At 52.9% G+C, this 57,671-nt stretch carries 60 protein-coding genes (1 of these 60 running past the window's edge); 20 read left to right on the top strand and 40 right to left on the bottom strand.

All coding sequences use genetic code 11. The annotated features are described in order from the left end of the window. Positions 1-120 carry the final stretch of a trypsin-like peptidase domain-containing protein gene (locus tag HUF18_RS09700; RefSeq protein ID WP_145469954.1) on the top strand. It extends 1,068 nt beyond the left edge of the window, so only the last 120 of its 1,188 coding nucleotides appear in the window; its start codon lies beyond the left edge, outside the window; the stop codon is at positions 118-120. Between the two features lie 165 nt (positions 121-285). Beyond that, positions 286-1,410: a hypothetical protein gene (locus HUF18_RS09695; protein ID WP_225692053.1), complete on the top strand. Its 1,125-nt coding sequence runs from the start codon at positions 286-288 to the stop codon at positions 1,408-1,410. A 94-nt stretch (positions 1,411-1,504) separates the two neighbouring features. Here the strand turns inward: HUF18_RS09695 and hisC are convergent, their stop codons facing one another. The 10 genes from hisC to HUF18_RS09645 all read right to left on the bottom strand — a co-directional run bounded on the left by hisC (position 1,505) and on the right by HUF18_RS09645 (position 9,356). Further along, positions 1,505-2,581 (bottom strand): histidinol-phosphate transaminase, encoded by a 1,077-nt coding sequence (gene hisC, locus HUF18_RS09690; RefSeq protein WP_225692052.1) that lies wholly within the window; start codon positions 2,579-2,581, stop codon positions 1,505-1,507. Positions 2,582-2,586: 5 nt separating this feature from the next. Continuing rightward, complete coding sequence (hisD, locus tag HUF18_RS09685) at positions 2,587-3,891, bottom strand: histidinol dehydrogenase (RefSeq protein WP_225692051.1); 1,305 nt, start codon at positions 3,889-3,891, stop codon at positions 2,587-2,589. A 17-nt stretch (positions 3,892-3,908) separates the two neighbouring features. After that, positions 3,909-4,559 carry an ATP phosphoribosyltransferase gene (hisG, locus tag HUF18_RS09680; protein WP_145471023.1) on the bottom strand — a complete coding sequence of 217 codons (651 nt, stop codon included), beginning with the start codon at positions 4,557-4,559 and terminating at the stop codon, positions 3,909-3,911. A 50-nt stretch (positions 4,560-4,609) separates the two neighbouring features. Beyond that, positions 4,610-5,875, bottom strand: coding sequence for a UDP-N-acetylglucosamine 1-carboxyvinyltransferase (gene murA, locus HUF18_RS09675; RefSeq protein WP_225692050.1), 1,266 nt, complete (start codon positions 5,873-5,875; stop codon positions 4,610-4,612). 11 nt (positions 5,876-5,886) lie between these two features. Then, positions 5,887-6,120, bottom strand: a complete 234-nt coding sequence (locus HUF18_RS09670; RefSeq protein WP_145471025.1) for a BolA family protein — start codon at positions 6,118-6,120, stop codon at positions 5,887-5,889. Positions 6,121-6,260: 140 nt separating this feature from the next. Then, positions 6,261-6,566, bottom strand: coding sequence for an STAS domain-containing protein (locus HUF18_RS09665; RefSeq protein ID WP_145471026.1), 306 nt, complete (start codon positions 6,564-6,566; stop codon positions 6,261-6,263). Between the two features lie 32 nt (positions 6,567-6,598). Continuing rightward, positions 6,599-7,258, bottom strand: a complete 660-nt coding sequence (locus HUF18_RS09660; RefSeq protein ID WP_145471027.1) for an MlaC/ttg2D family ABC transporter substrate-binding protein — start codon at positions 7,256-7,258, stop codon at positions 6,599-6,601. Between the two features lie 27 nt (positions 7,259-7,285). Further along, the gene (mlaD, locus tag HUF18_RS09655; RefSeq protein WP_145471028.1) at positions 7,286-7,747 is read right to left on the bottom strand and encodes an outer membrane lipid asymmetry maintenance protein MlaD; all 462 of its coding nucleotides are present in this window, start codon (positions 7,745-7,747) and stop codon (positions 7,286-7,288) included. Between the two features lie 2 nt (positions 7,748-7,749). Beyond that, positions 7,750-8,544 carry a lipid asymmetry maintenance ABC transporter permease subunit MlaE gene (gene mlaE, locus HUF18_RS09650; protein ID WP_145471029.1) on the bottom strand — a complete coding sequence of 265 codons (795 nt, stop codon included), beginning with the start codon at positions 8,542-8,544 and terminating at the stop codon, positions 7,750-7,752. Continuing rightward, positions 8,544-9,356: an ABC transporter ATP-binding protein gene (locus HUF18_RS09645; protein ID WP_145471030.1), complete on the bottom strand. Its 813-nt coding sequence runs from the start codon at positions 9,354-9,356 to the stop codon at positions 8,544-8,546. Before HUF18_RS09645 ends, mlaE begins: the two co-directional genes overlap by 1 nt. 185 nt (positions 9,357-9,541) lie before the next feature. Between HUF18_RS09645 and HUF18_RS09640 the strand changes: the two genes are divergently transcribed. The 12 genes from HUF18_RS09640 (at position 9,542) to yjgA (ending at position 18,939) form a co-directional block, all read left to right on the top strand. Continuing rightward, on the top strand, positions 9,542-10,504 hold the full coding sequence (locus HUF18_RS09640; RefSeq protein WP_225692049.1) for a calcium/sodium antiporter: 963 nt from the start codon (positions 9,542-9,544) through the stop codon (positions 10,502-10,504). Further along, entirely contained in the window at positions 10,501-11,475 is a 975-nt protein-coding gene (locus HUF18_RS09635; protein ID WP_225692048.1) for a KpsF/GutQ family sugar-phosphate isomerase, read from the top strand. The genes HUF18_RS09640 and HUF18_RS09635 overlap by 4 nt, the downstream gene beginning before the upstream one ends. Next, positions 11,475-12,038, top strand: coding sequence for an LPS export ABC transporter periplasmic protein LptC (gene lptC / locus HUF18_RS09630; RefSeq protein WP_225692047.1), 564 nt, complete (start codon positions 11,475-11,477; stop codon positions 12,036-12,038). The genes HUF18_RS09635 and lptC overlap by 1 nt, the downstream gene beginning before the upstream one ends. Then, on the top strand, positions 12,025-12,606 hold the full coding sequence (lptA, locus tag HUF18_RS09625; RefSeq protein WP_225692046.1) for a lipopolysaccharide transport periplasmic protein LptA: 582 nt from the start codon (positions 12,025-12,027) through the stop codon (positions 12,604-12,606). The genes lptC and lptA overlap by 14 nt, the downstream gene beginning before the upstream one ends. Further along, positions 12,603-13,328: an LPS export ABC transporter ATP-binding protein gene (gene lptB / locus HUF18_RS09620; protein ID WP_145471035.1), complete on the top strand. Its 726-nt coding sequence runs from the start codon at positions 12,603-12,605 to the stop codon at positions 13,326-13,328. Before lptA ends, lptB begins: the two co-directional genes overlap by 4 nt. A 128-nt stretch (positions 13,329-13,456) precedes the next feature. Continuing rightward, entirely contained in the window at positions 13,457-14,956 is a 1,500-nt protein-coding gene (locus HUF18_RS09615; RefSeq protein ID WP_225692045.1) for an RNA polymerase factor sigma-54, read from the top strand. Between the two features lie 32 nt (positions 14,957-14,988). Beyond that, entirely contained in the window at positions 14,989-15,291 is a 303-nt protein-coding gene (gene hpf / locus HUF18_RS09610) for a ribosome hibernation-promoting factor, HPF/YfiA family (RefSeq protein ID WP_145471037.1), read from the top strand. A 3-nt stretch (positions 15,292-15,294) separates the two neighbouring features. After that, the gene (gene ptsN / locus HUF18_RS09605; protein ID WP_145471038.1) at positions 15,295-15,759 is read left to right on the top strand and encodes a PTS IIA-like nitrogen regulatory protein PtsN; all 465 of its coding nucleotides are present in this window, start codon (positions 15,295-15,297) and stop codon (positions 15,757-15,759) included. 33 nt (positions 15,760-15,792) lie between these two features. After that, positions 15,793-16,665: an RNase adapter RapZ gene (gene rapZ, locus HUF18_RS09600; protein WP_145471039.1), complete on the top strand. Its 873-nt coding sequence runs from the start codon at positions 15,793-15,795 to the stop codon at positions 16,663-16,665. Between the two features lie 5 nt (positions 16,666-16,670). Then, positions 16,671-16,940, top strand: a complete 270-nt coding sequence (locus tag HUF18_RS09595) for an HPr family phosphocarrier protein (protein ID WP_145471040.1) — start codon at positions 16,671-16,673, stop codon at positions 16,938-16,940. Between the two features lie 109 nt (positions 16,941-17,049). Next, complete coding sequence (gene mgtE / locus HUF18_RS09590; RefSeq protein ID WP_145471041.1) at positions 17,050-18,405, top strand: magnesium transporter; 1,356 nt, start codon at positions 17,050-17,052, stop codon at positions 18,403-18,405. Positions 18,406-18,426: 21 nt separating this feature from the next. Next, positions 18,427-18,939, top strand: coding sequence for a ribosome biogenesis factor YjgA (yjgA, locus tag HUF18_RS09585; protein WP_225692044.1), 513 nt, complete (start codon positions 18,427-18,429; stop codon positions 18,937-18,939). Between the two features lie 11 nt (positions 18,940-18,950). Here yjgA and HUF18_RS09580 read toward each other — a convergent pair whose 3' ends face one another. From HUF18_RS09580 to HUF18_RS09550, 7 genes are all read right to left on the bottom strand, one after another. Then, a complete protein-coding gene (locus tag HUF18_RS09580) occupies positions 18,951-19,748 on the bottom strand; it encodes a carbon-nitrogen hydrolase family protein (RefSeq protein ID WP_225692043.1) in 798 nt (265 codons plus the stop codon). Next, positions 19,748-23,767, bottom strand: coding sequence for a YhdP family protein (locus HUF18_RS09575; protein WP_225692042.1), 4,020 nt, complete (start codon positions 23,765-23,767; stop codon positions 19,748-19,750). The genes HUF18_RS09580 and HUF18_RS09575 overlap by 1 nt, the downstream gene beginning before the upstream one ends. An 8-nt stretch (positions 23,768-23,775) precedes the next feature. Next, positions 23,776-25,227, bottom strand: coding sequence for a ribonuclease G (rng, locus tag HUF18_RS09570; RefSeq protein ID WP_145471045.1), 1,452 nt, complete (start codon positions 25,225-25,227; stop codon positions 23,776-23,778). 4 nt (positions 25,228-25,231) lie between these two features. After that, complete coding sequence (locus tag HUF18_RS09565) at positions 25,232-25,819, bottom strand: Maf family protein (protein WP_225692041.1); 588 nt, start codon at positions 25,817-25,819, stop codon at positions 25,232-25,234. Next, positions 25,816-26,295 carry a rod shape-determining protein MreD gene (gene mreD, locus HUF18_RS09560; protein WP_145471047.1) on the bottom strand — a complete coding sequence of 160 codons (480 nt, stop codon included), beginning with the start codon at positions 26,293-26,295 and terminating at the stop codon, positions 25,816-25,818. Before mreD ends, HUF18_RS09565 begins: the two co-directional genes overlap by 4 nt. Continuing rightward, positions 26,292-27,137 (bottom strand): rod shape-determining protein MreC, encoded by an 846-nt coding sequence (gene mreC, locus HUF18_RS09555; protein WP_225692040.1) that lies wholly within the window; start codon positions 27,135-27,137, stop codon positions 26,292-26,294. Before mreC ends, mreD begins: the two co-directional genes overlap by 4 nt. Positions 27,138-27,320: 183 nt before the next feature. Then, the gene (locus HUF18_RS09550; protein WP_145471049.1) at positions 27,321-28,358 is read right to left on the bottom strand and encodes a rod shape-determining protein; all 1,038 of its coding nucleotides are present in this window, start codon (positions 28,356-28,358) and stop codon (positions 27,321-27,323) included. A gap of 126 nt (positions 28,359-28,484) precedes the next feature. Here HUF18_RS09550 and gatC point away from each other — a divergent pair, with 126 nt between their 5' ends. The 4 genes from gatC (at position 28,485) to HUF18_RS09530 (ending at position 32,503) form a co-directional block, all read left to right on the top strand. Beyond that, positions 28,485-28,772, top strand: coding sequence for an Asp-tRNA(Asn)/Glu-tRNA(Gln) amidotransferase subunit GatC (gatC, locus tag HUF18_RS09545; RefSeq protein WP_145471050.1), 288 nt, complete (start codon positions 28,485-28,487; stop codon positions 28,770-28,772). Between the two features lie 41 nt (positions 28,773-28,813). Beyond that, a complete protein-coding gene (gene gatA, locus HUF18_RS09540) occupies positions 28,814-30,280 on the top strand; it encodes an Asp-tRNA(Asn)/Glu-tRNA(Gln) amidotransferase subunit GatA (protein WP_225692039.1) in 1,467 nt (488 codons plus the stop codon). 10 nt (positions 30,281-30,290) lie between these two features. Next, positions 30,291-31,751, top strand: a complete 1,461-nt coding sequence (gatB, locus tag HUF18_RS09535) for an Asp-tRNA(Asn)/Glu-tRNA(Gln) amidotransferase subunit GatB (RefSeq protein ID WP_145471052.1) — start codon at positions 30,291-30,293, stop codon at positions 31,749-31,751. Between the two features lie 140 nt (positions 31,752-31,891). Beyond that, a complete protein-coding gene (locus HUF18_RS09530; protein WP_225692038.1) occupies positions 31,892-32,503 on the top strand; it encodes an SRPBCC family protein in 612 nt (203 codons plus the stop codon). Between the two features lie 70 nt (positions 32,504-32,573). On the opposite strand, the gene HUF18_RS09525 is transcribed toward HUF18_RS09530, so the two are convergent. The 12 genes from HUF18_RS09525 to HUF18_RS09470 all read right to left on the bottom strand — a co-directional run bounded on the left by HUF18_RS09525 (position 32,574) and on the right by HUF18_RS09470 (position 43,468). Continuing rightward, on the bottom strand, positions 32,574-33,626 hold the full coding sequence (locus tag HUF18_RS09525) for a BMP family ABC transporter substrate-binding protein (RefSeq protein ID WP_225692037.1): 1,053 nt from the start codon (positions 33,624-33,626) through the stop codon (positions 32,574-32,576). A 237-nt stretch (positions 33,627-33,863) separates the two neighbouring features. Next, on the bottom strand, positions 33,864-34,271 hold the full coding sequence (locus HUF18_RS09520) for a ClpXP protease specificity-enhancing factor (protein ID WP_222428627.1): 408 nt from the start codon (positions 34,269-34,271) through the stop codon (positions 33,864-33,866). 11 nt (positions 34,272-34,282) lie between these two features. Further along, positions 34,283-34,909 carry a stringent starvation protein SspA gene (gene sspA, locus HUF18_RS09515; RefSeq protein WP_145471056.1) on the bottom strand — a complete coding sequence of 209 codons (627 nt, stop codon included), beginning with the start codon at positions 34,907-34,909 and terminating at the stop codon, positions 34,283-34,285. Between the two features lie 89 nt (positions 34,910-34,998). Further along, a complete protein-coding gene (locus tag HUF18_RS09510; RefSeq protein ID WP_225692036.1) occupies positions 34,999-35,754 on the bottom strand; it encodes a cytochrome c1 in 756 nt (251 codons plus the stop codon). Between the two features lie 2 nt (positions 35,755-35,756). Then, entirely contained in the window at positions 35,757-36,989 is a 1,233-nt protein-coding gene (locus HUF18_RS09505) for a cytochrome b (protein ID WP_222428625.1), read from the bottom strand. Next, the gene (petA, locus tag HUF18_RS09500) at positions 36,989-37,585 is read right to left on the bottom strand and encodes a ubiquinol-cytochrome c reductase iron-sulfur subunit (protein ID WP_145471058.1); all 597 of its coding nucleotides are present in this window, start codon (positions 37,583-37,585) and stop codon (positions 36,989-36,991) included. Before petA ends, HUF18_RS09505 begins: the two co-directional genes overlap by 1 nt. A 223-nt stretch (positions 37,586-37,808) precedes the next feature. Then, a complete protein-coding gene (rpsI, locus tag HUF18_RS09495) occupies positions 37,809-38,201 on the bottom strand; it encodes a 30S ribosomal protein S9 (RefSeq protein ID WP_145471077.1) in 393 nt (130 codons plus the stop codon). 4 nt (positions 38,202-38,205) lie between these two features. Beyond that, positions 38,206-38,637, bottom strand: a complete 432-nt coding sequence (rplM, locus tag HUF18_RS09490; RefSeq protein ID WP_145471059.1) for a 50S ribosomal protein L13 — start codon at positions 38,635-38,637, stop codon at positions 38,206-38,208. A gap of 222 nt (positions 38,638-38,859) precedes the next feature. Next, positions 38,860-39,171, bottom strand: coding sequence for a hypothetical protein (locus HUF18_RS09485; protein ID WP_225692035.1), 312 nt, complete (start codon positions 39,169-39,171; stop codon positions 38,860-38,862). 79 nt (positions 39,172-39,250) lie between these two features. Then, positions 39,251-41,023, bottom strand: coding sequence for a hybrid sensor histidine kinase/response regulator (locus HUF18_RS09480; protein WP_225692034.1), 1,773 nt, complete (start codon positions 41,021-41,023; stop codon positions 39,251-39,253). A 46-nt stretch (positions 41,024-41,069) separates the two neighbouring features. Beyond that, the gene (locus HUF18_RS09475; RefSeq protein WP_225692033.1) at positions 41,070-41,699 is read right to left on the bottom strand and encodes a response regulator transcription factor; all 630 of its coding nucleotides are present in this window, start codon (positions 41,697-41,699) and stop codon (positions 41,070-41,072) included. 179 nt (positions 41,700-41,878) lie between these two features. Further along, positions 41,879-43,468 carry a peptide chain release factor 3 gene (locus tag HUF18_RS09470; RefSeq protein ID WP_145471063.1) on the bottom strand — a complete coding sequence of 530 codons (1,590 nt, stop codon included), beginning with the start codon at positions 43,466-43,468 and terminating at the stop codon, positions 41,879-41,881. Positions 43,469-43,724: 256 nt separating this feature from the next. Between HUF18_RS09470 and HUF18_RS09465 the strand changes: the two genes are divergently transcribed. Together HUF18_RS09465 and HUF18_RS09460 are read left to right on the top strand one after the other, a co-directional pair. Further along, positions 43,725-44,951 carry an ATP-binding protein gene (locus HUF18_RS09465; protein ID WP_225692032.1) on the top strand — a complete coding sequence of 409 codons (1,227 nt, stop codon included), beginning with the start codon at positions 43,725-43,727 and terminating at the stop codon, positions 44,949-44,951. 4 nt (positions 44,952-44,955) lie between these two features. Further along, on the top strand, positions 44,956-45,486 hold the full coding sequence (locus HUF18_RS09460; RefSeq protein WP_371736688.1) for a response regulator transcription factor: 531 nt from the start codon (positions 44,956-44,958) through the stop codon (positions 45,484-45,486). Here the strand turns inward: HUF18_RS09460 and HUF18_RS09455 are convergent, their stop codons facing one another. The 11 genes from HUF18_RS09455 to HUF18_RS09405 all read right to left on the bottom strand — a co-directional run bounded on the left by HUF18_RS09455 (position 45,487) and on the right by HUF18_RS09405 (position 56,895). After that, entirely contained in the window at positions 45,487-46,149 is a 663-nt protein-coding gene (locus tag HUF18_RS09455; RefSeq protein WP_225692031.1) for a cohesin domain-containing protein, read from the bottom strand. Positions 46,150-46,193: 44 nt separating this feature from the next. Further along, entirely contained in the window at positions 46,194-47,489 is a 1,296-nt protein-coding gene (locus tag HUF18_RS09450; protein WP_225692030.1) for a dockerin type I domain-containing protein, read from the bottom strand. Further along, positions 47,486-48,262 carry a hypothetical protein gene (locus tag HUF18_RS09445; RefSeq protein ID WP_225692029.1) on the bottom strand — a complete coding sequence of 259 codons (777 nt, stop codon included), beginning with the start codon at positions 48,260-48,262 and terminating at the stop codon, positions 47,486-47,488. The genes HUF18_RS09450 and HUF18_RS09445 overlap by 4 nt, the downstream gene beginning before the upstream one ends. 143 nt (positions 48,263-48,405) lie before the next feature. Further along, positions 48,406-49,065, bottom strand: a complete 660-nt coding sequence (locus tag HUF18_RS09440) for an energy-coupling factor ABC transporter permease (protein ID WP_225692028.1) — start codon at positions 49,063-49,065, stop codon at positions 48,406-48,408. Further along, positions 49,062-49,505 (bottom strand): ribosomal protein S18-alanine N-acetyltransferase, encoded by a 444-nt coding sequence (gene rimI, locus HUF18_RS09435; RefSeq protein ID WP_225692027.1) that lies wholly within the window; start codon positions 49,503-49,505, stop codon positions 49,062-49,064. Before rimI ends, HUF18_RS09440 begins: the two co-directional genes overlap by 4 nt. 4 nt (positions 49,506-49,509) lie before the next feature. Continuing rightward, entirely contained in the window at positions 49,510-50,244 is a 735-nt protein-coding gene (locus HUF18_RS09430; RefSeq protein WP_225692026.1) for a hypothetical protein, read from the bottom strand. Between the two features lie 3 nt (positions 50,245-50,247). Then, positions 50,248-51,798, bottom strand: coding sequence for a 2-isopropylmalate synthase (locus tag HUF18_RS09425; protein WP_225692025.1), 1,551 nt, complete (start codon positions 51,796-51,798; stop codon positions 50,248-50,250). Between the two features lie 79 nt (positions 51,799-51,877). Further along, entirely contained in the window at positions 51,878-54,232 is a 2,355-nt protein-coding gene (locus HUF18_RS09420) for a DUF6160 family protein (RefSeq protein WP_342453569.1), read from the bottom strand. Beyond that, a complete protein-coding gene (locus HUF18_RS09415) occupies positions 54,232-54,795 on the bottom strand; it encodes a hypothetical protein (protein ID WP_225692023.1) in 564 nt (187 codons plus the stop codon). Before HUF18_RS09415 ends, HUF18_RS09420 begins: the two co-directional genes overlap by 1 nt. Next, entirely contained in the window at positions 54,795-55,862 is a 1,068-nt protein-coding gene (locus tag HUF18_RS09410) for a hypothetical protein (RefSeq protein WP_225692022.1), read from the bottom strand. Before HUF18_RS09410 ends, HUF18_RS09415 begins: the two co-directional genes overlap by 1 nt. Beyond that, positions 55,855-56,895, bottom strand: a complete 1,041-nt coding sequence (locus HUF18_RS09405; protein WP_225692021.1) for a hypothetical protein — start codon at positions 56,893-56,895, stop codon at positions 55,855-55,857. The genes HUF18_RS09410 and HUF18_RS09405 overlap by 8 nt, the downstream gene beginning before the upstream one ends. Positions 56,896-57,671 lie beyond the last annotated feature (776 nt).

Raw genomic sequence — 57,671 nt, 5'->3', positions numbered from 1 at the left:
CGCAGTGCCATGAACCAGATTGCTGCGTTGCGCCCGGGTGATGGCATTGACCTGGAATTTATCCGCGCCGGACAAAAAATGCAGACCCACGCTATTGCCGGCCAACGTAAGGCACATTAATAAAGCACATCAGTAACGCCCCCTGGAGAAAGCATCTGCCAATCCGCGCCATTGCCACGGCATTGCATAGGATTTCGGCTGTGGCGGAGTTACACTGGCACGCACGCGGCGAATAACATCAGCGCCGCAGAAACAACAGGAATTCAACGATAAAAGGAACTTATCATGCGAGCCATCGCACCCGGTTTACGCCGATCTTCTGCTCTGCTGTTGGGCTGTACTCTATTAACCCTCAGCGCCTGCACCAAAACGCCGGACCTGCCTTTAGGACAGGAACTGCCGGTTAAAGGTGAAGAAGTATTATTCAAAGACATCAGCACCCTGCTCACCGACCACCTGAAAGAACAATACGCCAGCGACAATATCCTGCGTGACACCCATCCCAAAGATAACGGCTGTATCCGTGGCAACCTGGTTGTTAACGAACAGATTGATGAGCGCTACCGTCATGGCATTTTTCAGCCGGCCGCCAGCTACCCTCTATGGATGCGTTTTTCCAACTCGGTGGAAGAAATTACCAGCGATAAAGAAAAAGACTTCCGCGGTCTGGCGCTGAAACTGACTCAGGTTGAAGGCAACCGCTTGCCGTTACCCGGCGATGAGCAACACAGCCAGGACTTTTTATTCCTGGGCCACGATGCTTTCTTTGCCGCCAACCCTCAGCAGTTTTTTGATTTTTTTGATGCCAACTTTAATGGCAAGCGCCTGAGCTTTTTACTGACCCATCCGCGCGGCGCCTGGAATATTCTGCGCGGCGCCAAGGTCTACAATAATCCGCTGAATGTTAAATGGAACAGCGTAACGCCCTATGCCCTGGGCCTGCCACTGGAAGGCAGCGATGGCGTACAGACTTACCCAACGGTCGTGCGCTATGCGCTGCGTACCTGCTCCGATAATCCGGGCCAGATGACCGACTCCGATGATTACCTTGCAGAAAACCTTGCTGAGCAGCTGAGCAAAGGCAGCGCCTGTCTCGACTTTTTAATTCAGCTGCAAAAAGACCCCAAGGATAATCCGACCGAAAACGCCCTGATCAGCTGGGATGAAGATGACTCGCCCTTTATTCCACTGGCGCGGATTAATATTCCACCACAGAGTTTTACCTCAGAGGCGCAAAAACAATTCTGCGAAAATATCTCCTTTAACCCGTGGCACAGCCTGGAAGAACACCGCCCTATTGGCGGCATTAACCGTGCCCGCCGGGTCGTCATGAAAGATATTTCCGACTTCCGTTTACAGGCTAATGGCGTTGAACGCTTTGAGCCGACCGGGCATGAGGTGTTTGAATAGCACCTGTAAATGCGGGGATAAAAAAACGGGCGTTAAAGCCCGTTTTTTTATGCCTGTTTTTTATGCTGGCTTGTCTAAGTTCAGCCGGCTTAAATTACAGTGCTTTCAGCGCATCCAGCAGAATCTGGTTCTGCTCGTCCGTGCCGATGGTAATACGCAGGAACTGGGCAATACGTGGCGTTTTAAAATGACGCACGATAATGCCCTGCTCACGCAGCGCCGCAGCCAGTTCTCCGGCATCTTTTTGCGGATGACGGGCAAAGACAAAGTTCGCTGCCGACGGCAGTACGTCAAAACCCAGCTGCTCAAGACCGGCAACAACGGTGTTGCGGCTGTCGATCACACGCTGACAGGTATCGTCAAAATATTCACGGTCATCAAAGGCTGCGGCCGCACCGGCAATGGCCATGCGATCCAGCGGATAGGAGTTAAAGCTGTTTTTAATACGCTCTAACGCTTCGATTAAATCCGGGTGGCCGACGGCAATACCCACACGCAGACCGGCCAGCGAACGTGACTTGGACAGCGTTTGTGTGACCAGCAGGTTCGGATACTGGTTGACCAGCGCAATAGCCGTTTCACCACCGAAGTCGATATAGGCTTCGTCGACCAGCACCACAGTTTCGGTGTTTTGCTTAAGCAGCTGTTCAATCGCGGCTAATGGCAGCAGACATCCTGTGGGCGCATTCGGATTGGGGAAAATAATACCGCCGATTTTCCCTTTATTGGCTCCCGCATTTTCACGGGTGTAATCAGCAATATTAATCTGAAAGTTTTCATCCAGCGGAATCTGTTTTGGCTCAATGCCGTACAGACCGCAGTACACAGGATAAAAGCTGTAGGTAATATCCGGAAATAACAGCGGCTTGCCGTGCTGGAATAAACCATGAAAGGCATGGGCCAGCACTTCATCAGAACCGTTACCAACAAATACCTGCGCCGTGCTGAGGCCGTAATATTCGGCAACCGCCTGCTTAAGACGGTCACCGTTCGGGTCCGGGTACAGACGCAGATCGTCATTCACTTCCGCCTGCATCGCCGCAATCGCCTTGGGCGACGGGCCGTACGGGTTTTCGTTGGTATTGAGCTTCACCAGCCGCGTCATTTTCGGCTGTTCACCCGGTACATAAGGCACCAGGTCTTTTACAAACGGGCTCCAGAACTGACTCATTGATATCAGTCCTTAATACGGTATTCAGCCGAGCGGGCGTGAGCGGTGAGGAATTCACCACGGGCCAGCACAGAGGCGGTTTTACCCAGTTCAGAGGCGCCATCGGCCGAGCACATAATCAGCGACGAACGCTTCTGGAAGTCGTACACACCCAGAGGTGATGAGAAACGCGCGGTGCCGGAGGTCGGCAATACGTGGTTCGGCCCGGCACAGTAATCGCCCAGCGCTTCTGCGGTGTAACGACCCATAAAGATGGCACCGGCATGACGGATGGTTGGCAGCCAGGCTTGCGGATCTTCTACCGACAATTCCAGGTGCTCCGGCGCAATGCGGTTGATGATGGCAATCGCATCAGCATCACTTTGTGCATGAATCAGGGCGCCACGCTCAGTCAGCGAGGTACGGATAATCTCGGCGCGTTCCATGGTTGGCAACAGCTTGTCGATGGAGGCTTTAACAGCATCGAGGAAGTCAGCATCGGTCGACACCAGAATCGATTGCGCGTCTTCATCGTGTTCCGCCTGGGAGAACAGATCCATAGCAATCCAGTCCGGATCGGTCTTGCCATCGCAGACCACCAGAATTTCGGACGGACCGGCGATCATATCGATACCAACCTGGCCAAACACCATACGTTTGGCCGTCGCCACATAGATATTGCCCGGGCCAACGATTTTATCCACACCCGGTACGGTTTCGGTACCGTACGCCAGCGCGGCAACCGCCTGCGCGCCACCCACGGTAAATACGCGGCTGACACCGGCTGCCGCTGCAGCAGCCAGCACCAGCTGGTTCAGTTCACCATCCGGGGTTGGCACCACCATGATGATTTCCTGTACACCGGCAACGTGGGCCGGAATAGCATTCATCAGCACAGACGACGGATACGCCGCTTTACCACCGGGAACGTAGATACCGACGCGATCCATCGGTGTTACTTTCTGGCCTAAAAGAGTACCGTCAGCTTCGGTATAGTCCCAGGAATCCTGTTTTTGCTTTTCGTGGTAAGCACGCACACGCTCAGCAGCCAGCAATAATGCAGTGCGGCGTTCGGCCGGTAATTCATCGAGGGCTTTCTGCAGCTGCTCCTGATTAAGTTCCAGCTGCGCCATCGAGGACACATTCATACGGTCGAATTTATTGGTGTATTCAATCAGTGCCGCATCGCCGCGGGTACGGATATCAAACACGATGTCAGATACGGTTTTCTGCACCTGAGCATCAGACACAGCTTCCCATGCCAGCAGAGTATCCATCTGCTGCGCATAGTCCGGCTGAGCAGAACTGAAACGGCGGATTTCGATAGTCATGGTATTACTCCGGAAAATTAAGCCTTGGCCTGGCGCTGGCGTTCTACTGCCGCCGCCATCTGATCAATGATGGGCTGAATCTGCGCATGCTTTACTTTCATTGCCGCGCGTCCTGCCACTAAACGTGAGCTGATCGGGGCAATTAAGTCGCGCGCTTCCAGACCATTGGCCTTCAGGGTATTTCCGGTATCGACGATATCCACAATCATATCGGCCAGGCCCATGATCGGAGCCAGCTCCATACCACCATAGAGTTTGATGATGTCCACCTGGCGACCCTGCTCGGCAAAGTAACGCTTGGCGGTATTCACAAACTTGGTGGCCACTTTCAGACGGCCCTGTGGCATCACGGCATCTTTAATTGCCGCCGTCATCAGACGGCAGGTGGCAATGTTCAGATCCAGCGGCTCGCACAGGTTGTTGCTGTCGTATTCCATCAGCACATCTTTACCGGCCACACCCAGATCGGCGGCGCCGTATTCCACGTAGGTGGGTACGTCGGTGGCACGGATCACCACCAGCTTGATATGGTCATGGTTGGTATCAAAAATCAGCTTGCGACTCTTATGAATGTCTTCTGCCGGATGGATACCGGCTTCCGCCAGCAGGGGCAAAGTGTCATCCAGAATGCGCCCTTTCGACAGGGCAATGGTTAACGGCTGAGTCATCGTGTTGCTGATCCTCTCTTGTCTGTCAGCGATCCGGCAGGGCGTGCGTATCAGGCTGATACGCGACGGATATTAGCGCCCAGTTGCTGGAATTTTTCTTCAATACATTCGTAACCGCGGTCAATGTGATAGATGCGGTTTACATCGGTCGTACCACTGGCCACCAGTGCAGCAATCACCAGCGAGGCGGATGCGCGAAGGTCGGTTGCCATCACCGGAGCCCCCTGCAGGGTTGCACGGCCGGTCACAATGGCGGTATTGCCTTCAACATGAATATCCGCACCCATACGCACCAGTTCCTGGGCGTGCATAAAGCGGTTTTCAAAGACGGTTTCAATCACGGTACCCGTGCCTTCAGCCACCGCATTCAGCACCATAAACTGGGCCTGCATATCGGTTGGGAACGCAGGGTGCGGCGCGGTGCGGATATTCACCGCTTTCGGCCGCTTGCCGTGCATGTTCAGCTCAATCCAGTCCGGGCCGGTGGTGATTTCAGCACCGGCTTCTTCGAGCTTATGCAGTACCGCTTCCATAATTAACGGGTCGGTATCTTTGGTGCGTACCCGGCCACCGGTCACGGCGGCAGCAACCAGATAAGTACCGGTTTCGATACGGTCCGGCAGCACATCGAATGAACAGCCGTAGAGTTTTTCCACGCCTTCAATCACCAGAGTGTCGGAACCGGCACCACTGATTTTCGCGCCCATGGCGTTCAGACAGTTCGCCAGGTCAACCACCTCGGGTTCACGCGCAGCGTTTTCGATGGTAACGGTGCCGTCAGCCAGAACCGCCGCCATCATAATGTTTTCTGTACCGGTTACGGTCACGGTATCGAGGAAGATATTGGCACCATGCAGACGGCCGCCCGGAACGTGGGCTTTGATATAGCCATCCAGCACTTCCACTTCTGCGCCCATGGCTTCCATACCACGCAGGTGCAGATCCACCGGACGCGAACCGATGGCGCAACCGCCAGGCAGTGACACTTCGGCTTCGCCGTAACGTGCCAGCAGCGGACCCAGTACCAGAATCGATGCACGCATGGTGCGCACCAGATCGTATGGGGCAACACAGCTTTTAACGCCGGCACAGTCGGTTTCGACCGACATATCTTCATTAATAGCGACTTCCACGCCCATGCAGCCCAACAGCTCCAGCATGGTGGTGATGTCGTGCAGGTGCGGCAGGTTACCCACCCGCATCACACCTTCGGCCAATAAGGTGGCCGCAAGAATAGGTAACGCTGAGTTTTTAGCGCCGGAGATACGGACATCACCGTCCAGACGCGCTCCACCCACAATTCGTAATTTATCCATAGGGGTTCTTATTATTCGGCTTTTTCAGCAGGCGTATAGGTACGAATGGTGACCGCATGAATACGACCATCCGCAATGTAAGGATTAAGCACACGATAAACAAACTGCTGACGTTTAACGGCATTCAGGCCATCAAACACATCACCAACTGCTTCAACTTCGTATTTGTAGCCGTCACCATCAACGTGCCAGCTCACTTCAGGGGATTCTGTTTGCAGAATTTGCAGAATTTCCGCCGGGGACATACCGCTTCACCACTCAGCTTGGGGGAAAACGCCCAATCATAGCGGATTTATGTGTCGGGGCGAAGTAAATGGCGGCGGCAATATGTAATGAAAAGATGAAAGCGGGTAACAGATCACAGGCAACTGACCTGTATCAGGACTCAGGCCAGCAAGGGCTCAAACAGCGAGTCCAGATCGCTGATGCTGATAATAGGCTTCATGTGTTCGGGCAGATTCTCAATATGCAGATTGATGCCGGCCGCTGTCGCACAGCGCAGCCACTCCAGCAGTAAAGCAACACCGGCACTGGATACTTCATTGACTGCGGCCATATTCAGCGTCCACTGCCCCTTTGCCGCACGGATCAGCTTTTCCCCGTCTGGCAGAACGCTGACCACAGTAGTAGCCAGCAGACTGCCAGCCAGCTCGGCACGGTTATCATCAATACGGGTCAGCGATACGCTCATGGTCGGTCCTCAGTCTCGCTCAGAAACAGGTGTCAGGCACCCGGGGCTTTTTTACGTAACTTACGGCCCTGCTCCTGCAGAGCTTCAATCCAGTCTTCGATGGCGGCGCCGATATTACTATCATTGTCCTGCACCATCTGCTCAAACTGCTCGCCGAACAGTTTGCCCACATTAATACCATTGACGATCACGTTCTGCGCCATCCAGCGACGGTCGCGATGGTGAAAATACATGCTCTGGGTAATGGGAAAGACTTTGCCACTGGGCGTCACAACTTCCAGATCAACCAGCGTATTACGCAACGTATTTTCCACGCCGGTCTTGGGAGGCAGCACACGCACCTCGTAATCATCGAATTCGATCAGGCCGGTGGCATACGAACTGAGCAGACTGCGCTTAAAGGCACTGGCAAAACGCTTACGCTGCTCCAGTGTCGCTTCGCGGTAATAATTTCCCATGATGCGCCGGGTCAGACGCTGGAAGTCGACCATCGGGCCAAGCACATCCTCCAGCTCCCAAAAAAAACGCGCCTTATCACTTTCATAGATAGAGCGGTTTTTATTGATGGAGGCCATCACTTTTTCAGTGGTGCGCTTGACCACTTCATGAGCCTGCTCGGCCAGATCACCGGAATCGGCAGCATGGCCGGCAGAGCCCAGCGTTAACGACAGCAATACCAGCAACCAGCGCATGGCTAACTCCTTTAACCTCTAGATCGTTTAACCTTCTTCGGCCTTATTAAACAGGAAGCGTCCGATCAGTTCTTCCAGTACCAGCGCCGATTGAGTGTCTTCGATCCAGTCACCGGTCTGCAGATATTCATCTTCAGCACCGACCGTCAGACCGATGTATTTTTCACCCAACAGACCCGCAGTCAGAATAGCCGCCGAAGTGTCTTTGGTGAGAGTGCTCATGGATTTGCTGATCTCCATTTCCACCACGGCGGAATACCATTCAGGGTCGAGATACACTTTGGTCACCCGGCCAATGGTGACACCCGACATTGATACCTTGGCGCGCTCAGTCAGACCACCCAGATTCTCGAAACGCGCTTTGATGGTGTAAGTGTCACCGGCATCCTGCAGTGACAGGCCACTGACGCGGAACGCCATCAGCACCAGAGCCACAATACCCATCACCATAAAGGCTCCGACGGTAATTTCGATATAACGCATGCGCATGATTAAACGCCTCCCAGCATGACGGCTGTCAAAACAAAATCCAGTCCCAGCACCGCCAGTGAGGAAATCACCACCGTCTGAGTCGTTGCTTTACCGATACCTTCCGAAGTCGGCACCGAATCATAACCCTGATACACCGCGATCCAGGTCACCACCACACCAAATGCCACCGATTTGATAATGCCCTTGACCACGTCTTCATAAAATTCGACCGACGCCTGCATGTTGCCCCAGTAGGCACCATCGTCGATGCCCAGCATATCCACCGCCACAAAGGCACCGCCCCAGATACCAACGGTAGAAAACAACAGCGCCAGAATCGGCATGGAAATAATGCCGGCCCACAGACGCGGTGTGATCACCCGTTTAAACGGATCGACACCCATCATTTCCATGGCGGATAACTGCTCGGTGGCTTTCATCAGGCCAATTTCGGCGGTTAATGCCGAACCGGCGCGACCGGCAAATAACAAGGCAGTGACCACCGGCCCAAGCTCACGCAGCAGCGTCAGCGACACCATGGTTCCCAGCGCCGCCTCAGAGCCGAAGTCGATCAGAATGTTATAGCCCTGCAGGCCCAGCACCATGCCGACGAAAAAACCGGCGACGACGATAATAATGAGGGAGCGCACACCAACCGAATAAATCTGCTTCAGCAGATCATAAAATCCGGCACTACCCGGCCCACCCCAGAACAGTGAATTTTTCAGCAATAAGGTGCCACGGCCAATAGCTTCGATGGCGGCGGTACCACTGCGGCCAACGGCCTGTAATTGATCCAGTAATTTGCCCAGCATTAATTCACTCCCGCCAGAATATCGCTGCGGTAATCGTCCGCCGGGTAATGGAAAGGCACAGGACCATCCGGTTCACCACGTAAAAACTGGCGGACTTCATCATTACCTTCGTTAATTAATTCTTCCGGTGTGCCAAAACCAATCACGCGGCCATCGGACAACAGACACAGGTAATCAGCAATAGCGCAGGACTCTTCGACATCATGAGACACCAGCAGGCTGGTCAGCCCCAGCGCTTCGTTCAGACCACGGATCAGTTTAACGATCATGCCCATAGAAATCGGATCAAGACCGGTAAAAGGCTCATCGTACATAATAATTTCCGGATCCATGGCAATGGAGCGTGCCAGAGCAACGCGTCTGGCCATGCCGCCGGACAGTTCTGCCGGAGAAAGATTACGCGCACCACGCAGACCAACGGCTTCAAGCTTCATCAGCACCAGGTCGCGGATCATGGATTCAGGTAAATCGGTGTGAACACGCAGCGGAAAGGCCACGTTGTCGAAAACATTAAGGTCGGTAAACAGGGCACCGGTCTGAAACAGCATGCCCATTTTTTTGCGGCGCAGATCAAACAGTTCTTTGCGCGGCAGAGTCGGTACGTTGTGTCCATCCACCATAATAGTGCCGCTGTCCGGTAACAGCTGACCGCCGATAAGACGCAACAGTGTGGTTTTACCGGTTCCGCTTGGCCCCATGATGGCCGTCACTTTGCCACGCGGAAAATCCACATCCATATTGTTATAAATCAGCCGGTCACCACGGCTGAAGCTCATTCCACGAACAGAGACGTAGGGCTGACTGACGGACATGAATGTCGTCCTTTTAACTCGGTACGGATAGTCGGGCTAGCATAGCGGAATGTCCGGGCGGAACCAACGCCTGTAAACTATTGTAATAAGCCCCTCATAAAACGCTGAGTTGCAATTGCGTGCAGAATTACCTTGGGTACAATGACGCGCTGAATTTTCTGCTGATAATTAACTCTGGTGCCCCCATGCTCACAGCTTATGCTGCCGTTATTGCTGGTCTTATTGTTTTGGTATGGAGCGCTGACAAGTTTGTTATTGGCGCCGCTGCTTCTGCCCGCCGCCTGGGCATGTCTCCTTTACTGGTCGGCCTGACCATCGTTGCTATGGGAACCTCCGCGCCGGAGATGTTCGTCTCTGCCGTTGCTTCCCTCGACGGTGCCGGCAATCTGGCCATTGGTAATGCACTCGGCTCCAACATCACCAACATTGCCCTGGTACTGGGTATCACCGCATTGATCAGTCCGATCCCGCTGCAGAAAAAACTGCTGAAAAAAGAGCTGCCGCTGCTTATTCTGATCAGCATTATCGGTGGCCTGACACTGGCCGACCTCGAACTGAATATGACCGACGCCATTATTTTATTTGGCTCCATGGCCGTCGCGTTGTACCTGATGTTTCTTGATACCAGCGAATCCGGCGAAGCCATTGTCGATAAAGACGAAGCCGCCGAAATCGAAAATACCCCTATGCGTACTGCCGTGTTCTGGCTGGTAGCCGGACTGATCGCACTGATGTTCAGTTCCAAACTGCTGGTCTGGGGCGCAACCGAAATTGCCCGCGCCTATGGTGTCAGTGATCTGGTGATCGGCCTGACCATTGTCGCCATCGGCACCAGCCTGCCGGAACTGGCGGCCTCCGTTGCCAGCGCCCTGAAAGGCCACCATGACATTGCCATCGGTAACGTAATCGGCTCCAACATTTTTAACCTGCTGACCGTAATGCCAATCCCGGGTCTGCTGGCAGTAACCGTGGTTGATCCGCTGGCACTGTACCGCGACTATGCCGTGATGATGGCGCTGACCCTCGCCCTGTTGGTTCTGTTTTTAATCAGTTATCGTAAGGGCACTCTCGGACGTTTCGCCGGTCTGTTCCTGACCACCAGCTACGCTGGCTATCTGGTATCTCTGTTTTATATGGCTGACTCATGACCACTGATATGAATTTTGATTTTCTGCAATCCGCCCGCCGTACCATCAAACTGGAACAGGAGGCCATTGCACAGCTGGAAGGTCGTCTTACCGACGATTTCGCCACCGCCTGTCAGCTGGTTCTGAACTGCAAAGGACGTGTTGTTGTTACCGGCATGGGTAAATCCGGCCATATCGGCAATAAAATGGCTGCAACCCTGGCCAGCACCGGCACCCCGGCTTTTTTTGTGCATCCGGGTGAAGCCAGCCATGGCGACATGGGCATGATTCAGCCATCGGATGTGGTTATCGCTCTGTCCAACTCCGGTGAAACCGGTGAAGTTACCAGCCTGCTCCCCCTGCTTAAACGCCTCGGCACTGCGCTGATCAGCATGACCGGTAATCCGGAATCCACCCTCGGCCGTGCCGCCAACGCCCACTTAAATACCGGCGTGAATCAGGAAGCCTGTCCGCTCAATCTGGCACCAACCTCTTCCACCACCTGCGCACTGGTGATGGGTGATGCGCTGGCCGTTGCCCTGCTGGAAGCCCGTGGTTTTACCGCCGAAGATTTTGCCTTCTCTCATCCGGGCGGCTCACTCGGCCGTCGCCTGCTGCTGAAAGTGGAAGACATTATGCACAGTGGCGATCAGATTCCGGTGGTTTCCCCTTCCGCCACGCTGTCTGAAGCCCTGCTGGTTGTAACCTCCAAAGGTCTGGGCATGACCACCGTGCAGGATAACGGCAAGCTGACCGGTATTTTCACCGACGGTGACCTGCGTCGTGCCATTGATCACGGAGTTGATATCCATACCGCTACCATGGCCGATGTGATGACCGTCGGTGGCAAAACCACCACGCCCGGCACTCTGGCTGCTGAAGCGCTGAAGCTGATGGAAGACAACAAAATCAACGCCCTGGTCGTTAAAAATGGCGACGACACGGTTGGCGTCATCAATATGCACGATCTGCTGCGCGCGGGCGTAATCTGATGCGCAAGCGTTATCTGCTGTTACTGCTGACCCTGATCTTTGGTCTGGCTCTGCTGGCAGTGGATCGCTACACCCAGGAGCAGACGCCCCCCCTGAGTGAGCAGCAGAATCATGAACCGGATTACTATGGCGAAGGCCTGTACAACCGCCAGTACGACAGTAATGGCGAATTACAGCAAACCTTTGTTGCAGCACGTTCAACCCATTATCCGCAGACGAAAAGCACCCTTTTTACCGGGCCGCTGCTGATGTCAGACGATGATGACGGCCAGACCTGGCAGGTCAATGCCCGCGAAGGAACACTACAGGATAACGAGCAGTCGCTGCGCCTTGTAGGTCAGGTCGAAATCCGGCCGCTCGATCCGGCCGACGCTGCGGACGATATTCTGATCGAAACCAGCATCCTGACCTACCACAGCCGCCAGCAACTGGCCGAGACTGATCAGCCGGTAACCATTACAAGCCCGCAAACACATATCAATGCAACCGGTATGACACTGGATATCGCGCGTCAGCGCATGGAATTCAAATCACAGGTGGATAGCCGCTATGTTCCGCAATAATCATCGTTTTCTGGCCGGCCTGTTTGTCCTGTGCAGCGCAGCCTCTGCTTATGCCTTACCCGACGACTGGCAGCAGGAAATGGTCATTCTCTCTGACCACGCTGAGCTCGACCGCAAGGCTGGCGTTGTTATTTATGAAGGCAATGTGATTCTGACTCAGGGAACCCTGCGCATCGAATCGGAGCGCCTGCTGATTATCCGCACCGATAACACACTGGAAAAAGCCGTTGCCGAAGGGACAGCGAAAAAACCGGCACGCTATCAGCAACAGATCAATCCGGGAAAACCCCTGACCAAAGCACACGGCCAGCGCATTGATTACTTTGCCCGGCAACGTGAAGTCAACATTCAGGGCAATGCTCAACTGCAGCAGGACGGCAACCTGTTCAGTGGTGAGCGCATCCTCTATGACATGACCAAAGAAACCGTCAGCGCCAGCGGCGGCACCAGTACCTCCGGCCAGACTGGTGGTAATGGCGAAAAACAACGAATCAAAGTCGTGATTCAGCCACAGGCTCCGGCAGAACCTGCCACCGATAACAGCAAGCCAGTACAGGAACAGCCATGAAGACCCTGAAAGCCGAAAACCTGGCGAAAAGCTATAACGGCCGGGAAGTGGTAAAAGATGTATCCATGTCTGTGCAAAGCGGTCAGATCGTTGGCCTGCTGGGACCCAACGGGGCCGGTAAGACCACCTGTTTCTACATGATTGTGAATCTGGTGCAGGCTGACAAAGGCCGCATCAAAATTGACGACGAAGACATCAGTCATCTGCCGATGCACGGCCGGGCGCAGAAAGGCATTGGCTATCTGCCGCAGGAAGCCTCCATTTTCCGCAAATTAAGTGTGGCCGATAATATTCTCGCCATTCTCGAAACCCGCAAAGACCTCAACCGTGCACAGCGTCTGGAAAAACTGGAAGAGCTGCTGAATGAGTTTCATATTCAGCATATCCGCAGCAGTCTGGGCATGGCCTTATCCGGTGGTGAACGACGCCGGGTCGAGATTGCCCGCGCGCTGGCGGCTGAGCCGTCCTTTATTCTGCTTGATGAGCCGTTCGCCGGGGTTGACCCGATTTCTGTAGCTGACATCATGGACATCATCCGACAGCTCAAGGCACGTGGCATCGGCGTACTCATTACCGACCACAACGTAAGGGAAACTCTGGCTATCTGTGAGAAAGCCTATATTGTCGGGGGTGGCCATATCATCGCCGAAGGCACCGCTGAACAGGTATTGGCCAGCGAGCAGGTACGCAAAGTGTACCTGGGTGAGGATTTCCGCCTGTGATGGCAAGCCCTGCTGCAGGGAAGTGGCTGATGATCCAAAGCAAAGGAAGATGCACAAAAGATTCCAAGGTTTACCGCTTGGCGTATAATGCACAGACTATGCCGATACTGAGTGATTACTGAACTTTTATGAAAGCGTCTCTTCAGTTAAAGATGGGTCAGCACCTGACCATGACCCCTCAGTTGCAACAAGCCATCCGCCTGCTTCAGCTGTCTACCCTCGATCTGCAGCAGGAGATTCAGGAAGCCCTCGATTCCAACCCGATGCTCGAAGTAGAAGAACACGAGCACGATGACCTGCCCGATCTGTCCCGCAACAGCGATCACGACACCAGCAGCAGCCACGAAGTCAGCAGTCAGGACGACAGCCACAACGACACTCCGGAACTGGATGAACAGTGGTCGCAGGAACAACTCCCCGACGACCTGCCGGTCGACAGTCAGTGGGAAGATACTTACCAGACCACCGCCAGCGTTGCCTCCGGCAGCAGCAGTAATGCCATCGACGACGATTTCGATTACGACTCGCGCCACGCCAGCACCGAAGATCTGCAGGATCATCTGCTGTGGCAACTCAATCTGACTCCTATGTCAGATACCGACCGCGAGATCGCCCTGATGCTGATCGATGGTGTGGATGACGACGGCTATCTGCACACCACCGTCGAAGATATTCTGGAAAGCATGGACCCGGCTCTGGACGTCGAAGAAGACGAAGTCATGGCCGTACTGCACCGCCTGCAGCAGTTTGATCCGGCCGGTGCTTTTGCCCGCGATCTGCGTGAATGCCTGCTGCTGCAACTGCAGCAACTGCCGGCTGAGACCCCATGGCTGAACGAAGCCAAAATGGTCATCCGCGATTATATCGAGCTGCTGGGCAGCAAGGATTACCCAACGCTGATGCGCAAAACCAAGCTGCGCGAAGAAGACCTTAAAGCCGTGCTGCGGCTGATTAAAGAACTGAATCCCAAGCCAGGTGCCGGCATCAGTGCCGAGCAGGCCGAATACGTGGTGCCCGACGTGCTGGTACGCAATATCCGCGACGAATGGCGGGTTGAGCTGAATCCGGATATCGCCCCCAAGCTGCGCGTTAACGCCGATTACGCCTCACTGGTACGCCGTTCCGATAACAGCACCGACAACGCCTTCTTGCGCGACCACCTGCAGGAAGCGCGCTGGTTTATCAAAAGTCTGCAAAGCCGCAACGAAACCCTGCTGAAAGTAGCCACCAAAATCGTCGAGTATCAGATCGAGTTTTTCGAACAGGGCGAAGAAGCAATGAAGCCGCTGGTGCTGCACGATATTGCCGAAGCCGTTGGTATGCATGAATCCACCATTTCCCGGGTAACCACCCAGAAATACATGCACACGCCACGCGGAATCTTCGAGCTGAAGTACTTTTTCTCCAGCCATGTCAGTACCGATGGCGGCGGCGAATGTTCCTCCACCGCAATCCGTGCCATGATTAAAAAACTGATTGCTGAAGAAAATGCCCGCAAACCGCTGAGCGACAACAAAATCGCCGCAGTGTTGGGTGAAAAAGGCATTCAGGTGGCACGGCGCACGGTAGCCAAATACCGTGAGGCTATGATGATTCCGCCTTCGAACGAACGTAAACAATTGATTTAAAAAACAACAAGCCAGCAACAAGGAGTCTGGACATGAAGATTAATATCAGCGGTCACCACGTTGACGTTACCGAATCTCTGCAAGCGTACGTAGACGAAAAAATGTCCAAGCTGGGACGCCACTTTGACAACATCACCAACGGCCAGGTAACCCTGACCGTTATTAAAGAGCGCATGATTGCTGAAGCCACCATCCACGTCAGCGGTGCCGACCTGCACGCCAGCGCTGAGCACGATGATATGTATGCCGCAATCGATCAGATGACCGACAAGCTCGACCGTCAGGTACTGAAACACAAAGAAAAACTGGTGGCGCGGCAACACGGACAAGGCTGATTAATGGACATTCGCATCGAGGATATCCTCACACCGGAACGCAGTCTGATAGATGCTCCGGTTTCCAGTAAAAAGAAATTACTGGAGTACCTGGCAGGTTTTATCGCAGAACAACTCAGCGACAGCTCTGCCGACGATATTTACGAGCGATTACTCAGCCGTGAACGCCTCGGCAGCACCGGGATTGGCGAAGGTATTGCCATTCCCCACTGCCGGCTGAAGCAGTGCGACCAGGCGATGGGCGTACTGCTGCGTCTGGTGGAGCCGGTGGATTACGACGCCATTGACCGCAAGCCGGTCGATCTGGTGTTTGCTCTGCTGGTTCCCGAAGAAGCTACTGAACAGCACCTGCAGGTTCTGGCGATGCTGGCACGCAACTTCAGCGAGCCGGCCTACCGCGAGGCACTGCGCAAAGCGCCGGATGCGCAACGGTTTTATCAGCGGGCGCTGAGCGGACAACCGGGCTGACATCAGCCCAACGGGCAATGGAGGAGCACAGCAATGCGTTTAGTGGTGATCAGCGGCCGGTCCGGCTCAGGAAAATCCAGTGCTCTGCACGTACTGGAAGATCTGGGCTTCTACTGCATTGATAACCTGCCGGTTGCTTTGTTGCCAGCGCTGGCCCGCCAGACCGAAAGCGAAGAAAAACTGGCCAAAGTCGCCGTCAGTGTTGACGCCCGCAATCTGCCCCATGCCTTCGACAATATCCACGATGTACTGCACCAGCTGCCCAGCGAAGAATACCAGCTGGATGTCGTCTATCTCGACGCCAGCGAAGAAGTGCTGCTGCAGCGCTTCAGCTCCACCCGGCGTAAGCACCCACTGACCAGTAAAAGCACATCTCTGGCCGAAGCCATCGATAAAGAGCGCCTGCTGCTGGAGCCTATCGCCAACCTTGCCGATCTGACGCTGGATACCACCAGCATGTCTGTGCATGAGCTGCGCAGCCTGATTAAATTGCGGGTGGCGGATAAAACCAGCACCGATATCGCCATTCTGTTTGAATCTTTCGGCTTCAAGCATGGCATCCCGATTGATGCCGATTATGTATTCGATGTCCGCAACCTGCCCAACCCTTACTGGGACCCGGCACTGCGCGCCTTTACCGGGCGCGACCCGGCAATCATTGATTTCCTTGCCCGGGAGCCTCAGGTTGGACAAATGCAGCAGGACATCAGCGGGTTTATTCAGCGCTGGCTGCCTGCCTTTGTCGATGCCAACCGCAGCTATATGACCATTGCCATCGGCTGCACCGGCGGGCAGCACCGCTCCGTTTACCTGGCAGAGCAACTTAAGGCAGAATTCTGTCATCATTACAGCAATGTTCAGGTCCGCCACCGCGAGCTGGGCAGTGCCGACATTCATCAGGACTGATACGGATGACCAGCACCGAAATCACCATCATCAATAAGCTGGGCCTGCACGCCCGCGCAGCCGCCAAGCTGGTTTCCACCGCCGCTGCTTATTCCTGCCAGATCAAAGTCGGTTACCCCGACCGCATGGTCGACGGTAAAAGCATTATGGCGGTGATGATGCTGGCCGCCAGCAAAGGCACCAACATACATATCCATGCTGAAGGCCAGGATGCTGAACACGCACTGGCCGCCCTGATTGATCTTATTAACCGGCGTTTTGACGAAGAAGAATAGCCCGGCAAAACAATCTTCTACGCGCAATTCTGCGAGTAGTTTCGTGGTATCAGAGGCCTAATCAGGCTAGAATCTGAGCATTCAACCATCCCCTGGACCGAACCGACGCATGGCACAGCAGACCGAAAAGGCTAAAGCCAAGTTACACAGCCTGACCGCCGCGCTGGAAAGTGGTGCGCTGGCGCAGGTGCGTCGCATCCTGAATTCGGGTCTGGCACCGGTTGATATCGCCCACCTGATCGAATCTTCTCCGCCTAAAGCCCGTAAGCTGCTGTGGGAACTGGTCGATAAGGAACTCGAAGGCGAGGTCATGCAGAACCTCAGCGAAGAGCTGCAAAGCCACTTCCTGAGCGACATGAGTGCGGAAGAAGTTGTCGACCTGACCGCCGACCTCGACACCGATGACGTGGCCGACATGCTGCAGCAGCTGCCTGAGCGTGTAACTCAGGAAGTTCTGGAGTCGATGGACCACCAGGACCGCGCCCGTCTCGAAGCCGTTCTGGGCTATCCGGAAGACAGCGCCGGTGGTCTGATGAACACCGATACCGTGACCATTCGTCCGGATATCACCCTTGAGGTTGTACTGCGCTACCTGCGCCGCCACAAATCCCTGCCCGCTATGACCGATAACCTGTTGGTGGTTAACCGCCAGAACGAATTTATCGGCACGCTGGCGATCAGCAAACTGCTGGTCAGCGACCCGCAACAGACCGTGCGTGAAGTGATGAGCACCGACGCGCGGGTTATTCAGGCAACCCAGCACGAGAGCGAAGTTGCCAAACTGTTTGAACGCCACGATCTGGTCTCGGCGCCAGTTGTCGATGCTGCCGGCATGCTGCTTGGCCGTATCACCATCGATGACGTGGTTGACGTTATCCGCGAAACTGCGGATCACTCGCTGATGAGTATGGCCGGTCTGGATGACGAAGAAGATACCTTCGCCCCGACGCTGAAAACCAGCCGCCGCCGTGCTGTCTGGCTGGGCATTAATCTGCTCACCGCACTGGCCGCCTCTGCGGTGATCGGCCTGTTTGATAAAACCATCGAGCAGGTTGTGGCTCTTGCTGTTTTAATGCCTATTGTCGCCAGCATGGGCGGTATCGCCGGCAGTCAGGTGCTGACTCTGGTTATCCGTGGCCAGGCACTTGGCCATCTCAGCGGCAGCAACTTCCGCTGGCTGTTTAACCGCGAAATAATGGTCGCCGCCATTAATGGCGTGCTCTGGGCTGTGGTTATCGCCTTAATTACATACGCCTGGTTCCGTGACCCGGCGATCGCCCTGATTATCGGCGCGGCCATTATCATCAATCTGATGGTGGCGGCAATGGCCGGCGCCAGTCTGCCACTGCTGCTCAAGGCCCGTGGCATCGATCCCGCCCTGGCTGGCAGCGTGGTGCTGACCACCGTCACCGACGTGATCGGCTTTCTATCTTTCCTGGGGTTAGCTACCCTGTTCTATCTGTAACCTGCATTTAAAGTACCCCTGATGAACGAATCTGATTACCCGGACGACGAGATCGAATACGTCAGTAAGTCCGAAATGAAGCGCGAAGCAGAGCGCTGGCAAGAACTGGGCAAACGTCTGACTGAGCTGAATGCTGCCAAGTGGAAAGAGCTGCCGATCAGCGAAACCCTGTACAACGCTCTGGTGGAAAACGCCAGGCTGAAGCAGCACGAAGCCAAGCGTCGTCATATGCAGTACATTGGCCGTCTGGTTGGTGATGAAGACCGGGATGCGATTCAGGCAAAACTCGACCTGTTTGATCCGTCCAGCGAAGCCTACGGCCGCCGCATCCGCCAGCAGGAATTGTGGCGTAACCGTCTGGTCAGCGACAGCAACGGGCTGAATGCTTTTATCGAAGAGTTTCCGGCAGTGGACCGCCAGCAACTGCGTAATCTGGTGCGTAACGCCCAGAAAGAAATGAGCAGCGAACCACCGAAGCCCGGCAGTTCGTACAAAAAACTGTTTCAGTTTATCAAGGAGCAGATGGCCGACTAGCTGCCATCCGTTCAGAAACGCCGGTGCTGAGTCACCGGCATTTTTTTGCGTACCTCCGCCAGCTGCGGCAGATCAATCTCCGCCAGCGCCACTCCGGCCTCTTCTTCCAGCTCTGTCAGCACCGCTCCCCAGGCATCAATAATCTGTGAATGACCATAGGTACGGCGTTTATCGTCATGCCAGCCACACTGATTCGCGGCCAGCACATAGCACTGGGTTTCAATCGCACGGGCGCGCAGCAGTGTTTGCCAGTGCGCTGCGCCGGTGGTGTAGGTAAAAGCCGCGGGCACAGAAATCATCTCCGCGCCCTGCTCGCGCAGACGCTGAAACAACCCCGGAAAGCGCAGGTCGTAACAGATCGCCAGCCCCAGTCGGCCGGCCGGTGTATCCACAAGCACCACCTCATCCCCGGGTGCAAAGCGTTCTGATTCACGGTAACTGCCGTGGGCATCGCCAACATCGACATCAAACAGATGAATCTTGTCGTAGCGGGCAACCTGTTCGCCTTCGCTGTTAAACACCAGACAGGCCGAACGCACCCGCGGATCTCCGTCCGGGCATGGCATCGGCACAGCACCGGCCACCAGCCAGAGTTTCAGTTCCTGCGCCCAGCCGGCCAGACGCTGCACATACTGCGGATCAGCGGCAATGGCGTTGTACTGCTTACCATCCAGCGTGAGGAACATTTCCGGCAGTAACGCCAGCACTGCACCCTGTGCCGCTGCCTGCTGCAGCAAGTCATAGGCCTGTGCCAGATTGTGTTCAATCTGGGGGTGGCTGCTGAACTGAATCACCGCGACGTTAGCCATCAGTCGTCATCGCCTCCGCCGAAGATATAGAAAATACTCTTGAAGCGTTCCAGCAGGCTGCGGCTCTTCTTACCGTCGACCTTATCGTCAAAGGCCTGATTGATCTTCAGATCCGGTTTTTCCCAGGTGCCTTTCAGGTCGTAACTGGCACTGGTGAAGCGTGCCAGCTCGTCACCAATCAGCTTCTCGGTAACATAAATCGAGGCCGCTACCGGTGGTGCCAGACCGGCCAGCAGCGCCACCATCGGCAGCGTACTGGATACCGGGAAGGTCACCGCCAGTTTCATATCCAGTGTCTGGGTCTTCAGATCGGTGCTGCCTGAGGTGAGGAATTTACCACCCGGGCCGTCCATGCTCAGCGGCTCGGTCAGGGTCAGCAGGCCATTTTCAATCCGCGCTTTGCCTTTCAGTGTGTCGAAGGCCACCCCGGACTGATACAGATCGGAGAAGTCGAGCTTCAGGCGGCGGGCGACCGAATTAAAGTTCAGCGCACCAAAGGCTTTTAACGCTCCGGCACCTTCGGCAGCCATATTGCCGTCTTTCACACGGAAACTGGCCAGACCATTGAGAGTTTTGTTGTTGTAAGCCAGTGGCGAGCCCTGCCAGTTCAGCTGCAGGGTCGAGCGCATATCCTTACCTTCAATCGCGGCTTCCTGACGGAAAGCGCGCTGCACCCGGCCAATGTCGTTACTGCTGATCTGCAGCGTGTCGAGGCGGGTCTGATGCTGGTCACCCTGCTTCAGCCAGTACACATCCCCGGTAAAGGCCATGCCTTTCATATCACTGTCGTGCAGAGTGATCTGCATACCATCAGTCTGTGGCCGGCTGCTGAGTTTCCAGCGACCAAAGTTACGGCTGCCGACATAAAGCTCTGCAAGATCCATATCCATCGGCGGGAAATCCGCCGGATTGAGCGCTGCCAGCGGATCAGGCTTGTCAGCAACCACCGTCACCTCATCCTGGCTGCCATCCAGTGTCGCCAGGTTTCCCGGCTCCTCTTCACTTTGCGGCAAATGAATATAGTCCAGCGCCAGCTGAATCGGCTCATTGCCCGGCAGCATACGGATTTTGCCTTTCACCAGCGTGCTGTCGACGTCAAAATCCCATTCATCCCACTGCTGGGCAGCAATGATATGGGTTGGCCCCATCGCCGCTCCCCAGGCATCCACGCCACCCAGCGTCAGATTAATACTGCGCAGCGGATTATTACTGTGTGCAGTTGCCTCACTTTTGACTGTGGCACCAGCTTTCTGCGCCTTGCTTTCTGCTGCCAGCAGGCCGGACAGATGCTGCCAGGTATCCCACCAGTCCGAGGCAACAATGGATTCACTCAGCTGGCCACGAACCACCACGCCTTTATCACTCGGCAGGAAAGGTTCCGAGCCGCCAAGGTACACCTGCCCCCGGTTCAGGCCATCAGCATCCAGCGCCAGTGCAGCACGCAACAGGTTATCGTAGTTGAGGTTGATCCGGGTTTCTGTGCCGGGCTCGACCCGCACCTCCATCAGCCGTGCAGCACTATCGGCTGTTTTACCTAACGGATAAGGCAGATCAATAGCCGTGCCCTGCAGATCGGAATTGAAATTAAACACCACACCCTGCGCGCCAACGGTCAGACGGGCGTTGTAGTCCAGAGCGCCACTGACCGGGTCCAGCAAAAACAGTGGCATCCACTGTTTAAAACGATCCCAGCGGGCATCACCATTGGCACTCAGCACCATATCGAAGCCACCGGGGCGACCGACCGATTCGATACCGGCATTAAAGTGACCGCCAAACACATCGCCTTCGAGCCAGTCGGACAGCAGACCTACCTGGCTGTTGTAACGCAGCCGGCCTTTGAGGTTTGCCAGATCAATATTGAGGTCGTCCAGACGCAGCTGGTTATCGCTCAGCTCCACGTCCAGTTTGATCTCAGGCTCAGCGTGTTCAGCACCCAGCGGCATTTCCAGCAGCATATTGGCCGTCATCGGACCATTGGCCTGCCAGTGATCAAAGGCATTGTTCACCACGCCCTGTAATGGCGTTTCGGTGAAATAACGTAATGCGTCGCCACTGTCTCCGCGCAGACGACCGGCCACCGACAGTTCGGTGTGGCCATCACGTCCCGGACGTAAACGCACCCGGCCGGAATGCGGTACCAGCTCGCCGCCAAGGGTTTTGCCCTGCTCCAGCCAGACGTCCAGTGCCGGCGCATCCATCATCAGCCGTCCTTTAATAGCGCGCAGCGCTGGCCAGTCCGGCATGTATTTCAGTTCGGCACCTTCCACTTCCAGATACAGCTGAGTGGTCAGGCTGTTGTCAGGATGTTCGTGCTCAAGGTTACCGTGCAGCAAGAAAGCGGCATCGCGGAAGTCTCCGGCCACAATCGACTGACCGAGCCAGTCACGCACCGCCTCATCAAGAAGTTCAGGCACCAGTTGCGAGCGCAGACTGGCCGGCGCCTGTGGCAAACCAAACAACAGGCTCAGGGTAGATTCGGTGGCGCTGTGACTGCGTGGCAGATTAATCGCGAGTTCACCACTGAGCGGCCATACCGTTGCAGAGTCATTCTCCTGCAAACCGGCTTTCAGGCCACGCAGCTGCAGCTGATAGAAATCGGGTTTGATCGCCCAGTAAAAGCCGGCCGACAATTTCTTCAGATCCCAGGGTTGGCTGTAAACATCGGCCAGATGAACGCTCAGATCATCACCTTTTACCTGTAACAAACCACCCTGTGGTTGCAGATGCAGCGTACCGGTCACATCGCTGAACGCCGGAATGCCGTGATAGGCCGCGCTGCTGGCATTGACAATATCGCTGCGCACATCCACTTGCCAATGCTCGCCGGGTAACAGCGAAATACGCAGATTACGCGCTTCTCCGCGGCCGTCAGTACCTTCAACATATTGGTCGAACGGCTCGGGCAATAACTGATGGTCAAGAATAAAACGGCGGGCAGCTGCCACATCCAGCAGCGGCACCCCAATCTGCCAGCCTTTCTGCTGCGGCAATGTGATGGCACTGAGACTCAGACTGTCGAGGGGCAGTTGCTGATCAAACTGCGGTAATACACGCAGGTGCCAGTCATCGCCATTGTGTTCGCCACCAATTTTCAGGCTGCCGCCGCTCAGCGCCAGCGGCTGGCCACTGGTATTCAGGGTAAAGGCCGGTATATCGGCATCGACGTACAACGCGTTCAGATCGCCGTCACGGATACTGAGCCAGGCCTCAGCGCCCGCGGTAAAGCGTTCAATGCTCAGACCACCGGGCAGCTGATCGGGAATCCAGCGCGTCCATTCCTGGTTATCAATGCGCAGAAAGACTTCGCCGTTCTGCCGGTACCAGGGCCAGAGATCGCCATCCACCGAAGCCATCAGTTTGATATTTGCCAGTTGCTCACGGCCCCAGGCCAGGTTGCCGTCCAGCTCATGACTGTCGCCGCGGTTGCGCCAGACCAGCCGGTCAATCTGCACGTCTTCACGGGTCATCTGTGGATCAAAGCTGGTGATATTCCAGTCGGTAAGAACAATGGCCTGCTGCAGCTCCAGCCAGTTCAGCCACAAAGGATTGGAAGAGGCGGCAATTTTCACATTGTCGGCAGCCGCAGGCTGACGCTTGATTCCGCTCAGGTCGACCGACCAGCCACGGCCAATTGACCAGTGTGTTTGATCACGCTGATAAAGGTCGGCGCGTACGCCCTGAATTTCGATACGTTTGAACACCGGCAGACGATAGAAAGCACTGGCACTGACATCCAGCTCAGCCTCCATGCGTGCCACATGGATACCGTCGGCCAACAGCCCCACCTGTACATCGCGCATGCGCACCACAGGCGACAGCATGTTCCAGTCGCCCTGCAGCTGACCGATGGATACCGGCTGGCCCAGTTGCAGGCTCAGTTCATGTTCGAGATCGGCACGGTAGGTTTCCACCAGCGGAATCAACTGGCGACCCAGGCTGGTATACAGCGCCAGGGTCACCGCGGCGACCACCAGGGTAATCCAGATTTGTGTCCAGAACTCGCGCAACCAAATCATAACAATGCCTATTGCAGGACGATGTCGTAATGATCCTGGGTGTATAACGGCTCGACCTGTAACTTAATGGCCTTGCCGATAAAGGCTTCCAGATCCGCCAGACCGTTGCTGTCTTCGTCCAGCAGCCGGTCCACTACCTGCTGACTGGCGAGTACGGAATAGGTTCCGGCACCGTAAGCCCGTTCTTCGCGCAGAATTTCACGGAAAATTTCATAGCAGATGGTTTCTGCGGTTTTTACCGAACCGCGCCCACCACAACAACGGCAGGGTTCCATCAGCATCTGCTCCAGACTCTCACGCGTACGCTTGCGCGTCATCTCCACCAGTCCCAGTTCAGATACACCACTGATCTTGGTTTTAGCGTGATCCTTTTCCAGTACCTTTTCCAGCATGCGCAGAACCTGACGCTGATGCTCGGCTTCAACCATATCGATAAAATCGAGGATGATAATACCGCCGAGATTGCGCAGACGCAGTTGACGGCCAATGGCGGTGGCGGCTTCGAGGTTGGTTTTGAAAATGGTTTCTTCGAGGTTGCGGCGGCCGACAAAGCCACCGGTATTCACGTCGATGGTGGTCATGGCTTCGGTCTGATCGATCACCAGATAGCCGCCGGACTTCAGCGGCACCTTGCGCTCCAGCGCGCGCTGGATTTCATCTTCGACGCTGTACAGTTCAAACAGCGGACGCGGGCCGGGATAATACTCAATACGGTCGGCAACTTCTGGCACATACTGCTGCACAAACTGCTCGATTTTCTGAAAGGTTTCACGCGAGTCGATCAGAATCTTGGTAACTTCCGGGCGCGAATAATCGCGCAGGGTACGCAGCGACAGCGGCAGCTCGTCATACACCAGACTCGGCGGTTTATTGTCTTTAATGCGCTCTTCCAGCTTGCGCCATAAACGGCGCAGGTAGCGGGTATCGGACAGAATTTCATCATCGCCCACGCCTTCAGCCGCAGTACGCAGGATAAACCCCGCTTCGCCGGTCAGACCTTCCGCTTCCATGCAGTTATTCACCAGCTGCTTCAGACGCTCGCGTTCGCCATCGTCATCAATACGCTGTGAAATGCCGACATGATCCGCTCCCGGCATGTACACCAGATAGCGTGACGGAATAGCAAGCTGAGTGGTCAGACGGGCACCTTTGGTGCCGATAGGGTCTTTGGTAACCTGCACTACCAGCGCCTGGCCTTCGTGTACCAGCTGGCTGATCGGCGCATTGCCATCACCCGTGCCGATTTCCGCCGCGTGAATAAAAGCAGCCCGCTCCAGACCGATATCGACAAAGGCCGCCTGCATACCGGGCAGCACGCGCACTACTTTGCCTTTATAAATGTTGCCGACCAGTCCGCGGTGGTTGGTGCGTTCGAGGAAAATCTCCTGCACCACGCCGTTCTCGACCACCGCTACCCGCGTTTCCGTCGGGGTAACGTTCATCAGAATTTCTGCATTCACAGGCTTAATCCTTGTCCCAGATGGGAATATTAAATTCTTGCAGCATGGCCGCTGTTTCCGTCAGCGGCAGACCAACCACATTGCTGTAACTGCCTTCAATGGCGTCCACCAGCACTGCGCCCAGTCCCTGTATTCCATAAGCTCCGGCTTTATCGGCCGGCTCGCCGGTCGCCACATAGGCGGTGATCTGCGCGGCAGTTAACGGCGTAAAGTGAACATTGGTGATAACCGTCTGCACCCGCTGCTGATCATCCTGCACCAGGGCAACGGCGGTCATGACCTGATGGCGGCGACCAGCCAGGGCGGCCAGCATACGCGCTGCATCGGCATCGTTTTCCGGCTTACCGAGAATCTCATCGTCCAGCACTACCGTGGTGTCTGAACCCAGCACCACACAACCGGGGTTAGCTGCTGCAACCTTCTGTGCCTTGCCCAGTGCCAGTCTGGCAACATAAGCAGCCGGTGTCTCTCCCGCCTGCGGTGTTTCGTCAATATCGGCCACCTGCACACGAAACTGCACACCAATCTGCTGCAGTAATTCCCGTCGCCGTGGCGAAGCGGACGCCAGAATCAGGCCTTTTGCATCCGTCATGACAGATGCAGGCGCGCCAGCGCCATATGGGTTAAGGCGTACACCCAGGGCCAGACCAGCGCCGAGGTCAGGGCCGGAGTCCAGAGCGATACCGGCACCATATTTTCACTCACCAGCGCTACCGCCCAGTAACTCAGTAACTGCTGCAGCACCACCAGCAAGAACACCACGGCGGTCTGCTGCAGAAAGTTAAACATCGCCATACGCCGGTACAGCAGCTGCAGCACAAAAATATGCACTGCCAGCGTGAGTACGTGCATACCAAGCAACGAATTGTGCTCGACATCCAGCATCAGTCCCAGCGGCACGGCCAGCCATAAACCAAAAATATGTGGCGCATGCAGCACCAGCAGGGTTACCAATAACAACACCCAGGCCGGCTGCAGCCACAACAGAATATCGGGCATCGGCAGGTGCTCAAGCACAAAGGCCAGAAACATACCGGTAGCCACTAGAATCAGTGCACGGATATTCATTCTTTACCCTGCCATAAGCCGCCCGGTGGTACCTGACCGGAGCCATGACTGAACACCAGCAATAAATGCCGGCTGCGATCCAGATGAGCACTGGGTTCTGCCGTAACGGCGGCAAAGGATTTTCCGGGAATATTTTCTACTCTGGTCACGGTTGCTACCGGATAACCACGCGGATAACGCCCGCCCAGACCGGAGCTGACCAGCAGGTCGCCCTTGATAATGTCGGCGGTATTGGGCACATAAATCAGTTCGAGTTCATCCAGCGCGCCGGTGCCAACGGCAATTGCGCGCACTCCATTGCGGTTTACCTGCACCGGAATCGCATGGTTGGAGTCGGCAATCATCAATACCCGCGCACTGTAGGGCATTACATCGATCACCTGACCAAGCAGGCCGTAGGCATCCAGCACAGGCTGGCCGATAAATACGCCGTCTTCGCCGCCTTTGTTGATCAGAATCTGCTGGCTGAAAGGATCAGGATCAACGGCGACCACGGCGGTGACCAGCACGCGGTCATCGACCTGCTCAGAAGCACTGAGTAATTCACGCAGTTCAATATTTTCCGCTTCCAGCGCAGCCAGACGCTGGGCACGCAGTTCCAGTACCAGATTGCGCGCTGTCAGCTGTTTATTTTCGTTGGTTAATTCCTGACGGCTGGCGGCGGATTCGCCAAACCAGTTACCAATAGCGGAGGGAACCAGAGCCACCTGTTGCGCAGGCGCCAGCAGATAGCCGGTGATATAACGCACGGATTGTAACCACGGAGCGTGACTGTCCAGCCACATCAGCGCCAGTGCCAGAACAACAATCCCCAATACCCGCTGCCGCTGAAACGTCGGCACCTGAAACTGCGACTTAATAACGCTGTACCCGAATAAAAATTGAAGTGGCTAACTATACCGCCAAGCACAAACAGGAACCAGCACCGGCAGGCCTGAGTCAGCGCTTCCGCCGCATAAAGGAATGCTTTAAGCATAAAAAAAGCGGAGCCAAAGCTCCGCTTTTTCAGCACTTATTTCCGGCGATTAATCCAGCACCAGCATTTCCAGCTGTTGCTCTGTTGCCGTTTCCAGGAACTTACCACCGCCACGGGCGACACAGGTCAGAGGATCATCAGCAACGATCACCGGCAGGCCGGTTTCTTCACTCAGCAGCTTGTCGAGGTCACGCAGCAATGCGCCACCACCGGTCAACACCATACCGCGCTCGGCAACGTCAGACGCCAGCTCCGGTGGAGATTGCTCCAGTGCACCTTTAACCGCCTGCACGATAGCCGCCAGCGATTCCTGCAGCGCTTCGAGAATTTCGTTGGAGTTCAGGGTAAAGCTGCGCGGAATACCTTCGGCCAGGTTACGGCCACGGACATCAATCTCGCGTACTTCACCACCCGGATATGCGGTACCAATCTCTTGCTTGATACGCTCCGCGGTCGCTTCACCGATCAGGCTGCCGTAGTTGCGGCGAATATAAGCGACGATGGCCTCATCAAAACGGTCACCACCCACTTTTACCGATTCCGCATAAACTACGCCACTCAGGGAGATGATGGCGATTTCGGTGGTACCACCACCGATATCCACAACCATGGAGCCACGCGCTTCATCAACCGGCAAGCCGGCACCAATCGCTGCTGCCATTGGTTCGTGAATCAGATAAGCACGACGCGCACCGGCACCCAGAACAGAATCGCGGATCGCTTTGCGTTCAACCTTGGTTGCCTGATACGGCACACAGACCACAACCCGTGGGCTTGGAGTCATAAAACTGCTTTCGTGCACTTTTTTAATAAAGTACTGCAGCATTTTTTCAGTCACTTCAAAGTCGGCAATTACACCGTCTTTCATTGGCCGGATGGCCTGAATATTTCCCGGAGTACGACCCAGCATACGTTTTGCTTCGGTACCTACCGCTGCCACGCTTTTCTGATGACCCTGCAGACGGATGGCTACAACTGATGGCTCATTGAGGACAATGCCTTGATCACGCATGTAAATCAGAGTGTTTGCAGTTCCCAGATCGATCGACAGATCACTGGAAAACAGGCCTCTTAACTTCTTAAACATCCAATCGATTCCTGTTCACAGGTGGCAAAATTGTGGGTAACTCTAGCAATGGTGGGGATTTAGGGCAAGGCGCATTTATGCTACGCTCGGCACCTTTCCAACAGGCATCAACACTGGAGTAAGCACATGGCTCTGGACCAGCAACAGGTTCGTGACATTGCCGATCTGTCCCGTCTGCAAATCGACGAGGCACAAATCGCGGAATACCAGAAAAATCTGAGCAACATTCTCGACCTGGTCGATCAGTTATCCGCCGTCGACACCTCATCTGTCGAACCAATGGCACACCCGCTGGATGCAGTTCAGCGCCTGCGGGCTGACGTCGTGACCGAAGAGAATAACCGCGATCATTTCCAGCAGATCGCTCCTCAGACCGAAAACGGCTACTACCTCGTACCACGCGTCGTTGAGTAACAGCAAAACCTGAGGCTCAGCCCCGGGGACAAGGATTCCTTATGCATAACAAAACCATCGCAGAAATTTCCCGCGATCTGGCGGCCGGTGAATACAGCAGTGTCGAAATTACTGAGAACCTGCTTTCCCGCATCAAACAGACCGATAATCGCTACAACAGTTTCATTACCGTGAGCGAAGAACAGGCACTGGCTCAGGCCAAAGCCGCCGATGCCCGTCGCGCAGCCGGCAATGCCGATGCCTGGACCGGTGTGCCGATGGCACATAAAGATATTTTCTGTACCAACGGTGTTCTGACCACCTGCGGCTCAAAAATGCTGAGCAATTTCGTTGCGCCTTACGACGCCACCATTGTTGAAAACTTCAATAACGCCGGTGCTGTGTCTCTGGGTAAGCTGAACATGGATGAATTTGCCATGGGCTCATCCAACGAAAGCTCTTTTTTCGGCGCCGTTAAAAACCCATGGGATACCGACCGTGTTCCCGGTGGTTCTTCCGGTGGCTCTGCCGCTGCGGTTGCCGCGCAACTGGTACCGGGTGCCACGGCATCGGATACCGGTGGCTCGATCCGCCAGCCTGCCGCCTTCTGTGGCCTGACCGGTCTGAAGCCAACCTATGGCCGCGTATCACGCTGGGGCATGATTGCTTACGCCTCCAGTCTCGATCAGGCCGGTACCATTACCCGTACCGCCGAAGACTCCGCCATGATGCTCAATGTTATGGCCGGCTTTGATGCCAAAGACTCTACCTGTGTTGACCGTGAAGTACCGGATTACACCGCCACACTGAATAACAGCATCGAAGGTTTAACCATCGGCTTGCCGAAAGAATATTTCCGCAGCGATTTAAGTGCCGAAATGCAGCAGCAGGTGCGCAACGCCATCGCCGAATACGAAAAGATGGGCGCCAAGGTGAAAGAAATTTCACTGCCAAATACCCATCTGGCCATTCCTGCTTATTACATCATTGCGCCGGCCGAGTGCTCCGCCAACCTGTCACGCATGGACGGTGTACGTTTTGGTTACCGTTGCGAAAATCCGCAGGATATTAACGACCTGTACAAACGCTCGCGTGGTGAAGGTTTCGGTATCGAAGTTAAACGCCGCATTATGGTCGGTGCTTATGCCCTGTCTGCCGGTTTCTACGATGCTTACTACAAAAAAGCGCAGCAGGTACGCCGTCTGATTAAAAATGACTTTGTGAATGCCTTTAACGAAGTCGATATCATCATGGGACCAACCACTCCGACGCCGGCATTTAAATGCGGCGAAAAAACCGCCGATCCGGTCGACATGTACCTTGAAGATATTTTCACCATCGCCCTGAATCTGGCAGGCCTGCCCGGCATGTCGATTTCCTGTGGTCAGGTAAACAACTTACCTGTCGGCTTACAGCTGATTGGTAATTATTTTGACGAAGGCCGTCTGCTGAATGCTGCGCATAAATTCCAGCAAAGCACCGACTGGCATCTGAAAACACCTGACCTTAAAAACCAGGCAGACATCTGAGGAGCGAATCATGGAATGGGAAGTTGTAATCGGCCTTGAGATTCACGCTCAGCTGGCCACCAAATCGAAAATTTTCTCCGGCTCGTCGACCGCGTACGGTGCCGACGCCAATACCCAGGCCTGTGCCATCGATCTGGGTCTGCCTGGTGTACTGCCAGCGTTTAACGAAGAAGCACTGCGTATGGCGGTAAAATTCGGTCTCGCCATTGACGCCGAAATCGGCCTGAAATCGGTTTTTGACCGTAAAAACTATTTCTACCCGGATTCTCCCAAAGGCTACCAGACCACCCAGCTGCATCACCCGATTGTGGGCATCGGCCACATCGATATCGAACTGGAAGACGGCAGCAGCAAGCGTATTAACGTTACCCGTGCACACCTGGAAGAAGACGCCGGGAAATCGGTGCACGAAGGCTTTAACGGTATGTCCGGTATCGACTTGAACCGTGCCGGCACGCCGCTGATTGAAATCGTATCTGAGCCGGAAATGCGCAACGCCAAAGAAGCCGCAGCCTATTTCCGTAAAATGCACAGCATTGTGACTTACCTGGGTATTTGCGACGGCGATTTATCCCAGGGTTCAATGCGTTGTGACTGTAACGTTTCCCTGCGCCCGAAAGGTCAGGAAGAATTCGGCACCCGCACCGAAATTAAAAACGTAAACTCTTTCCGCAACGTGGAACGTGCCATCGATGCAGAAATTGCACGGCAGATGGATATTCTCGAAGACGGCGGCAAAATCATTCAGGAAACCCGCCTGTACGATGCCGACAAAAACGAAACCCGCGCCATGCGCTCCAAAGAAGTTGCCAACGATTACCGCTATTTCCCTTGTCCGGATTTATTACCGGTAATTATCGACGACAACTATGTTGAAGCCGTACGCGCCACCCTGCCGGAACTGCCGGATGCAAAACGTGCCCGCTTTGCTCACGCACACGGCCTGAGCGCCATCGATGCAGCCGTACTCGCGGCCAACCGTGAGCTGGCACACTATTTCGAAACCGCGGCAAAAATCGCCAACGACTATAAGCTGGCGGCCAACTGGGTGCAGGGCGATGTGTCTGCCACACTGAACCGTCTGGAAATCAGCATCGGCGAACTGGCCGTCAGCGCCGAACAACTGGGCCGCATTCTGCAGCTGATTAAAGACAACACCCTGAACAACGGTGGTGCAAAAGAAGTCTTTAATGCACTGGTCGAAGGTAAAGGTGACGGCAGCGCAGAAAGCGTCGACAAGCTGGTCGATTCTCTGGGCCTGAAACAGGTATCTGACAGCGGCGCAATCGAAGCCATTGTGGCCGAGGTTCTGGCCGCCAACCCGAAACTGGTGGAAGGCTATCTGGCCACTCCGGAAGATAAACGTGCCAAAGCCATCGGGCCTTTTATTGGTCTGGTGCGTAAAGCCGCTAAAGGGGTTAACCCGCAGGTGGTTATGGACGTACTGCAGAAAAAACTGTCAGAGTTGTAAGACCCTCAGCGCCCGCCGCCAATAACCGCGGCGGGCGTTTTATAACACCATAATAAAAGCACCACGGACGGAATTATTTTCCGGCACTCTTTCTGCCGGACATCTCACGACTCACCCTCCTTATTTATCCGGAAACGCTTATGAAAAAACTATTAGCCGGACTGGTGGCCGTTGTCACTTTGTCTGTTGTTATCCTTATTGCTCAGGCCCAGCGCCACGTTGTTACTTCACACAGCGTTGTTATTAATGCGCCCGTCAAAGAAGTCTGGGATTTTCTTTCTGACAACCGCCACGCGAAAGGCTGGTCGGTAATCTTCGATCATATCCGCCCACTGGAAAGTTCACCGGTTGCCGAAGGCCAGATCGGTGCCCTGCGCCGCTGCTTCCGCAACGACAATGAAGAAGGATTTTTCTGGGATGAACGCACGCTGACCGCTGAACCATACAAACGCCGTACCCTGCGCACCTATAATATCTCCAACACCAGCTGGGAATTATTCGAGCGTTTTCAGTTTACCGCCTATCAGCTGTATGAAGATCTGGGCAATGGCACCACCCGCCTGACCTTTGAAGGTGATCTCGACGACCATACAAAATATTCCGTTTTTGAACATTTTGTATTCTGGGTCAGTCAGTTCGAAGGGGAGCGGGTATTCCGCCTGAACCTGGAAAATATTAAGGCAATGATTGAACAGAAAGACGCGTTCGAGCGTCCGCATCCGTGGGAGCCGAACAGCCCGTTTGATGCCTGAGTTGGCTACTTACATTCCCTGATGCCGAAAAGCATCAGGGAAATCGCTTTAGCACTGTAATACACCGCCCTCAGAACGACGGCATCTCACCAACCACACCTTCCACATACCAGTTCATACGCAGCAGCTCATCATCGGTGAGAGATTCGCCAGCACGTACCAGTGGACGACCGCGACTGTTAAGAACAGGGCCGGAGAAAACGCTGAAGGTTTTATTCTTTATTTCCTTTTCAACCTGCAACACCTGATCGCGCACTGCTGCCGGAATCTGATCGCTGAGATTATTCAGCTGGGCGATATCCTCACCCATACCCAGCCACAATCGCTTGCTGCTCCAGTTGCCTTCTTTTAACGCCTGAATCTGTGTGGCGTAGTATTTTCCCCAATCATAACCAACCGAGGCGATTTGTTTGGTCGGGGCAAATTCTGACATATTGGAGTGGAAGCTGATGGCAAACACGCCAGCGGCTTCTGCTTCTTTAACAACCGCTGGCGAGTCGGTGTGATGGGTCAGCACATCAGCACCGCTTTTCAGCAGCTCACGGGCCAGCTCAGAGGCTTTGTCCGGCGCGTACCACTGACGGGTCCACTTTACTTCAACAACCGCCTGAGGGTTTACCCGGCGCACGCCAAGGGTAAATGCATTAATACCACGGATAACTTCCGGAATAGCATGGGCGGCAACAAAACCAATGCGGTTACTGCGGGTCATGGCACCGGCAATCATGCCGGATAAATAGCGCGGCTCATAAGCACGTGCAGCATAACTGCCGAGATTATCACTCAGACGCAGTCCGGTGGCGTTATCAAATTTAACCGCCGGAAATTCGCGCGCAACACGCGCTGTGGTGACCATATAGCCCTGCGAGGTGGTAAAAATAATATCGTTATTTTCAGCCAGTTTACGGATCGCCTCGGCGGAAGCCCGCCCTTCCTGTACGAATTCCGCATACTCGGTTTTAACATCCGCACCGAAAACTTTTTCCAGATACTGACGGCCCTCGTCATGCGAGTGTGACCAGCCCACTTCTTTTGCTGGTCCGACATAAATGAAAGCCGCTTTAATTTGTGCATGAGCAGCAGTTGTCAGTGAGTACAAACATACGAGTAACAGATTTAACATACAGAGGCGCATAGCGATCCGACCATTAATACTTGACCAATTGGTCAGGCATTATGCTCAGCCAGTTTCTGCCTTCAAGCGCAGGATCTTCATTTATCGATAGCTATCACAATAAATTTTCAAAAGTGGTCAAAGACGCGCCATTTATTGAATAACAGCCCGGGAGGAGCAGAACTGGGCAACAGGCAGACATAAAAAAACCGCCTGACGGCGGTTCTTTTATTTTGACGAAAACAACTACTTCACCACTTTCAGTGAAGGTCTTGCGCCACCTGACGGAGTATCCGTTGCAGGTTTTTTCTTCGGTGGCTGCGGATCGTCCGGGTCCGGTGCTCCGGCTTCAGAGCCGAACACCATACCCTGGCCATTTTCGCGTGCATAAATTGCCAGTATGGCAATGACAGGAACGAAGACTGCCATAGGCACACCACCAAAGCGGGCATTAAACGACAGGCCGCTTTCATCAATCAGCAGGTTCTGCACTGCCCCGGGACTGATGTTCAGCACAATCTGCCCGTTATTCACATATTCCTGCGGAACCTGAACATCGGGCAGTAAGGCATCAACCAGAACGTAAGGCGTGCACTGATTATCGAGAATCCACTCATTCAGCGCCCGCATTAAATACGGACGGCTGGGTGTCATGGTATTACTCATCAGTCGCGCATTTCCCGCTCAGCTTCAGAGAGGCTGGCGATAAAGGATTCACGCTCGAACAGACGCTCCATATATTGCAGCATCGGCTTACAGGATTTCTCCGGCAATTCGATACCCAGTACAGGCAGACGCCACAGGATCGGGCCAACGCAGCAATCAACGATGGAGAACTCTTCGCTCATAAAATATGGCAGTTCTGCAAAGATCGGGCTGGTTGCGATCAGGCTGTCAGTCAGCTGCTTACGGGCAGCCTCAACGTCTTTACCCTTACCATTAAGGATGGTGTCGATCAGGCCGCCCCAGTCTTTTTCGATGCGGTTAATCCACAGACGGCTCTGCGCACGGGCAACCGGGTAAACCGGCAGCAGCGGCGGATGCGGAAAGCGCTCGTCGAGGTATTCCATCATCACGTTTGGTTCGTACAGAACCAGATCGCGATCCACCAGTGTCGGCAGCGAGTTGTATGGGTTCAGTGATGCCAGATCTTCTGGCTTGTTGTCGGGATCGACGTCATGAATTTCTACCGCCACCCCTTTTTCAGCCAGTACGATACGTACACGGTGACTGTAATGATCTGACGCATCCGAATAGAACGTCATGGAAGAGCGTTTAGCCACAACCCCCATAATTTCCTTACCTCTTAGCAAACCCAAAAACAAAGATAGCCCGGCCGCAAAAGCGGACGGGCTGTGCAGGCAATTAACTGCCGGACGTATTACTTAACGTCGCGCCAGTATTCTTTGTTCAGCATATATACAGGAACAAAGAAGATTGCCAGGAATAACAGTACCCACCAGCCGATGCGCTCACGCTCAACGGCAATTGGCTCAGCCATGTAAACCAGGAAGTTAACCAGGTCATACACAACTTTGTCGTACTCTTCAGCAGACAGCGTGCCTTCTTCAGCCAGGTACAGAACACCTTCGTGCTCTTCGGTGATTTCCTGACCAGTCAGGGTATCAAAACCAACAGCAACCTGTGCGGTACCTTTTACCTGACGGCCTTGCAGATCCGCCAGAACATGCGGCATACCAACGTCTTTAAATACAACGTTGTTCACGCCCCATGGACGGCTTGGATCTTCGTAGAAGCTGCGCATGTAGGTATATACCCAGTCAGGGCGACGTACGCGGGCAACCAGAGTCAGATCCGGAGGAGTCGCACCAAACCAGCGCTTGGAGTCTTCCTTCTGCATACCGATGGTCATCAGTTCACCGAACTGTTTGTCGGCAAAAATCAGGTTTTCTTTCATCAGATCTTCCGGGATACCCAGATCGCGGGCAACACGGTTGAAACGGGCATGCTCCAGAGAGTGACAGCCCATGCAGTAGTTAGCAAAGGTCTGCGCACCACGCTGCAGAGATGCAGTGTCAGTCAGATCAGTCAGGTGCTTATCCAGATGAACTCCGGCCCCTGCAGCCATAGCAACGGCTGGAATAAATGCGGCAATTAACGCGAATACTTTTTTCATTATCAGTGGCCCCCGGTTACGCGCTCTGGTACTGGTTTGGTTTTTTCCATGCGGGTGTAGAACGGCATCAGCAGGAAGAAACCAAAGTAAATAAATGAGCAGAAACGAGCCAGGAAAGTATTCAGGTCGTTTGCTGGCTGAGTACCAAGCCAGGTCAGTTCAACGAAGGCTGCGGCAAAGACAATGATAAATACTTTGCTGATCCAGCCTTTGTAGCGCCAGCTCTTAACCGGACTGCGGTCCAGCCATGGCAGAACAAACAGAACAGCAATAGCGGCAGCCATGGCAATTACACCCAACAGCTTATCCGGTACTGCACGCAGAATTGCGTAGAACGCACCGAAATACCATACAGGAGCAATGTGCTCTGGGGTTTTCAGGCCATTCGCTGGTTCAAAGTTAGCGTACTCCAGCATGAAGCCGTTACCTTCAGGGAAGAAGAACAGTACGGTACAGAAAATCATCAGGAAGACGACGATACCCACCAGGTCATGAACGGTGTAGTAAGGGTGGAACGGAATACCATCCAGCGGCTTGCCGTTTTCGTCTTTCAGTTTTTTGATATCAACGCCATCAGGGTTGTTAGAGCCCACTTCGTGCAACGCCAGCAGGTGCAGAACCACCAGCATAACGATAACCAGAGGCACAGCAATAACGTGCAGAGCAAAGAAGCGGTTCAGGGTGGCACCGGAAATCAGGAAGTCACCACGGATCCACTCAGTCAGAGCATCACCGATACCGAAAGGAATAACTGAGAACAGAGAGATAATTACCTGCGCACCCCAGTAAGACATCTGTCCCCATGGCAGTACGTAACCCATGAAAGCTTCCGCCATCAGAGCCAGATAAATCAGCATACCGAAGATCCAGATCAGCTCACGCGGCTTCTGGTATGAACCGTACAGAATCGCACGCATCATGTGCAGATAAACGGCAATAAAGAAGAAGGTAGCACCGGTGGAGTGCAGGTAACGAATCAGCCAGCCCCACTCAACATCACGCATGATGTATTCAACAGAGGCAAAAGCGCCTTCGGCACTTGGCACGAAGTTCATGGTCAGCCAGACACCAGTCAGAATCTGGTTAGCCAGCATCATCATTGACAGTACGCCGAAGAAATACCAGAAGTTGAAGTTCTTCGGTGCATAGTACTTGGACATATGCTTTTCATAGGTCTGGGTAACCGGCAGACGGTCATCAATCCAGCCCATCAGAGTGTTTTGCTGCTTACTCATTAAGCGTTCTCCTCATCAACACCGATCACCAGAACATTGTCGCCCTCGAAAGAATAAGGAGGAACAATCAGATTGGTAGCAGCTGGTGAGCCGTTAAATACGCGGCCAGATAAATCAAAGCGGGAGCCGTGACACGGACAGAACCAACCGCCCTGCCAGTTGGCGTCGAATGTTTCCGGCTTAACTTCAGCGAAGTATTTCGGTGCACAACCCAGGTGGGTACACACACCCAGCAGTACAATAAATTCCGGCTTGCGTGAGCGATAAATATTATCGGCGTAAGCAGGTTGCTGCTCTTTAACGCTGTTTTCCGGGTCTTTCAGGTTGTCGTTCAGGTTTGGCAGATTGTCCAGCTGTTCCTGAGTGCGGCGTGCAATATACACCGGCTTACCACGCCATTCGGCGGTCAGCATTGCACCTGGCTCAATTTTGCTGATATCGACTTTTGCCGGAGCACCTGCTGCTTTCGCCTTCTCACTTGGCAACCAAGATTTCACGAAGGGTACTGCGAGAAAGCCAGCGCCGACAGCACCGACGCCGGCTGTAGCGCCTACGAGCAGAGTACGCCGACCCTTATTCACGCCGTCTTGACTCATTACCATCTTCTCCCATCAAAAAAATTCTTTTGTGCTACAAGGTCAGGAGCCTGCTGTATGTTTTTTGTACAGACCCAGCGTAGCATACAGAGCGGCGCACATAGTAAAGAAATTGGGAGGTGGAAACAACCTGAAAAACCCACAGAACATGGGGTTTTGGGCATAAAAAAAGCGTCCATTGACATAGGCCAATGAACGCTTCTTTTTGTATCCTTCGAGCGAATTAACGCTTGGAGAATTGTGGCTTCTTACGTGCTTTACGCAGACCCACTTTCTTACGCTCAACTTCACGAGCGTCACGGGTAACATAACCCGCTGCACGCAGAGAAGGACGCAGAGTTTCGTCGTATTGCATCAGTGCACGGGTAATACCGTGACGGATAGCACCGGCCTGACCGTTACCACCACCGCCGTTAACGTTAACAATAACGTCAAACTTGGTCAGGTTTTCAGTCAGTTCGAGTGGCTGGCGAACAACCATGCGAGCGGTTTCACGACCGAAGTAAACATCCAGAGGACGTTTGTTAACTACGATGCTGCCTGTACCAGGACGCAGGAACACACGAGCTGTGGAAGTCTTACGACGACCGGTACCATAGTATTGAGAGACTGCCATCATATTATCCCAGTTTCAGTTCTTGCGGCTGCTGAGCGGTATGCGGATGCTCGCTACCAGCATAAACTTTCATTTTTTTGTACATGGCACGACCTAAAGGATTCTTTGGAAGCATACCTTTAACGGCCAGTTCGATTACCATTTCAGGCTTATGGTCGATCAGTTTCTCGAAAGAAATAGACTTCAGACCACCTGGGTAACCAGTGTGATGATGGTACATCTTGTCACTGGTTTTATTACCGGTAACTTTAACTTTGTCTGCATTGATAACAACGATGTAATCGCCGGTATCAACGTGTGGAGTGTATTCTGGCTTGTGCTTGCCTCTCAGACGGCGAGCAACCTCAGTGGCCAGGCGACCCAGCGTCTGTTCAGCTGCATCAACTACAAACCACTCACGTTTTACGGTTTCGGGTTTCGCGCTGTATGTTTTCATCAATTTCTCGCCTTTAAGGGCATGTTGATTCGAAAAGAGGGCGGCATTCTATAGGAAGGAAGATTCTTCCGCAAGTCATAATCCTGTATGAATTATGATCCGACCGGCCACTGCGGTTAAGCCCGCACCGGCACTGGGATGGCGCCCGCCGACACAGTAAAAGAAACCGCCGTTTGCGGTCAGCAAACGGCGGTTCAGGTATCTGTACCGGCTATGATTTGATCAGTAATGTTCCGGCTCGCGGAACTTCACCAGACCGTAAATCAGGGTCAGCATGGTGACCATGATATCGAGCAGAATGGCCAGAGCCATCATGGTCGAGGTGTCTTCCTGCTGGTCGTAACCCAGCGTTTGCCCAACATAGAAGCAGGTAACGCTGACGACAAAACCAATCAGGATGCAGGCTACCAGAAAATAGCCCTTGCCGTCATCCATCGTGAGCGCTTCATCCAGAACCTTTGCCTGCAACAGGAAGTAAGCGCTGTAACAAAGAGCACAGGCCAGCGCCATGCCGACCAGAAAAAAAGCAACCATAACGATTAACCTGCAGAACGATAACTGGCTAAAGCCTAGCTCAGATCTCTGCAGCTGCAAGACAGCACTGACCTTATTATCAGTGCATACGATCCTGCGCAATGCTTCCCTGTGCCTCTGCATGACGGCGCAGTATACGTGCCACCAGCATTCTCAGCTGCGCCGGCTTGATGGGCTTGTGCAGATAATCCAGCCGCTGACGGTGGAAGCTGCTGACCACTTCGTCACTGGTATCGCCGGTGACAATCAGAGCCGGAATATCCGCCAACATCCGCCTGACTTCATGCACAAAAGAACAGCCGTCATACCGGCCGGGCATACGGTAATCAACGATCATAAAATCCGGAATAAATCCGTCTGCTATCGCAGCAAGCGCGTCACTGGTTGAGGAAAAACTGATGCAGTGACTTCCCCAAACCGATAACAGCGACTCCATCGCCATAACAATGGAGGCTTCATTATCAACCACCATGATATTCAGCCCGGCAAAAGCGTTGTATCCCTCCGGGCTGCCTGCGAGAGCCGGTTTAACCGGTAGCGGCTCATGACTGAGTGGCAGCAGTAAGGCAACCTCAGTTCCCTGCCCCAATACCGAACTCACCTGTATTTCGTGGCCCAGCAGTTTGAGAATCCGCTGCACAATAGCCAGCCCCAGCCCCAGACCGCGCTTACGGTCACGCTCCTGATTATGTACCTGAAAAAATTCCTGAAAAATACAGTCCAGATCTTCTTCTGAGATGCCAATACCGGTATCGATAATACGCAATTTAACCTGTTGATCTGCTGCTTCAAATAACACCCGGATACCACCCTCCGAGGTATATTTCACGGCATTAACCAGCAGATTAGTCAGCACCCGCTCCAGCAGAACCGGGTCGGAGTAAACCACACAATTGCAGTAATCGACGCTGAAACTAAGCCCTTTTAATGTGCTGTCGATAACAAACTGCCGCTCCAGCTTGTCGAGCAAATCATCGATACAGAAACTCTGTTTATTAATGGCAACGTTGTTGTCGGCATCCAGACGCGATACGTCAAACAGTGCTTCCAGCAGTTCACTCAGAGACTCCAGCCCCTGGCTGATATTTTCCAGATCTTCACGCTGATCACGGACCACAATTTTTTTATTAAGAATTTCGGCATACAGGCTGACCGCATGCAGAGGCTGACGGAGGTCGTGACTGGCAGATGCGAGAAAACGCGATTTTTCTTCACTGGCGCGGTTAGCGCGGTCGGTTTGTTGCTGTAGGTCTGCGATCAGATCCAGATTTTCATATTTAAGGCGGATGGAGTTATCAATAACCCGGTGTATCGTCCGGCTGAAGCCAAACGTCGCAAATAAATAGACTGCAGCCCCAAATCCCATCCAGCGATACATATATTCATCCTGAATAAACATACTCAGAACCATGGGCGTCATAAGAGGGGCTGAAAATAAAATATAGGCAACCGGGCGGGAAGACAGCGATACCATGCTGCCAGCAATCATGCTGATAAACGTGAGAATCAGATAAGCAATATTATTGATGTTATCGGCATCAAATAATATCGCCCCGCCGATCCCCCAGATACAACCTGTCAGGAAAATCAGCAGTACCTGCTCTATGCCATAACGGAATGTTTCCCGGTGTGTGACAATCGCACTACCGGGAAAATGATAATGCAGCATCCGGATAGCCAGCATTATATAAAGTAAAACAGACCAGAGGATGACGCGGGTCGAGTAATCGCCATGCCAGAAAACAATCAGCAGAGGAGCGCTGCCGAGTAAATTGCCCGCCAGAATCATGGGTGTATTACGGTGAACTACCCTGATTTTTTCGGCGAGAATTTCATTTTCATTCTCTGACACGGTAGCGCTGTTCTGGGCACGCCACGGATGCCGCACAGAGACCCGCCTAATCCAGCCCAAGCTGATGGGCCTTTTTGCTCGATTCGGAACGACTCTGTGCACCCAGCGCGTGGAAAATAGCGCTGATATGCGATTTGACCGTGGCCACACTCAGACACATCTGTTCGGCAATTGCCTGGTTCGACAGCCCTTTTCTGACCAGGCGCAGCACCTCAAGCTGCCGGCGGGTCATATTATGCTGCGCCGCCCACTCTTCACTTTCGTTTAAAAAAGCCGTATCGGCAGCAGGGTAACCATCATTGGAATATGTGACTTTACCATCCAGAACATCGTTGATTGTCTGAATGATCCGCTGCCCGGAAGACGATTTAGGGATAAAACTCATCGCCCCCAGCTCAACTGCTTTTTGCATATCATCCGGATCACGGGAAGCGGACACAATAATAACCGGCGTCAGATTGTTGCGCTGATTCAGCTCAGCCAGAAGGGTAAAACCATCCATGATCGGCAGACGCAAGTCGATCAGCGCGATATCAAATGCTCCGGACAGCAGTTTCTTCAGCGCATCCTGACCGTTATTAACGGCATCTATCTCCGTCGCCAGGCCAGACCCGGCAAGAATGCCCCTCAACCCGTCCAGAAACATCTGATGATCATCGACCAGTAGTATTTTCATAATCCCTTCCTGCTGAAAATGGCGATCCGTCAGCCAGCAAACACTCTGCCGCCAAACTCTTTAATCTATCGCACCCCGATCAGACTGTAACCAGCTGAAAGAATGGAATACGCAGATCACGTGGACACACCGGAAACAGCCAACAAAAAGCCCGCATAATGCGGGCTTCGTGTTCAGCTTCAGTGTTCGCGTGTCGCGCGGAAATCGATATCCGGCCAGCGCTCCTGAGTCAGACTCAGATTCACCCGGGTAGGGGCAATATAAGTGAGGTAACCGCCACCATCGATGGCCAGGTTTTCACCGCCCTTACGCTTGAAGTCTTCCAGCATTTTACTGTCGCTGCAGTACACCCAGCGCGCAGTGCTGACACTGACCGGCTCGTAAATACATTCCACCTTGTATTCATCGCGCAGACGCTGCTGTACCACATCAAACTGCAGCACACCCACCGCCCCCAGAATCAGGTCGTTATTATTCAGCGGCATAAACAGCTGAGTCGCACCCTCTTCGGACAGCTGCTGCAGACCTTTCTGCAGCTGCTTCATTTTCAGCGGATCTTTCAGACGCACACGCTTAAACAGTTCCGGAGCAAAATGCGGAATACCGGTGAACTGCATATCGTCACCAAAGGTGAAGGTATCACCAATCTGGATGGTGCCATGGTTATGCAGACCGATAATATCGCCGGAAATAGCCTCTTCCACCGCCGAACGGTCACCGGCAAGGAAGGTTACGGCATCGGCGATTTTCACATCTTTACCAATGCGTACGTGCTTCATTTTCATGCCCTTGCTGTAGGTGCCAGAGCAGATACGCATAAAGGCAATACGGTCACGGTGCTTCGGATCCATATTGGCCTGAATCTTAAAGATAAAGCCGGTGAACTTATCATCGGCCGGAGCAACCGGCCCCTTATCAGTCTCACGGGCTAATGGCGCCGGTGCCCATTCAACGAAGTAGTTGAGCAGTTCACGCACACCAAAGTTGGCCAGTGCCGTACCGAAGAATACCGGAGTCATTTCACCGCGCAGATATTCGTCCAGATCAAACTCATAGCTGGCGCCGCGCACCAGTTCAATTTCGTCCACCAGCTCGGCGACTAAATCAGCCCCCAGCAAGGCTTCCGCTTCAGCGGACTCCAGCCCCTGAATCTGAATATCATCCGGCACCACACTGCCCTGACCCGGTGTAAACACGTGAATAGTGTCGGTGATCAGGTTGTACACACCCTTAAATGCCTTACCCATGCCGATTGGCCAGGTAACCGGGGCGCATTTGATTTTCAGGATGGTTTCAATTTCGTCCAGAACTTCAATATGGTCGCGGACTTCGCGGTCCATTTTGTTGATAAAGGTGAAGATCGGCGTGTCACGCAGGCGACAGACTTCCATCAGCTTGATGGTCCGGTCTTCAACACCTTTGGCGCCGTCGATAACCATCAACACGGAGTCGACCGCGGTCAGGGTACGGTAGGTATCTTCCGAGAAATCTTCGTGACCCGGAGTATCCAACAGGTTAACCATGCGGCCGTTGTAGGGAAACTGCATCACCGAGGTGGTAATGGAAATACCACGGTCCTGCTCCATCTGCATCCAGTCGGAGGTGGCCATACGGCCGGTTTTCTTACCTTTTACCGTACCGGCCAACTGAATGGCATTACCGAACAGCAACAGCTTTTCGGTGATGGTGGTTTTACCCGCATCGGGGTGCGAAATAATACCGAAAGTACGGCGTTTACCGACTTCCAGTTCAAATGGGGATTTCGACATCGCTTGCGATCTTCTTCTGAGCCTGGCCTGCCAGCATAGCGCTGGATTCAGGAGATATCCGGACGCTTGCCGCAACCCGGTCTGAGGGGCGCAATGATATGCAAAGCCTCGCCTCTTGACCAGACGATTCCTGTATCCGGCCCGGTGCAGACAACCTGACGGTGATTCCTGCTCTGCATCAAGAATCGTGTTTACGTGACACTCCCAGGCGCTGCTTGTTGCTGCCGTAGTACGGCACTGACGCTATAATGCAGCCATGACTCATAAACTGAACCTGCTGTTGCAACGCCTCGCCCTGCTGCGCTTATCCATCGCCAGTATCTGGCTGATGTTTCTGCTTTATCTGCAATGGCAGGGCTTTGCCGGTCTGGATATCGCCTGGGCGTTGCTCGCCCTTTATCTGCCACTGTTAGCAATCAGTGTCTGGCAGGGATATCGCCGCAATATTCAGGACTGGCATCTGCTTTTACATCTGGCCTTCGAGTGCCAGCTGCTCGCCGGCCTGCTGTTTTTTACCGGCGGCGCCACCAACCCTTTTATTTCCTACTTTCTGGTATTGCTGGTCGTCAGTGCCTACAGCCTGCCAATCAGCTATTCGCTGCTGATCACTGTGCTCTGCATTGCCGATTACAGCCTGCTGACTCAGTGGTATCAGCCGCTGCTCAGTAATCATGTTCATGGTCTGCCGGGTCACAGCTTATTTGATCTGCATCTGGCCGGCATGTGGCTGACCTTTGTTATCAGCGCTCTGATCGTCGTAACCTTTATCCCGCTGCTGCTCAAATCTTCCCAGCAGCAACAGCAGGAAATTCAGCAACTGCGCGAACAGCAACTGAAAAATGAGCAGCTGATCGGCATTGCTACCCTCGCCGCCGGCACCGCCCACGAAATGGGTACGCCGCTGATGACCATGCATATGATTCTCGACGACATCGCCCAGCAACCCGACCACCCGCTGAGCAAACACGATCTGCATATCCTGCGCGAGCAGGTTGGCGTGTGCCGCCAGTCTCTGCAGCAACTGGCCAATGCCGGGCGCACCGCTCATCAGGTTGGTCATCATCAGGCACACGTCTGGCTCAGCAGCCTGCTGCACCGCTGGCGGCTGAGTCATCCGAATGCACTCTGGGTCGATAATGGCATCGCCTGTGAGGCCGAGATTCCATCCTCCCCTCTGCTTGATCAGGCGCTGCTCAACCTGCTGGATAATGCCGCCGAAGCCGGCCAGCAGCCGGTGCACCTGCACAGCGCAGTGCAGAATGGCCAGTGGTATCTGAATATTCTGCAGCCCGACCCCAAAGCTGCCGGGAATATTCATCAGCAAAGCCTGTTCCACAGCCAGAAAGAACACGGAATGGGCATCGGCCTTTACCTGAGCAATGCCAGTGTTGAGCAATTCGGCGGTTCAGTTCACCTGATCGCACAAAGCAACGGCGCCAGCCTGTGCCGCATCACCCTACCCCTGAGCCACCAGCATGGATAACCCAGTGAATAAACGCATCCTGATTATTGATGATGACCTGCATTTCAGTCAGGTCCTGGCACGCAGTCTCGAGCGCCAGGGTCATCAGACGGCCGTTGCCGCCAGCGGCGATGAAGCCCTGCAGGCCGCACAGGATCTCCAGCCGCAGTGGGTTACCCTCGACCTGCGGCTGGAGCAGGAATCCGGCCTGGGGCTGATCGGCCGCCTGAAGCAACAACACCCCGACTGCCGCATCGTGATGCTGACCGGCTATGCCAGCATTCCGACGGCGGTCGAAGCTGTAAAACTGGGCGCACATAATTATCTGCACAAACCCGCCACCCTGCAGGAATTAATCGCTGCCTTTGACGATTCAGGCCAGCCCCAGGAACCACTACCGGATAACAGCAGCGTTATGTCGGTAGAACGGCTGGAGTGGGAGCACATCCAGCGCGTGTTAAACGAACAACAGGGGAATATTTCGGCGACCGCCAGAGTGCTGAACATGCACCGCCGTACCCTGCAGCGTAAGCTGCAGAAATACGCGCCACGCTGATCAGCCCTGCTGTTGCTCCAGCTGGCGAATGCGGCGTAACAGCACGGCCGCCAGCAAAATAAGAACAAACAGCACTGCAGCCAACACAACCAGCAGCCAGACCGGTAAATCATTGCTCTGTGCCGCTACCGCTATTTCAGCAGGCAAGGCATAGCCTGTGTTTTTTGCTGCAGAAGAAGGCAAACTTTGCGGCGGTAAAACCTTCACCACCGCAGCGCCGGGAAGCGTTCGCTTAATCCCATCACGGGTTCCTGCTTCAGCGTTCACTATGGCAAATTCTCCGGCATCTTTGCCCTTCGCCCGAAAAGGGATAGAAAATAAAACACCACTGCCACTTATTTCAGGCGCCGGATTCAACACGCTCGCTGCGTAGCGGATTTTTCCAGCACGGATATCCGCGCGGTTAACAATGGTAAAAGTTCCATCACCAAATAACTCACCAGGTACTACAGACGCAGCCTCTTGCCCAGAACCAGCGGTAACAATTTCCAGACGGTCACTGCTGAACGTCATTTCAACATCAATGCCATAGAGTGGATTAAGCTGATCGGCAGAAACCACCAGCCAGCGAACACCATCCCGGTCAAGCTCAGCAATTTTCAGCATTTCTGCCTGACTGGCTGCTGCCATCAGTAAAAACACTATATTTAAAAATAATTTCATAAATCCCCATAATGAGAGGGCGTTGCCGCCCCCTCATATATTCCTCACGGATTACACTGCTGCGAACCAAAGTGACTGGCAAGAATAGCCAGATCCTGAACGTTAATAACCGTGTCTTTATTCAGATCGGCAGTAGCAACATAGTTTTCTTCACCCTGCTGGGTGCCATAGCGCCCGGACAGAAAAGTGAAATCTGCAATATCAATAGCACCATCCTGATTAATATCACCAGCCAGCAACTCGATCTGGCCAAAATCATGATTACCAGCACCATCCAGCGTTGCACTCATGCAAGACTGAACATAACCCTCACTCTGGAAATCAACAGTAAAATCTCCGGCACGCAAACCAGAGAAGCTGAAGTTTCCGTTTTCATCCGGCGTGACTGAAATGGTACGGCCATCAATTGTAATATTAACCACAACATCTTCTGCACTCACGCCATCTGGTAATACGATCTGCCCATTAACAGCCGAGTTTCCACCATGAATACCGTCATCCAGAGTAATGGTGATTGTATCCGGCATTACTGATAATAAATGACCATTGGCATCTGACATCTCGCCGCTGCAGTTAACCGCCAGTGTATCGGTTGTCATTTCGGCAAGAACAACGGTGTTAAATAACGTCTGCTCACCATCAACGGCAGCATCGGGCGCCGTCTGTGATAATGCTCCGCTGAGACTTTGCCCCTGCCACTGCAAAGGTAACTGCAAACGGTTTGCAGACCCCCAGTTACCATATGAAACTGATGTAAGTGCAGCCGGGCCATTCAGAGTACAACTTGCGTCTACAGCGTAATGTTCACCCAATGTTTTAATATCGAGGGAAAATTGTGGGGAATAGTAGGTATCAATAACAGTATTCTCCGGAACTACTTTCAATGCCCATGATGCCTCTGAACGGTAATAGATATTAATATCCGTAAGATCATCATTTGAATCGATCACAGCCCCCATATAGAAATTCGCGTCGGATTGACTATTTGAAACCAAAGGAATATATACCCTGCCACCTGCCGAGCTGGTAATCACCTCATCATGAACAACCAAACCTTGCTCATAATTAAATGTAGTAAAGTGCAATTCAACGTTGTCGGAGCCCAATGGGATATCAGTCTGAAAGTAGAGATTCCCATTAACACCAACGGTAACCATTACAGACAACCCATACCCCATATTACTCATATCCAGAGGGTAACCACTTTGACCAACTGATATATTTAAATCACTCATTGAGTAATCAAATATTTCACCATTAATGAGGTTTTTTACCAGAAGAAATGTTTGCTCATTTACTTCTTTTCGGGCGATGATGAACTGCCCATCGGCAGACATCATTGCACCATTCCCAACACTACCACCCCCCCCCTTAACTCTGCGACTTTTCTGTACTCTCCCTGTACAGGATTAGCCAAGTATAACTCACTTCCCTTCAGAATAAGTGTGCCTATATCCGATATTTTAAAACCACTTGAAAAATCCAGCTTCAGAGTTTCAGTAAATGCAACGGAATACTCTTCCTGAGAGTTCAGGTCAAATACATAAATCGCATCATCGATAGCAGATTCAACACCACTTTTCGACAAAAGAGCATACTGATTATTATCCGAGATACTAAAAATGAATGTATAACCACTCAGAACCGGTTGATAAGTTCCCACACCACTATCCAGACGATAGACTCCCGGACTTAAAGACGCATTTTCCGGTACAGAAAAATAGACCGACCCTGAATTTGTTACAGGAGCCCATAGTGATAAGGCTGCAATATTCACTAATCTTTCAGTCAGTTGAATTTCAGGACCGAAAGAAAAAAATCTGCTTATTCTATCGAATATAACATGACGATATGTGAAATCACGAACCTCGCCATAGGCCTCACTACCAAAAGCAATATGGTTTCCACTATATTCAATGTACGAAAAAAAGCGTCCATCAGGGCTTGCCTGCATATTGCGGAAAACACTAACCAGAGGATTCCAACCATCATGGGCCGGTATCATCTGCAATTCGTTTTCAAGGGATGCATACACCCTCCCGGAGGGGAGCATGCACAGAACCAGCAATATAAGCGTGCTAACAAAGGTGAGAAATTTCTTATAGTTCTTCACAATATTTCCTTATGTACTATCGTTTCATTTATGCAGTTTCTCTGCAAAGCGAGATTACGACGGCAAGGGAAAAAATGTATATGTGATAATGTGCCATTTAACACTATTGTGTTAAAGAAAAGACGTTCTGATAAAGGGGATGATCAGTAAAAGTAGGAATCTTCGTCGAAGGTGCTCAGCCAGCGGCTGTGGTAAACCACCATACCGGTGATAAACATGCCGTTTACCACACCTTCGGGAAACATCATCATCGGCAGGTAGCGTAAATAATCACGCCAGATTAATTCCACCGGATGAACATCCAGTAGCCACAAACTGAGAGCCTGTAAAAAGTCGGAAAATCCATGGGTTAAACCGGCATTTAAAAATCCCGCCACCAGAATATAAATGAAAGGATTGTGAGCAAGACGGCGATAAACCAGCAGATAGAAACCGTAGCTGAATAATACCGGTAACGCACCGGCCAATAAGAACTGATATGGCAAAGCCGCCCACCAGAGCTTTCCTACCAGCACCAGAATAACCTGTACCAGCAGTACCGAAAGCAATGCCAGACGCCAGCCCATCATCAGTGTAATCGCAGTAACCCCCATTAAGTGAAAACTCAGCCCTGGCAATATACCCGCCTGCATATTCCACAACAAAGCCAGAACGACCACACTGCCGAAAAAGAAATGCTGCGCACCGCGCAGGGTAAGTAACGCCTGCCAGTTATAACTGAGCAGTGCAGGAATTAGTAAAAGAACAGAGAGAATGGCCGACCACCAGAGCGCCATTTCAGGCAGGAGGCCGGAGTCAATCATGCCTGCAGCTCCAGACAATAAAGCAGGGCATCTTCATGACCAGAGGCGGTCGGATAATAATTGCGCCGGCAACCGGCCTGACAAAAGCCCATAGACTCGTACAGGGCAATCGCTTTGTGATTACTTTCCCGAACTTCCAGAAACCATTGTTCGGCCTGCTGCTCCTGCAAAAAATCATGCAGTGCATTCATCAGCACACGACCAGCGCCCTGCCCCTGTTGCTTCGGGTCAACGGCGATCATCAGTAATTCAGACTCACCAGCCACCAGCGTAATCACGGCATAGGCAATAATCCGGCTGTTGTTTTCCAACACCCAGACGCAATGTTCACGGGAAAAATAGCGGCGCAATACGCTTTCCGGCCAGGCGTGAAAATGAGCCTGCTGTTCTATCTGATAAACCGCAGAAAAATCGGCGTCAACCGCAGGACGGACATGCATGGTGTTATAACTCGGTCTGAGTCAGCAGGGCCTGCCAGAGCTGACGCTTATGTTGAGCGTTTTGCATCACATCAGAAAGGGAGGCCGCGCGGAATAACAGCGGCGCCTGAACCTGTTGCAGCCAATGATCGCTGTCCTGACCAAAAGCCACGGCATAGCGCACGCCCTGATCGCGCAGGAATTGCCATTGCGCCGACAGCGCCTGCAATGCGACAGGCCGGCTCTGATCATCATGGGCAGATTCAATAAACGGCCAGCGGAAGCATAAGGGCGCCTGTAATAAACCGGCCGGTGATTGCAAGGCAGACATTACCCGGTAAGCAAAAGCCGCCAGACGTTCAGCCTGAGCAGCATCATCACAGACCCAGACTCCCGCAGCCGATACCCGCAGAAAATGCAGTTCAAAACGCGGCGGCGTCAGGTCAGTCGTTGCAGCTACGTCAGCAACAGATTCAGAAGCAACATCAGAAATAGCCGCGGCCGGTGTGTCTGCAGGTTTGCTTTGCTCCGCAGCAGGTTCTTTGGCAACAGGCTGCGCGGCGGCCTCATGCAGCAGCTGAGCTGCCATCGGGTGAGCAATATGGCCACCACCTTCAGAGGTCAGTGCCGGACGAGGCGCCGCAGCATGAGCATCTTCCGGCAACCAGCGCGGGGCCGGTACGCCGGGCAGCGGCTGGCGTGGCATCCACTGTGTGATGCCCATCGCCTGCAAATAATCGAGCCGCTGCTGCTCACGCATGGGTTATACGCCGTCGTTCTGCGGATGCTGACGCTCAGCCGAGCCCAGCAGTAGATTCAGGGCATGAATGTAGGCTTTGGCCGAGGCGACAATGATGTCGGTATCGGCGCCACTGCCATTCACAATACGGCCGCCCTTTTCCAGACGCACAGTCACTTCGCCCTGCGAATCGGTGCCCTGAGTAATGGCATTAACGGAATACAGCAGCAGATTAGCGCCGGACTCGGCAATGCTGTCGATAGCTTTCAGTGCCGCATCCACCGGGCCACTGCCCTGCGCCTTGGCACGCTTCTCGCTGCCGTTGTGGTTGACCACGACTTCAGTAACCGGGGTTTCGCCAATGGCAGAATGAGATTCCAGCGCCACCAGTTTGAAGGTTTCCGGCGCGGAATCATTGATGGTTTCGCTGACCAGCGCCTGCAGGTCTTCATCAAAGATTTCGTGTTTTTTGTCGGCCAGATCTTTGAAACGGGCAAAGGCTTCATTCAGTGCGGCATCGGTATCAAAAGTTACGCCCAGCTCTTCCAGACGGCTGCGGAACGCCGCACGGCCTGAGTGCTTGCCCATCACCATTTTGTTGGCGCCCCAACCCACATCTTCGGCCTTCATGATTTCGTAGGTTTCACGGTGCTTGAGCACGCCATCCTGGTGAATACCGGACTCATGCGCAAAGGCGTTGGCACCCACAATGGCTTTGTTCGGCTGAACCGGAAAGCCGGTAATAGAAGAGACCAGACGTGAAGTCGGTACGATGTGTGTGGTATCGATATTGGTGCTGATGTTGAACAGATCGTGACGGGTACGGGTCGCCATCACAATCTCTTCCAGTGCAGCGTTACCGGCGCGTTCGCCCAGACCGTTGATAGTACATTCAACCTGACGCGCACCATTGGCCACAGCGGCCAGCGAGTTAGCCACCGCCAGACCAAGGTCATTATGGCAATGCACCGAAAAAATAGCTTTGTCGGAATTAGGAATACGGGTCAGCAGGGTTTTGATCTTATGTCCAAACTCTTCCGGAATGGCATAGCCCACAGTATCCGGAATATTAATAGTGCGTGCACCGGCGTTAATCGCAGCTTCGATAATACGGCACAGGAAATCATTCTCGGAGCGGCCGGCGTCTTCGCAGGAGAACTCAACATCTTCAACAAAACCGCGGGCTTTCTTCACCGCATAAATCGCCTGCTCAACCACCTGATCCGGCTGCATACGCAGTTTGTACTGCATATGAATTGGCGAAGTAGCAATAAAGGTGTGGATACGTGCACGCTCGGCTTTTTTCAGTGCTTCAGCTGCATGTTCCAGATCGCGGTCAACGGCACGGGCCAGACTGCAGATGGTGCTTTCACGTACGGCTTCGGCAACGGCCTGAATCGCAGCAAAATCACCAGGGGATGCGGCAGCGAAACCAGCCTCGATCACATCGACGCGCATTTTCTCCAGTGCTTTACCGATGCGGACCTTTTCTTCCTTGGTCATGGACGCGCCCGGGCTCTGCTCGCCGTCACGCATAGTGGTGTCAAAAATGACCAAACGGTCTTGCTGGCTCATGTGCTACTCCGCTGCCAATGAATCGAGCGCATAGTATACGCCCGAACAGCCTCATTGGCAGCAGCGACATGAAAGAGGATCAGCGGATAGGCGTCGCCGTGAGGTTGGTAGTCATGTTCATGTTCTGCATCACGATACCGGAGAATACGGTTTGTGGCAGAGCGACATCCGGATGCTTCAGCTGAACCTGGTCAATCTGCAGATCCTTGAAGGACACGTTCCCCTGAACTGCAAAGCCCTGTGGACGCAGCGCCAGCTGAGCAGCCGTTGGATTCGCGACATAGGTGTACGTTGTGCGGCTGGCATCGTCGTAGATCAGTTCTTCCTCGACCACCAGATCAGGGTCATACTCTCCGCTGTATTTTTTCAACACTTTGGTTTCATAGACATCAATCTTCAGGTTGGCCTGAAAGCCGTAATCGTTACTGTCAGAGACGCCCAGTCCATCACTGGTACTGTAAGAATCAAAAATAATCTGCGTTCCTGTACCATTAATAGGATTACCGCTGCCATCCAAATCACGATTGTTCTCCCAGGTCAGACGGTTTCCTCGCTTCAATGTCCCATCTGGATTAAATTCCGATGGTGCAAAAGCGGCTTTTAACGCAACCGTCATCCCTTCATTACCACGATCTTCCCAACGACCACCATTTGAAGCACAACTCGCTGCATCACCACTGGCACCTACACAAACGGCACCAGAACCGCCCGGATTAATGGTCAGAGATGAGCCTTTTTCAAAACGCTCCAGCTGGATACGGCCAAGGCTGCGACCGGTATTTTTATCGCCCCAGCGCATGTTATCCACATTCATGGTACTCCACTGCTCAGTACGGTTTACACTGAGGCCTGTATTGCTGACATCCACCTGAATACCGCGCAGATGAATATCGTAATCCACCCCGGTGGCCCAGACGCCATTACCGTTTTCATCAATGGATAAACCAATATTGGTATCACTGAACAGGTAATCGCCATCAATCTGGATACCGCCTCCGCTAACACCACCGGCAGTGATTAATGTATAGCCGTCCAGATTAAAATCCATCGCCTGGAATACTTCCAGAGACAGCAGCAGTTCGGCACCGCCCTGAATAGGTGCTGTTTTATTACCAACCCGCAAGCCGTCGATACTGTAGCTACCCTGAACACGGTTCATGCCCATAGCAATCGCTGTTTTGTCTGCCGTTCCGGCATTGTTATCGTGATCGAATGAGCGCACATCCAGCGTCAGGTCACCACGCCCATAGCTTTCGATACCACTGACAACAACCATACGTCCATTATCAATATAGGCAGCTTCTGCGTTCGCCAGATTCCATTCAACAGCTGCTGACATACCATCGCTGGGACCATTCAGCCCTGAATAAAAACCCGTTGCATAAGGCCGGATTGTCGCAGGCAAATCAGTAAATACCGGCTGACGGATGCCCGGATAAAAAGCCATACGGTTGCTATAGCCATTGCCATCTTTAAACAGAAAATCCAGCTGAATGGCACCAACAGGATTCGTACTGTCACCGATTTCAATTTTATTCGCATTAAATGAACCATCTAACTGGTCATAGCCCAGCAACAGATGATCAGGCATAACATCAATAGTAAGGTTAGTAACATTCAGCGCGCCGCTGAAATAACCCATAGACAGTGAATTACCATCATCGGTAAAGCGCACATAGTTGGTTGGGTCATCCAGAATGCTTAACGATGCATTGAGACTGATACCTTCGCTACCACTACGTCCACCGGCAAATATCTGCGCATCTCCGGATAACGCCAATTTGCCAGCCAGCGTTCCCAGCGAAACACCACCTAACTTCACACCGCCAGTAGAGAAGGAGTAACTAAATTCATCCAGATCAAAATTCAATCCCGTCCGGGAGCCATCAACAGCTTCGCCAATAGCCAGGCGGGTAATATTGGCGTTGTAGCCTATATCATCAAAACTCACCGAACTACCATTGGTTGTCCAGATAAGCTCTGCATCACTGATCGATGTCTGGAAGCTCCCTTCAAGAAAGTTATCAAGCGAGCTGCTTGCACCAACCTTGATAATATTCGTACCGCTGTAATTCAGACGAAACTGACCAAAACTCGCTGCTGAGTCATTGATACGGATCGCACCAATAGCCAGCGAGCTTGGATAAACCTCACTGTTAATTTGCAGTGATCCATCCGCAAGCACATCAACAACCTGCTTGCTGGATGAAGGCAGAGATATATCAGCCTGACTGCCACGTTCAATGTTCTGAAGCTGTAACCTGTTAGAATCTTCTGTATAGGTAATGTCGCCAACCGTCAGATGACTGGAAGTTTCCAGAGTAATACCGGCCTGGGCATTAACGGTTTGCAGTTCCTGATCCGCCATGGGTACCAGCCCGGCCTGAACCAGGATCGGTGCTGCCGTCAAAGAACTTATTATTATTTTTTTCATCAAGGAGCCCCGGTTGGGAAGATCAACAGATTCCCCTGCAATTTAGCTTCGCCATTGATATTAACGGTCATAATATCGGTTTGCATAAAGCCTGCATCAGTAGGACGAGCGCTGTTGCTGTTGGCAATAGTGTATGACGCTTTTTCATAGTTAAGTTTATTTGGCAAACCGATTTCAAACACGTCGCTGTTAAACGCTGCGCCATCGCCACCAAAACCTGAATCAATTTTCCGGGTTCGCAGGGTTAATCCTTCAAAAGAAAATCGTCCACGAATATTATCCAGAACCAACCAACCACCACCAGCTCCTGAATTGACGGCAATACGTCCACCACAGCGCTTATCGGTTGAGGCGGTTGTACAACTGATCTGCCAGCTGTAACCATGAGCCGACGGCCCATCAACATTTAACGGCCCGCCGTTTTCATTGATCGTAATATCGCCCGAAAGATACACACCGCCCTGACCAGACACCGCACTTAAATCTTCAGCACTTAAAGGCTCCAATCCATAAGTCTGAATACTCGCGAATAGAATAGATACTAAAACAACTCCGTTTTTCATTACGGCGCCCCAAGGTCATGACTAGTTGCACGCAGATACTGAATCTGCATATTAGCAATCGTAGCACTGCCAAAATTCGCGCCGCCCACAGAGACATTTCCAATATGAATATCAGCACGGGGGCCATTATCATAGAAATCACGATAGTAATCCTGACCTTCGAGGTCAGTACAGCCACCGGTTGGATTCACAGCACTACAGTGGCCAGCGATACTACCCACCTCAATGGTAAAGTTTCCAGAGGCATCAACTTCAAAAGTCACCGGCTGCTTCTCCCCCCATCCAAGCTCATTTTCGAGGACAAAGTTCTGGAAGTGGACATCCTGGCCACAATTATTACCATCAGAGTCGCAGGCATAAAAGGTCAGATCACTGGCAAAAACTTTAAATGCCAGGTTACCAACCATCTCGTTATTTTCACCCCAAAGGCGGATGTAGCTACCATCAATAGCAACACCCTGGGCATGTCCTTCGAGTGACTGAGCCTGAGAACCTGCCACATTTAAATCATAACGAATACCGAAATCAGCCAGCTCGGCTGCCCCACTATTCAGGACTGAGGTATCAATTCCGGTAACCCTGTCAACCCGTTCCCCAGTAGCTCCTGACCTTGCCTCAGTTGCAACAACGAGCATGCTGTCCGTGCCTGATAGTGACCCAATATTTCGATGTGGTGCGCTGTACTCAAAGACGGCTTTACCAGCAATGCCAATAGCATCACCATCAACTAATTCCAGATTATATGGATAAAGTAAACGTCCAAGATTAACCGGATTGCCAATAACATTGGCGCCCCGGCTACTACCGGATCCCGCTATATAAAACTGGGAAACACTCAGCACAACATCCTGGCCACTTTTGTTCTTGATACCACTGATATCCAGCTTATTACCACTGGCGACATCAGTACCGGCCTCGAAAGCGAAATCTTCGAGAATAAAGCCAATCCCCTCACCATCGACAGCTCCGAGCTCCTGATCATCCAGACCAACTAACTCAGCTTGCGTTTGCACTGTCATAGACAAAAGAACAGCGCTAAACATCATATAGCGAATATTCTTAGTCATAATAAGGATCCATAAATTTTGTCCGCAGTCTCTGGGTACCGTTAAAGGCTTCCTCCAGCGTAACAGTCAGACCACCATTAGGGATATTCATAAAAGCCCCTGAAACAGTAGGCGTTACCTTGCCAGTATCAATCCAGGAAACAGATTTAGACTGAAAGGAGAGAAACAGACCAGATGCTTCAGTAAAGCTGCCATCTGATTGTTTATTCCCTACCTGCAGAGTCCGATAATCACTCAAATTAAAGCAAACATTTATACCTGCGGCTGCGCAGTTTGTTGCAGTTATTTGAGCTCGACGACAACTTCCAAAACTACCACTAACGCAATCTAACCCTCCAATTCCCAAGCCCGCAGCGACGGATAGCTTAAGCCTATCCCACCAGCCATCAGGCACAATATCGAATGTATCACCGTTAGGAATACCAATCTTTGTTGCACGAATATTATCCGGAGTCCCATCGGCACGAACCAAAGCAGCTTCAGCCTCAATAGGGCTGTTTTTCAGCAGTCCTGCAGTAAGATCCGCAAGTCCATTATCAGCATTTGCTAATCCAGCAGCCGTATCACGGATCAGTACATTCACGTTCCCGGTCAGAGATTCAATATTGCCTGACAGCGCTCCTCGTGCGCCACCAAACCCTAAGCGAATACCAACCAGCTCTTCTTTGCCGCTTACATCTTCAAAAGCAAGCTCAAAAAAAGGATCTGTAATATGAAAGGGATTGAGAGTGCCATCATTATTGACGCTACCAAGTGCAAAATCATTGATGCGAATATCGCTACTGCCCAACGCTTCACCTGAACGATCATAACGGCCGAGTTCAAGCAAATCAGCATTAACCGATATATCAATATCCATCCCAAAGGTGAACTTCGTAAAGTCTACATTCTGCGGGTTTGTTGATCGATCTATCTGAAAAAAGGCCTGTCCAGTCTGAATTCCCAACTCCTCGTCTGTCATCGGTTGCATTGCAGCGGTAACGATAGGAGAAAGTACAACCGTAAGGACAACCGTAAAGATTGTTTTTATCACTTGGCACCTTGGTACAATAAAGCGAGCACTGGTTTGAATTGTTATTACTGACTGTAATACAGGTAGAGAGTAACCGTAGTGAGCGCTTGTTTATGTTTTTTATAATTTGTGAACTTAGGTTACAGCCTGACAGAAATGCATCAATCGATATTAGAAGTACGTTCGTACCCTTTACACAAATAAATAAGACCGTTGTTTTGTTTTATTGAAAAAGTCGTACCTCCACTCCGAATTCGTGTACTAAAGTACAGACCCTGCCCCCTTGAGGCAAGCTACGACCCCTGCAACATCTCTTCAAAAATTCCAGCCAATAAGAAAGAAGCCTTCGATCTCAGATTGAAAAATGTAATTACTAAAAATATTGGCCCTCGGCTAGCGCCGTATTCACGCCAGCCTGTGCGCTGCCAGAGCGGGCCTTGGAGTTGCGCTTGCCATCTTACCTATCTCAGCGCATGAACTGCGTTCTGGGCTCTTACAGGCGCTTGCCGATCAACCGGTAGAGTGCAGGGCGGGATTTTATTTCGTCAGTAAACCGAACGACCATAAACGGAAGGACTATGAGCGTGTGAATAGGTGGTTGTGCAGGATCTTTGCTGCGCTGTGAGTTTATCTGGCGCGTTATTTTTCTATTTTTCAGACAAAGACTGAAGGTAGCATGCTGTTCAGTACAGCGAAACTTTCTCACCGGCAAAGAAAAAGCCCCAGTAACTTTCGTTACTGGGGCTTTGAATAAGAGCTTGACGATGACCTACTCTCACATGGGGAAGCCCCACACT

The organism is Thalassolituus sp. ST750PaO-4, from assembly GCF_020320405.1.
GTDB classification, from domain to species: Bacteria; Pseudomonadota; Gammaproteobacteria; order Pseudomonadales; family Oceanobacteraceae; genus Venatoribacter; species Venatoribacter alkanivorans.
This window is presented reverse-complemented; position numbering and strand designations above follow the sequence as displayed.

Excerpts from the sequence above, each read along its gene's own strand:
- HUF18_RS09695 (WP_225692053.1), top strand. The coding sequence starts at position 286 with ATGCGAGCCATCGCACCCGGTTTACGCCGATCTTCTGCTCTGCTGTTG.
- hisC (WP_225692052.1), bottom strand. The coding sequence starts at position 2,581 with ATGAGTCAGTTCTGGAGCCCGTTTGTAAAAGACCTGGTGCCTTATGTA.
- hisD (WP_225692051.1), bottom strand. The coding sequence starts at position 3,891 with ATGACTATCGAAATCCGCCGTTTCAGTTCTGCTCAGCCGGACTATGCG.
- hisG (WP_145471023.1), bottom strand. The coding sequence starts at position 4,559 with ATGACTCAGCCGTTAACCATTGCCCTGTCGAAAGGGCGCATTCTGGAT.
- murA (WP_225692050.1), bottom strand. The coding sequence starts at position 5,875 with ATGGATAAATTACGAATTGTGGGTGGAGCGCGTCTGGACGGTGATGTC.
- HUF18_RS09670 (WP_145471025.1), bottom strand. The coding sequence starts at position 6,120 with ATGTCCCCGGCGGAAATTCTGCAAATTCTGCAAACAGAATCCCCTGAA.
- HUF18_RS09665 (WP_145471026.1), bottom strand. The coding sequence starts at position 6,566 with ATGAGCGTATCGCTGACCCGTATTGATGATAACCGTGCCGAGCTGGCT.
- HUF18_RS09660 (WP_145471027.1), bottom strand. The coding sequence starts at position 7,258 with ATGCGCTGGTTGCTGGTATTGCTGTCGTTAACGCTGGGCTCTGCCGGC.
- mlaD (WP_145471028.1), bottom strand. The coding sequence starts at position 7,747 with ATGCGCATGCGTTATATCGAAATTACCGTCGGAGCCTTTATGGTGATG.
- mlaE (WP_145471029.1), bottom strand. The coding sequence starts at position 8,544 with ATGCTGGGCAAATTACTGGATCAATTACAGGCCGTTGGCCGCAGTGGT.
- HUF18_RS09645 (WP_145471030.1), bottom strand. The coding sequence starts at position 9,356 with ATGTCCGTCAGTCAGCCCTACGTCTCTGTTCGTGGAATGAGCTTCAGC.
- HUF18_RS09640 (WP_225692049.1), top strand. The coding sequence starts at position 9,542 with ATGCTCACAGCTTATGCTGCCGTTATTGCTGGTCTTATTGTTTTGGTA.
- HUF18_RS09635 (WP_225692048.1), top strand. The coding sequence starts at position 10,501 with ATGACCACTGATATGAATTTTGATTTTCTGCAATCCGCCCGCCGTACC.
- lptC (WP_225692047.1), top strand. The coding sequence starts at position 11,475 with ATGCGCAAGCGTTATCTGCTGTTACTGCTGACCCTGATCTTTGGTCTG.
- lptA (WP_225692046.1), top strand. The coding sequence starts at position 12,025 with ATGTTCCGCAATAATCATCGTTTTCTGGCCGGCCTGTTTGTCCTGTGC.
- lptB (WP_145471035.1), top strand. The coding sequence starts at position 12,603 with ATGAAGACCCTGAAAGCCGAAAACCTGGCGAAAAGCTATAACGGCCGG.
- HUF18_RS09615 (WP_225692045.1), top strand. The coding sequence starts at position 13,457 with ATGAAAGCGTCTCTTCAGTTAAAGATGGGTCAGCACCTGACCATGACC.
- hpf (WP_145471037.1), top strand. The coding sequence starts at position 14,989 with ATGAAGATTAATATCAGCGGTCACCACGTTGACGTTACCGAATCTCTG.
- ptsN (WP_145471038.1), top strand. The coding sequence starts at position 15,295 with ATGGACATTCGCATCGAGGATATCCTCACACCGGAACGCAGTCTGATA.
- rapZ (WP_145471039.1), top strand. The coding sequence starts at position 15,793 with ATGCGTTTAGTGGTGATCAGCGGCCGGTCCGGCTCAGGAAAATCCAGT.
- HUF18_RS09595 (WP_145471040.1), top strand. The coding sequence starts at position 16,671 with ATGACCAGCACCGAAATCACCATCATCAATAAGCTGGGCCTGCACGCC.
- mgtE (WP_145471041.1), top strand. The coding sequence starts at position 17,050 with ATGGCACAGCAGACCGAAAAGGCTAAAGCCAAGTTACACAGCCTGACC.
- yjgA (WP_225692044.1), top strand. The coding sequence starts at position 18,427 with ATGAACGAATCTGATTACCCGGACGACGAGATCGAATACGTCAGTAAG.
- HUF18_RS09580 (WP_225692043.1), bottom strand. The coding sequence starts at position 19,748 with ATGGCTAACGTCGCGGTGATTCAGTTCAGCAGCCACCCCCAGATTGAA.
- HUF18_RS09575 (WP_225692042.1), bottom strand. The coding sequence starts at position 23,767 with ATGATTTGGTTGCGCGAGTTCTGGACACAAATCTGGATTACCCTGGTG.
- HUF18_RS09565 (WP_225692041.1), bottom strand. The coding sequence starts at position 25,819 with ATGACGGATGCAAAAGGCCTGATTCTGGCGTCCGCTTCGCCACGGCGA.
- mreD (WP_145471047.1), bottom strand. The coding sequence starts at position 26,295 with ATGAATATCCGTGCACTGATTCTAGTGGCTACCGGTATGTTTCTGGCC.
- HUF18_RS09550 (WP_145471049.1), bottom strand. The coding sequence starts at position 28,358 with ATGTTTAAGAAGTTAAGAGGCCTGTTTTCCAGTGATCTGTCGATCGAT.
- gatC (WP_145471050.1), top strand. The coding sequence starts at position 28,485 with ATGGCTCTGGACCAGCAACAGGTTCGTGACATTGCCGATCTGTCCCGT.
- gatA (WP_225692039.1), top strand. The coding sequence starts at position 28,814 with ATGCATAACAAAACCATCGCAGAAATTTCCCGCGATCTGGCGGCCGGT.
- gatB (WP_145471052.1), top strand. The coding sequence starts at position 30,291 with ATGGAATGGGAAGTTGTAATCGGCCTTGAGATTCACGCTCAGCTGGCC.
- HUF18_RS09530 (WP_225692038.1), top strand. The coding sequence starts at position 31,892 with ATGAAAAAACTATTAGCCGGACTGGTGGCCGTTGTCACTTTGTCTGTT.
- HUF18_RS09525 (WP_225692037.1), bottom strand. The coding sequence starts at position 33,626 with ATGTTAAATCTGTTACTCGTATGTTTGTACTCACTGACAACTGCTGCT.
- HUF18_RS09520 (WP_222428627.1), bottom strand. The coding sequence starts at position 34,271 with ATGACACCCAGCCGTCCGTATTTAATGCGGGCGCTGAATGAGTGGATT.
- sspA (WP_145471056.1), bottom strand. The coding sequence starts at position 34,909 with ATGGGGGTTGTGGCTAAACGCTCTTCCATGACGTTCTATTCGGATGCG.
- HUF18_RS09510 (WP_225692036.1), bottom strand. The coding sequence starts at position 35,754 with ATGAAAAAAGTATTCGCGTTAATTGCCGCATTTATTCCAGCCGTTGCT.
- HUF18_RS09505 (WP_222428625.1), bottom strand. The coding sequence starts at position 36,989 with ATGAGTAAGCAGCAAAACACTCTGATGGGCTGGATTGATGACCGTCTG.
- petA (WP_145471058.1), bottom strand. The coding sequence starts at position 37,585 with ATGAGTCAAGACGGCGTGAATAAGGGTCGGCGTACTCTGCTCGTAGGC.
- rpsI (WP_145471077.1), bottom strand. The coding sequence starts at position 38,201 with ATGGCAGTCTCTCAATACTATGGTACCGGTCGTCGTAAGACTTCCACA.
- rplM (WP_145471059.1), bottom strand. The coding sequence starts at position 38,637 with ATGAAAACATACAGCGCGAAACCCGAAACCGTAAAACGTGAGTGGTTT.
- HUF18_RS09485 (WP_225692035.1), bottom strand. The coding sequence starts at position 39,171 with ATGGTTGCTTTTTTTCTGGTCGGCATGGCGCTGGCCTGTGCTCTTTGT.
- HUF18_RS09475 (WP_225692033.1), bottom strand. The coding sequence starts at position 41,699 with ATGAAAATACTACTGGTCGATGATCATCAGATGTTTCTGGACGGGTTG.
- HUF18_RS09470 (WP_145471063.1), bottom strand. The coding sequence starts at position 43,468 with ATGTCGAAATCCCCATTTGAACTGGAAGTCGGTAAACGCCGTACTTTC.
- HUF18_RS09465 (WP_225692032.1), top strand. The coding sequence starts at position 43,725 with ATGACTCATAAACTGAACCTGCTGTTGCAACGCCTCGCCCTGCTGCGC.
- HUF18_RS09455 (WP_225692031.1), bottom strand. The coding sequence starts at position 46,149 with ATGAAATTATTTTTAAATATAGTGTTTTTACTGATGGCAGCAGCCAGT.
- HUF18_RS09450 (WP_225692030.1), bottom strand. The coding sequence starts at position 47,489 with ATGATGTCTGCCGATGGGCAGTTCATCATCGCCCGAAAAGAAGTAAAT.
- HUF18_RS09440 (WP_225692028.1), bottom strand. The coding sequence starts at position 49,065 with ATGATTGACTCCGGCCTCCTGCCTGAAATGGCGCTCTGGTGGTCGGCC.
- rimI (WP_225692027.1), bottom strand. The coding sequence starts at position 49,505 with ATGCATGTCCGTCCTGCGGTTGACGCCGATTTTTCTGCGGTTTATCAG.
- HUF18_RS09430 (WP_225692026.1), bottom strand. The coding sequence starts at position 50,244 with ATGCGTGAGCAGCAGCGGCTCGATTATTTGCAGGCGATGGGCATCACA.
- HUF18_RS09425 (WP_225692025.1), bottom strand. The coding sequence starts at position 51,798 with ATGAGCCAGCAAGACCGTTTGGTCATTTTTGACACCACTATGCGTGAC.
- HUF18_RS09420 (WP_342453569.1), bottom strand. The coding sequence starts at position 54,232 with ATGAAAAAAATAATAATAAGTTCTTTGACGGCAGCACCGATCCTGGTT.
- HUF18_RS09415 (WP_225692023.1), bottom strand. The coding sequence starts at position 54,795 with ATGAAAAACGGAGTTGTTTTAGTATCTATTCTATTCGCGAGTATTCAG.
- HUF18_RS09410 (WP_225692022.1), bottom strand. The coding sequence starts at position 55,862 with ATGACTAAGAATATTCGCTATATGATGTTTAGCGCTGTTCTTTTGTCT.